Below are 56,290 nucleotides of genomic sequence, written 5' to 3'. Positions count from 1 at the left end.
CAAGCGAACGAACAAACCAAAATAGTCACCGGCACGAAAAAATGTACGCACATACAAATACGTATACGGTCGCATATACAAATACGTATACGGTCGCATATACAAACGATCGAGCAAATGGAAAACGAAACGAAGCCACATTCGTTTTTTTACCGTATGTTTCATGTGAGGCACATCAACAAACGCGTAAACGAGCCGATAAAATGTTTGCATTCGTCGCCGTTCTTCGGCAAGCAACTGTTCCCATTGAAGTCCAACTTTTTTTCCTCTACGCTCTACATGTAACGCAATAATAATCATAAGTAAAATAATGACCGCTATAAATCCGTATTGCTTCACAAGTAAGAAATAAAAAAACAACACGTTCATGAAAAAACGAACGAACAACGAAAAGAGATGGCGCCCTATTCGAGCATCTTCATTCCATTGAATGAACATATTCCACCCTTTTAACGCCATCGTCGCAATGATGACAACCAAAGGTGACTGCTCCGAAAACTTTAAATGGAGTGGAAGAAACATAACGAATACAATGAATGAAACATACAAATGAACGAAAAAGCTATATATGCTTGCGCGCCAAAAATACGGACGGAGCTGTTGCTCTAATGGAAGAAGAAACACCGCATCCGCTTCTTTTAATAACGTGCGCACCCTGCTTTGTGTGCTAAATAAAGCAAATATAAATGAAGCGATTACAGCATATGGAAACGATATGAGCTCATCGACCGCTCGCTTATAAACAACAGCCCCTACTCCTATCCCGATAAACAAGACGAGCAATAAATGGTCATTAAACATATATCGGCCATATCGTCTTACTTCTGCTACATAAGCAATAAACCGCTTTTTCCATAACTGTTTTCCATCAATCATCGTTCGTCTCTTCCTTCGTTAATTCGATATATATATCATCGAGCGTTGCATGAGGCATATGTAGCTGTTCTTGAAGCATCGGTAATGATCCCGCCGCTTTCACTTGCCCGTTATGCAAAATGACAAACGAATCGCAATATCGCTCTGCTGTCGCTAAAATGTGCGTCGACATCAAAATACCCGCTCCTTGCTTTTTTCGTTCATCAATAAGTTGCAGCAATGCTTGAATGGCGAGCGGATCTAATCCAACAAACGGTTCATCAATTATGTAAAGCGGAACGTCCACTAAAAAAGCGCACATAATCATCACTTTTTGTTTCATTCCTTTGGAAAAAAAAGCAGGGAACGCACCTAATTTGTTCTCAAGTCGAAACGCCTTTAGCAGTTTAGGTACACGTTGTTCATATTCCTCATCACGTACACCGTACGCCATGGCGGTCAGACGCAAATGTTCTTCTAGCGTTAATTCTTCGTACAAAGCAGGCATTTCTGGAATGTATGTAAATTGTGCACGATATTGTGTTGGATCGTCTCGAAACGTCATTCCGTTCATCGTAATTGTCCCTTTGCGCGGTTGCATCAATCCGATAATATGTTTAATCGTCGTGCTTTTTCCTGCTCCATTTAACCCGATTAATGCAACAATCTCCCCTTCATGTACAGTAAACGATACGTCATCTAAAATGTTTTGTTTCGTATAACCTCCAAATATGTGTTGGACTTGTAATAGTGCCATCATCGCTTCCCTTTCGTATATGATTATTTTTTATTTTAACAAATGAATAACGAAAAGAAAAACGGGTTATGATAAGTAGCGAAGAGGGACAAACAAGTAGTAAGTCGCAGTGAGCAACAAAGCAAGTTCAAGAACACGATGAAATGAGGTGTCTACGGGCCGCACATTAGCTAGCCTGTAACAACGAAAACACTCCCTGAAAAGGGGATGGTCATCTTGAACAACGTCATACTCACGAACGCGTAACTGACTCTACTCGTAAATGAGGTGTTCCCAAAAGACACGTAATCATGAAGCTCCCTCTTCAACGGGCAGGATGCGATGCGCATCCTGCTCTTTCCGTTTTCCGAAACGACAATTGTGTGGTAAAATAAAGACAAAATGGAAAGAAAGGTGGCGTCATCATGAGCGACTGTATTTTTTGTAAAATTATAAACGGGGACATCCCTTGTGCAAAAGTATTTGAAAATGACCATGTCATCGCCTTTTTAGACATTAGTCAAGTGACGAAAGGACATACGCTTGTCGTACCGAAAGTACATAAAGAAAACATTTACGAGTTAACATCGGAAATAGCTCAACGTGTATTTGAAGTTGTTCCTACAATCGCTCATGCGATTCGCGAACAGTTTTCACCAGAAGGCGTCAATATTTTAAGCAATAACGGAGAAATCGCAGGCCAAACGGTGTTCCATTATCACATGCACATTATTCCACGATATGGTAAAGGGGATGGATTTGGAGCCGTATGGAAATCACATCAAAGCGACTATACATTTGATGACTTGCAACATATTGCCGCACAAATTAAACAATCGTTATAAAGAGAAGGTGTCCGCATAGGACACCTTCTTTCGTCGTTATTACTCGCTCTTTAACGCATCTTTTAACGATTTATCTTTAATGTCTACATTTGCTTCTTTCATCAGTTTGTCAAGCTTCGATTGTACTTTCGATGTATCGAGCTTGCTTTTCTTTACTTCATATTCAATTTCTTCTTTCATTTCGTCAAATGACTTTTTCTTTTCTTTATCTGTTACTTTAATAATATGGTAACCAAATTGCGTTTTCACTGGATCACTAATTTCACCAACATTTAGCGCATACGCTGCCTTTTCAAACTCTTCGACCATTTTTCCAGGTCCGAACCAGCCTAAATCGCCACCTTTTTGTGCCGAACCTGTATCTTTCGAATATTCTTTGGCTAATTTCGCGAAATCTTCTCCTTTTTCTAGCTTCGCTTTAATTTCTTTTGCTGTCTTTTCATCTTCGACTAAAATGTGGCTTGCTTTCACTTTCGGCTTATACTCATTGTAATATTTTTTCAACTCTTCATCCGACACTTTAATATCTTCCATTGCTGCTTTTTGGCGCAACAAATCAAGTTTGACCATATCTCGAATGGCTTCTTCTCCATTTTGTTGCACCGCTAAATCATATTGAACACCATACATCTCTTTTAAATTCTCGATTTCCTTATTTAGCTCTTCATCCGTTACTTTAAATTTTTTACTTAACACTTTCTCATGTACGAGATCGCGTAAGACGTCTTTGCCGTAACGTTCTTTCATTTCGTTATACAATTCTTCCTTTGTAATGTTGCCTTCCTTCGTTTCGACGACAACGTCCGATCCGTTATTACAAGCCGAAAGCGCAAGCATCGCTGCTGCCGACATGGCAACTGTCCATTTTTTCATTCTCCCACAACTCCTATCTATAAATGTACACAAAACATACTATACCATATTTTTTCCGAAAGCTAAAATAAAGCACGTATGCGCCCATACCATTTAACCTCTAGTGACATACAATACATTGTCAAAGCGTCGCAACGCCTTCATATACGAAAGGAGGTGTCGTCTATGGGTGCAGGAGTAGGATATGCAAACGGATTTGCGTTAATCGTTGTGTTGTTTATTTTATTAATTATTGTTGGTGCCGCTTGGTTATACTAAACGAAAGAAAGCTGACAGGGACACTGTCAGCTTTTTTACGCAAACAACACTTCGATGTAGGAAGAAATAAGTAAAATGGTAATAAGGACATTAATTGTACGAAATACTTTCGGCTGTTTCTCTTCAGGAATTTCTTTTTGAATACAAAGAGCATTTGTTAGCTGATTAATAATGAAAAGTACAACCGTCGCAAGGGGTATAAAATAAAGCGCCAAACCGGTCCCCTCCTGTTTTTATGTATTTACTCCCCTACTTTACAACGATTTTTTCGATAAATCAATAATGGACATTTCATTTGCACAACTATTCCTGTAAAATAATACACATAAGTACATTAAAGGAGTTTCGAAAGATGAGCATTGAACAACGCATTGAAAAACTCGAATATTATTGTTCACTCATGTTGAACATGATTACACCGGAAAAAAAGCCATTTTACGCGCTTGTCATTCGTTACGGCTTAACAAAAGAGGAAGTGGAAAGTATATTACACCTTTGTGAACAATTAAGTGAGCAATATAAACAACAAAAAGAGGAAGGTTTCGTCATCTTCACCTCGCTTTTTACACAGTTTGCGAGTGCGCTTCATCCGAACCTTCCACTTGCCGAGACGATTAACGCGTTAAAACAACAACAGCTATTCGTTCCGCTTATGACAGAGTTTCAACGTTTATTACATACGCTCAACGAATGAAGCTACTTCTTCTTTTTGCTCATCTTTCTTTTTTAACTTCCCATGTTCTTCAACAAACTCTTGTTCAATGTTTTGAAAAGAACGTTCAAAAATTTCCATAAAATCGTCTCCGTACACATTTCGGATCATACACATGATTTCTAACATTTCTGGAAATTTACCATACAATTCATATAACGGTTGAATTCCTTGAAGAACAGATGTCCGTTTTGGATCATACGACTCCATTAATTTTAATAAAATCTCTTCTCCTTTTTCTGTCAGTTCAATGTAAGTATTTCGCTTATCATCTTCTTTTTTCGAAAACGACAACAATCCCCGTTCCTCTAATTTTTTTGAAAAATTAAATGCCGTTGATACGTGCATGACACCAAACTTTGCGATTTCAGAAATGGAAGCCCCTTTTAAATGGTATGCAATCCATAAAATATGATGCTCGTTAATGTTTAAGTCAAATGGTTTAATCCATTGTTGCCAATCTTTTTCGATTGATTTCCATAATGCTTTGCTTAATTGGGCAACTCTTTGACTAAATAACATCGCCTCTTTAACAGAATAATGTCGTTCCGTGCTTTTCATCTCTCCACCCACTTTTTCATATTTCCTTCTTTTTTTCTTTTATTATGCCAGTAAAACAATAAATAATAAAGTATTAAATATTAGAATTTTTTAATAAATTTAAATATATACTTTTCGAATTAGGGGGAACAAACATGGTCATCGCAACGGCGACGATTGGGTTAATTTTTTTATATTTGACGATTGCCACGTTTTCTATGTTGAATAAAGCGCGCATGTATCCACCGAAAAAAGTGTTAAAGCAGCGCATGAGCGTGTTTGGAAGCCTTGCCATTTTTTTTATCGCTGTTACCCTTTTACTTATGCGTATGCAGTAAGAACGATATAAGGAAAACCCGACCATAAACGATCGGGTTTTTTATTATTGTTGTGGAACGGTATATGTTCGTCTCATGAGCGACTGCACGATCGGATAAATGACGATCATCGCAATCGTATTGACCAACGCTGTCGGAATGACAACAGCGACGAACAGTCCACCAAACGTTGCTCCCCCTGGCAAACCAACAACGGCCAGCGCAACAGCTAAAAACGTCGCACCTGAAATGAACGTACCTACAGCAGTCAGCAATGCCGCTTTCAATGGCGTTGCTTTCGCCTTTAGTAACGTAAACAATCCGAAAAAGAGTGTAGCTGTCACGACTTTATCAACGACGTTCGGAACAAATCCCCCTGGGAAACTCGTCGTCACGCCAGAAATGATACCTGTGGCAATAGCTAACAAACTAACCGCCGTTTTGTTCGGAAAGAGCATAATGCCTAAAAACATCATCGTTAACATCATATCTGGCTTCATTCCGAAGAAAAACCCCGGAATGACCGCGTGCAACACCGAACCAATACCTACAAAAAGCGACAACAATACTAACGTTCTCGTATTCATTTCTCATCTCTCCTCATCTCATTCTTTTCTCTTCTCAGCTTGTAAACAAGTTTAACAATATTATAGCACTTTAAAGTGCCGAGGTAAAATAAAAATTTTCAAAAAATATTTTTTCGGAACGTTTCCATAAACTGTACAAGCGCTTCACACGCTTCCATATCAACTGCATTGTAAATGGATGCCCGACAACCACCGACAGAACGATGACCAGCTAGCCCGATCAATCCCTTTTCTTTTGCTTCTGCTAAAAACTTCTTTGTGAGCTCTTCATTCGGCAACGTAAATGTGACATTCATATGCGAACGGCTTTCTTTTTTTGCATGCCCTTTGTAAAAACCTTCACTTTCATCAATACAACGGTACAACAGCGCAGCTTTTTCCGCATTTTTCTTTTCAATCACTTGAACGCCGCCTTGTTCTTCTACCCATTCGAGCACGAGCGATAACATATAAATCGCAAATGTTGGCGGGGTGTTGTATAACGAACGGCTTTCGCTATATGTGCGATAGTTTAACATCGTCGGCAAACGATCGTCCCCTTTCGCTAGCAAATCTTTACGAATGATAACAACCGTCACGCCTGAAGGACCTAAATTTTTCTGCGCTCCCGCATAAATGAGCGCAAAACGACTCACATCAATGTGGCGACTTAAAATATCACTCGACATATCCGCAATTAAGTCGACAGACACGTTTGGAAATTCATGCCATTGTGTTCCGGCAATTGTGTTGTTTGATGTAATATGCAAATACGCAGGACGTTCGGATAATTCGATGTTCGTCGGAATGTATGTATACTTTTCTTCTTTCGACGAAGCTGCGACGTGCGTTGCCCCTACTTTTTTCGCCTCTTTCATCGCTTTATCCGACCATGAGTCTGTTAACACGTAATTGCCGACTTCTCCTTCCTTCAACAAGTTCATCGGTACCATCGAAAACTGCAAACTTGCTCCTCCTTGTAAAAAAAGCACATCATGCGTGTCTGGAATGTTCATGAGTTTGCGCAACAACATCTCGGCACGCTCATGCACCGCATCATATTCTTTGCTTCGATGGCTTAACTCCATGACAGACATACCTGTTTGTTGAAAGTTGAGCAATTGTTTTTGTGCCCGCTCTAACACAGCAAGCGGCAAAGCAGAAGGTCCTGCATTAAAATTGTACGCTCGTTTCACACTTTTTCCCCCTCATGTCATGTAATAATATATATCCTAACATGAAACACAAAAAAATGAAGAAAATTTTTTGTGAATTTTTAAAAAAAGAAAAGACCTTGTTTATTCCAAGGCCTTTTGTCGTTGCTCACGTGCTTGCCGAATACGTTCCATATACACTTCCCCTTCTTTCTCAAGCAACGTCTCATCTATTTTCCGTTCTTCCCTAGCCGCGCGAATCGCCATATATCCGCTCATCACAATACCGACAATAAGCAACGTTATAAGCATAAACATCCTCCTTTAAGCTTGTCTTACTTTACACATATGCAAACAAGCGAAAAAATAGACGTATAGAAAGAAGGAAATGCTTATGAAGGAGCGAATATATGCGAAAGAAAGGGGTTGGGAAGATGAAAACATATACGCTTACTGTTTTTGAAAAGACGGGTGAAAAATTGCTCGATGAAACATTTACTGCCGCAAGCGATGAAGAAGCAAAACGAGTCGGCGAACAAAAGTTAAAAGAAAAACAGTTTGAACATAAGACGCATCGCTGTACAACATCGAGCGGCAAACTCATTTTATTCCATCGGTAAAGCCCCGATCATTTCGGGGCTAAAATAATTGTTCCATCATTTTTAATTTTTCGTTTGTGTAATGTTCGTAATTTTCATTATACGCTTTCGGTTCTTTCGGGTTGGCAAAATGGGTAATGGCTTTTGTTTCTGGATGCACGAATTTGCTTGAGGCACCACATCCTAACCCGATAATTGACTGTTGCTCCTCCATAATCATAATGTTATAAATGCTTTCTTGCCCCGGCAAAGCGTAACCGACGTTTTCTAAATTGCCGAGAATATTTTTTTGGCGATATAAATAATACGGCACATAACCTTTTTCTCTCGTCCATCGTTCCGCCCGCTTCATCATTTCATTAATTTCATCATGATCCGCCACTTTATACTTTTCTTTATTTTTCGTCATCTCAGACGCACGCTTAAACGACAACGTATGCACCGTTAACGACTCCGGCATCAGCTTTTCTGTTTGTGCCAGCGTATAATCAAACTGCTCGATGCCTTCTCCTGGCAAGCCGATAATTAAGTCCATATTAATATTGTTCATCCCAGCCTCGCGAGCGAGATGAAATTTTTCAATCGTCTCTTCCACCGTATGATGGCGCCCAATCGCTCGCAACGTTTCTTGAATATATGACTGTGGGTTAATGCTAATACGGTCAATTTTCCATTTTTTCAACACTGCGAGCTTCTCTCGTGTAATTGTATCTGGTCTTCCTGCTTCAACTGTAATTTCACGTACATGCTCAACGTTTGGGAACACGCGATACATGTGCGCATATAATGCGTCCATTTCTTCCGCCGTAATGCTCGTTGGTGTGCCGCCACCGTAATAAATTGTCGTAATCGGAATGTTGCGCTCTTTCAAAAATCGGCCAATTTGGTCCATTTCGTAATGTAATCCAAATAAAAATGCATCAACGGACCCTTGTTTTCCTTGAATCGCATAGGCTGGGAATGTGCAATATGCACATTTCGTCGGACAAAACGGAATGCCGATATAAATGCTTACTTCGTTCGATAAATCGTAAAGATCTGGTACGACCGCCAACTGACGATCAACAATTTGTTGCATGAGCTGAATTTTTTCATCCGTCACTAAATAATCTTCACGCAACTGGCGATGTGCTTCTTCTCTCGTTAAGCCGGAACGCAGTTTTTGATGGAGTAACTTCACCGGACGAACACCTGTCAAAATACCCCATTTTTGAATGTAATTTGTATATTGCTGCATAAGTGATAAATATATATATGAAACCGCATGTTTCACTTGCTTCATGCGCCCTTGTTCTTCTTCTGTTTTCCACAATCGTTCGTAACGAGCTTCATACGTGCCACCGTGTTCATCTTGCAACGTACCAACAACGATGAGTTGCTTGTTCTCATGCACAGCAATCGTCACACGCGCGTTCGCTTCTTCTGTCGGTACGAAAGAGAGCGCTTGCTCTTCAAAAAATAAACCGGTAATGACCTCAAGTGAGCGTTGAAAACATTCAACTCGATCAAGTCCGCAAATGTCAATACGCAATGAAATCACCTTTCGCCTCAAAATATTAAACTCACTTAAGTGTACAGAAGAAGCGAAAAGCTCGTCAAGAAACGGAAATTATTTTTTCTCTATTGTGCGAATTTGCCGTAAAAATTGCGGACGATGTTGTTTACGAAAATGTTCTTTAATCATATATGCAACACCCAGTTGTTCGTTTGAACGCGTCACCCAATCAGCAACAGCTTTTACTTCTTTTGGAGCATTGCCCATCGCAACACCAAGCCCCGCTGCTTCAATAGCTGGCATATCATCCAAATGATCTCCGATAACGACCATTTCTTTTAATGAAATGCCGAGTTCGTTTCCGAGACGAATTAACCCGTTTAGTTTTGAAACGTTTTTTGGTAGTAATTCGATTTTTCCATCACTAACGGTGAGAGAAACGTCGGGAAACGCATTCTCGATCGTTTCAACAATTTCATCACATTCGTCTTCATTTGAGTAAAACACATCGATTTTCATGACATCAATCGGATCGTCTCGCAACACATCACTTAACGAGTCAACAAATTGTGCTGGATAAAAAAATGGATCCCCTAAAATCGTTTTCGCAATCATGTTGTTTTTTATTTTTTTGCGATTTCCGATCGAATACCGTTCGTGAAGCAACCGAACGTTGCAGTTGAAATGCTCAAGCACGTGTACAATATCGAACGTTTTTTGTGCTGGAATGACTGACTCATGCAGCTTTTCGTCTAGCGACTTTGCGATGAGCGCACCTTGAAACGTCACTAAATACGAATCTAATTTGAGCGCTTTCGCTACTTTTTTAGCGGACAAAAAGTTTCTTGATGTCATCAATGTAATATATACATCTTTTTTCTTTACAAATTCGATTGCTTCTTTCGTTTTCTTCTCTAGCTTTCCATTTGTTTTTAATAACGTGCCGTCAATGTTTAACGCAAGTAATTTATACATGATCGTCCCCCCTTGATGTCGTGTCTTCATTCATACGTATGACAAGGGTATAAAAAAAAGAACACTCATTTTTCATGAGTGCCCATCATATAGCTGTTCAATCGGCTGAATCATCGCAGCCATCGCCTGTGCAAACAACTCGTTTAACCGCTCTTCTGCACGAATTAAACGCGCGATGTTTTCGTTCATTTCAATGACGTGCAAATGTTGTTGTAACATCTCTACGTCCGCATCGCTCACAGGTAATCCATTCATTTGCTTTTGTTGCAACTGTTTTTGCAGCGTGCGAAATCGCGCAAATAATTGATGTGCTGTTTCGTCACGTTGCACTTGCTCATATGCGCGACGAAGTTCCATAAATGGTTCGCTCATACGGATGGCTGTCGAAAGTTCATGAATAGCTTGAAGGACGTTCATGCGACACGCTCCTCTCCTTTTCCCTTTCTTTTTACGATATGAGCGAAGCGGCCGCCGTATGTCTACAATTGAACGAAAAATGCAACACATCCTTGGACGAGCCCGATGATTCCGCCTAACAAAGCACCTAAATACGTAATCATTTTAAACTCGCGGCGCGAAATCGTTAAAATCATCTCTTCTAGCCGTTCAACAGAGAACGAAGCTACTTCTTCTCGCACAATTTCTTGCAAGTGCAACCGCTTCATCCATTGTTCCAATCGCTCAGATGCAAACTGTAAAAAAAAGCGTACAAACTGCGGCAAAGAAGAGCGCACATACGGGGCAACAAGCGAACCGAGCGGCTGTTGCAACGGCTCTTGCACAATCGCCGACGTCAATCGCTTCAACCATCCGACAACAGTTTCACGACCGACAAACTGTTCAACGTCACGGACGTGCATCGCTTTTACTTTTTCCCATTCGTTTGTAAATAATTGCACAAGCAATTGTTTTGCCCCATCACTTTGCAAAAACTTCACGACTTCTGGACGAATTTTATCCGCTAAACTAACGTTGCCAAGAAACATTTGAATCATATTGCCAAACATACCACGGCTTTGTAAAAATTCATGAATCATATGCTCTATCTGCCGTTCCCCTTGCTCGCTCTCTACATATGCGCGCAAGCGGAGCAATAAACGATCGACAATGGCAGGAATGGCGTCATCTATTTTTTGCAATAGCTCGCTCGGAATCGCTGCATGGAGCGGAAGTTCACCACGTTGCATCATCATCATGTTATATTTTGTTTCGATCCACGTTTCAACCATTTGTTGCGGATGCTTTATACCCATCCGCTCTAACCAAAACGCAACCGTTTCGTCGGATTGAAGCCATTTTTCTACTTCTTCTTGCACGTAGTTCGTCATATCGCGAATAAACGTTTCATCGTTTAACTTTCGGCGCAAGCCGTCCGCTGTTAATAAATGCTCAACAACCATGCGTCCGAGCTGTTCCGCTAACTCTTCTCGCCGCTTCGGAATAAGTCCAGGGGTAAACGGGAGTCTTTTTCCTGCGATATAAATGGGACGATATGGACGGAAAAGCATTTTAATCGCAATCGAATTTGTCATTCCCCCGATGAACGCTCCGACAGCCATCATAAAAAGTAAATAAAGAAAAAGCCCCATAACGATCTCCCTTCTACTAATGAACTGCTCTAACCATTCATTATAGGGCTTGTCCGTTATGAGTGCAAATGTGCGATAACTGCTTGTGTAATCGTTTCAAACATTTGCATAACAAGACGCGAAACACTTCTCGCTCCGTCGCATGTTCTGAAGCAAGCCATGCCTCTTTATATATATTCATTTTCTCAAATTGTTCGCGCCATCCATTTTCCGTTTCTTTCGTTGTTGTGTTCCATTCCTTTCCTAAATGAAGCAAATATAAATAACGAACGAGCGCTTCTTCTTCCTCGTCTAAATGATAGTTCATTAACGCATGTAAATAATGGACAACCATACTGTTCACCTCTCGTCATGAATATATGAACAAAGGAAATGAATCATGTATACTTTTTTTTCGGTCATACAAAATAACGAATAAGGGGGCATGCATAATGAAAGAACGCGACAATTATGAATGGGATATCGATCGCATGATTAACGAAGGCATGGCGGGAGGTTACGTATATTCGTGCCATCACGCAACAAACATTGAAGAAGCGCGTGATGTTCAAACAGAACAACCACCACATGAAGTAAAATGAAGCGGCGAGCATTTTCTCGCCGCTTTTTGTATAATGGTCGTGATAGGAGCGGAAAGGACTGGGATACATGTTAGAAAAATTACGGGCATATTACCAAGACGCACTTATTGAACGCGAGCAAGTGGACGAGCGGGATCAATATGAATGGTTTTCGACGGAACGCGGCGAAGTTTTTGGCATAAAAAAAGAAGCGCTTACCCCAAAAGAACGGACGTTGTTAGCAACGTTATTTACACGATATGAAACGATCCCTTCTTGGCTGAACGAGCGACAACAAAGGTGGTATCGCTTTTTAATACAGCATGATACGACAGCATTCGAACATGTACCTTCTTCTGCACATACACGTTTCATTTATTTTTACATTCAAAAAGGGACTGTTGATCCGCATGATTTTATGGAAGCAATTCAATCGCTTTTTCCATATGATGTGACGATGTTATCGGAAACAGAACAACAATTTATCGTCATCGAGCAACAAGAAGAGAGCGTTGCCTCCACTCTTTATGAACTGATCGATACGCTATGTAGCGATTTCTACATTCAATTGCGGGCCTATATTGGACAAAAGTGCCCACATGGCGTTGAACTTACACACATATTTACCGCGGAGAAGCGATATTTTCACATCGGTATGAAACATAAACCCGAGCAGCGCGTTTACTCCATTGAAGACGTCTTCCCTCTTTTGCTTATTAACGATGAAGAGATGACGTACGCCATGACGTTTTTACAAACAGTAAAACAAGATGACGATATGATTAAAACGATGAAGACGTTTTTTGAATGCAATTTAAACGTTTCGCTAGCAGCAAAAAAGCTTCATATGCACCGCAATAGCTTGCAATATCGCATTGATAAACTTATCGAAAAAACAGGCGTTGATATAAAACAATTTAAAGGGGCGCTCACCGTTTATTTGGCTATTTTACTTCATGAACAACACTAGGCATGTTGCCCGAAAACGTTTTCTTTTTTTGTGCATCGTGTCCATTTACGACTCTCCCCCTTTCATATATGCTTAAATCAAATGAAATCGATTGCATAAGGAGGCGTACGTATGGCTGAGCTTCGTTTAGAACATGTGTACAAAATTTATGACAACAACGTTACTGCTGTAAAAGACTTTAACTTACACATCCAAGATAAAGAATTTATCGTTTTCGTCGGTCCGTCAGGTTGCGGAAAATCAACGACGCTTCGAATGATCGCAGGTCTTGAAGAAATTTCAAAAGGCGATTTTTACATCGATGGCAAACGGATGAACGACGTTGCGCCAAAAGATCGCGATATCGCAATGGTGTTCCAAAACTATGCGCTTTATCCACATATGAGCGTATACGATAACATGGCGTTCGGATTGAAATTGCGCAAGTTTCCAAAAGATGAAATCGATCGTCGTGTCCGCGAAGCCGCGCGTATTCTCGGGCTTGAGCAATATTTAGATCGCAAACCGAAAGCATTATCTGGTGGTCAACGTCAACGTGTAGCATTAGGACGTGCGATTGTGCGCGATGCGAAAGTGTTTTTAATGGACGAGCCGCTTTCAAACTTAGACGCAAAATTGCGTGTACAAATGCGCGCAGAAATTGCGAAACTTCATCAACGTTTAGGAACAACGACAATTTACGTTACACATGACCAAACAGAAGCAATGACGATGGCGACGCGCCTTGTCGTTATGAAAGATGGCGTGATCCAACAAGTCGGTACACCAAAAGAAGTGTATGAAAAACCGGAAAATATTTTCGTCGGTGGATTTATCGGTTCGCCAGCGATGAACTTCTTGCGTGGCGTCCTACAAGACGGTGTATTCGTTATCGGCGATGTGAAAATTGCTGTGCCAGAAGGAAAAATGAAAGTGCTTCGCGACCAAGGTTACGTAGGCAAAGAAGTCATTTTAGGTATTCGTCCAGAAGACTTCCATGATGAGCCTGTATTTCTTGAAGCATCACAAAACACAAAAGTGAGTGCCCATGTCGAAGTGGCAGAATTGCTCGGTGCAGAAATTATGGTATATTCGCAAATTAGCGGCCAAGAGTTTGTCGCACGCGTTGATGCCCGCACAGACGTAAAAGCAGGTCAAACGATCGATCTTGCATTAGATATGAACAAAGCTCACTTCTTCGATGTCAATACAGAGTTGCGCATCCGTTCCAATAGTGAGAAATAAATGGGAAGCCCGTTCATTTGAGCGGGCTTTTACTCTTGAATGAAACGAACGATATCGTCATCACAATGTGCGCAATGAAACAAATGAACACAGATGTGCCGTTTTCTCGTATCGGCGTATCCATCAACCATTTTCATCATATCTGCATCCATATACGGACTGTAATCATCGAAATAATCCGTTAATTTTCCTTCGTCTTTTAATTTTTCCCCACATTGGTCACAATAAAAAACGATTGTCCGTAAACCGTTGCATAACGGACAAATATACATATTCATCCCTCGCCTTGTTATTTTCCATTATCTTTCCCACTTCACAAGAAATTACCACATAAAAAAAAGAATAATAACATGTTTTTTCCCCAAAATAGTAGTACAAGCAAGCAAACATCAGTCGATGGGTTAAGCCAAGCTTGGCAGCGTGAAAACATCACGCGTTGCTGGTGCAAATCCAGCTAACCCAACCATAAAAAAAATGTAACGAGGAGATGATTGAATATGGCAAACACAAATCAATTATTAGTATACGGTGCGCAACAAGCAATTGATCAAATGAAATACGAAATCGCTCAAGAATTTGGTGTAAATCTCGGACCAGACGCAACATCACGCGCAAATGGTTCAGTTGGTGGCGAAATTACAAAGCGTCTTGTTGCAATGGCACAACAACAATTAGGTGGATCTTACACAACTAAATAACATGGCTAAAAACCCCCTGGCGAATCGCTTGGGGGTTATACATTTTCCATAATCGGCTCTCGAATGCGAACGAGCACTTTTCGAATGCGCCGATTTTCAACTTGACGGACGGTGACTGTTAATGACTCATATTCAAACGACTCCCCAACGGTAGGGATGCGTTCAAACATTTCAAACACCCAGCCGCCGAGCGTATGGGAAGAACTTTCTAGCTCATCAATGCCTAAAATGTCGCAAAACTCATCAAGCGGTAATTCTGCATTAAATTCATATTCGTAATCATTAATTTTTTGGAATGTTTTTACCGCTTCATCATGTTCATCCCATATTTCTCCAACAATCTGTTCTAAAATATCTTCTAACGTAATTAACCCAGATGTACCGCCAAACTCATCGATAACAATTGCCATATGCACTTTGCTTTTTTGCAATTCAGGCAATAACGTGGATATACGCATCGACTCAACGACAAATAGCGGCGTACGCAACAATTGGCGGACATTTACTTCTTTTCCTTGCACAAGTTGACTGAAAAAGTCGCTCTCCGATAAAATACCGATGACGTTATCAATGTCTCCTTCGTATACCGGAACGCGCGAATATCGTTCACGTAAAAAAATGTCTCGAATTTCTTCGATAGGTTGATTCACTTCTACTGCAACCATATCAATACGCGGTGTGAAAATTTCACCAACTAAAATATCGTTAAAATCGAGCGAACGATGAACGAGTTCTTTCTCTTTATTATCTATTACCCCTTCTTCTTCACTTAAGTTCACCATCACTTTAATTTCTTCTTCTGTGACAGAAGGAATATCGGATTGATGTCCAACGAGTTTCGAGACAAGCTTTTTTAACATGACAAGCAACGCTGTAACGGGAGTAAATAGTTGAATTAACATATACAGCACATCGGAAATAAGGAGCGAAAATGACTCCGCATGTTCTTTCGCCAACGACTTAGGTAACACTTCGCCAAAAATTAAAATTAAAATCGTCATACCAACCGTACTAACAACAAGACCTGTGCTGCCACCAAACAAATCTGTTGCCACTTTTGCTGAAATAGAAGCTGCAGCAATGTTCACGATATTATTTCCGACTAAAATAGTAGAGAGGGCTTGGTCGAAGTTTTCTGCAATATATAATGCTTTTTTACTTCCGCGCCGTTTTTCATCCACATAATTTTTCAAACGAATTTTATTCACGCTCGAAAATGCTGTTTCTGAAGCTGAAAAAAAAGCGGATAATAAAATTAAAACAATGAGTAAAAAAACTAAACTCAGAGGCAAATCTCCCAATGAACATTCACACTCCTAATCAAATTAGTGGTCATGATTAATATATACGTTAATCATACCAAATTTAACTGAAAAAGAAAACGACTGCGCAATCTGCACAGTCGCTCTTATGACTCGATCAACGTTGTACCGATAAAAAAAGTTAAAAGCAATACGTACGTAATATTTAACGTAATTGAAAGTTCTTCCACTTATTCGTCCCCTCCATCAATATATTCCCCATTTTTATTTTAACAATGGTAGGAACGATTTTGTTTGTCAATGATGTGAACATTTTTTACTCATGAAACGCCCAATGATTCGTCGGACCATGCCCGCTGCCAATTTGCAACGTCTGTTCCACAGCAACTTGAATGAAACGTTTCGCCACATCTACTGCTTCATATATTGTTTTTCCTTTTGCAAGTTGTGCTGTAATCGCTGCGGCAAATGTGCAGCCGGTTCCATGCGTATGTTTTGTATCGATCCGCTTGCTTTTCCATTCATAAAATTGTTCACCGTCGTATAAAATGTCGACAAGTTCGTTGCCTTCCCCATGTCCACCTTTCATGACGACGTACCGAACGCCCATATCATGAAGCTTTTTCGCTGCTTCTTTTCGTTGTTCCAACGTTTCAATTCGCATATTTGTCAACACTTCCGCTTCTGGAATGTTCGGTGTTAACACGTAAGCAAGCGGCAACATATGACGTTGCAACGCTTCCACCGCCTCTTGTTTCAACAGCGGTGCCCCGCCTTTTGCGATCATGACGGGATCGACGACAACGCTCATCCATTTGTATTGCTTTATTTTGTGGGCAACTAATTCGATCATCTCCTGGCTAAATAACATGCCTGTTTTTACCGCATGCGGCGATAAATCGACCGCAACGGAATCGATTTGTCGTTCAACCGCTTCAACAGAAAGCGGGTATACTCCTTGTACACCGAGCGTATTTTGTGCAGTTACCGCAGTAATGGCTGACATGCCAAACACACGGAGTTGATGGAACGTTTTCAAATCCGCTTGAATGCCAGCCCCTCCACCGCTATCCGAACCAGCGATCGTCAACGCTTTATATACCATACCCCTCACCCCAAATATTGATAATATAGCTTCTTTGCTTCTTGAATGTCATTTGTGCCATGAATAAATACGCGCCCATCCGAAAAGACGACAAAACGACGCCCGTCCACTGTAAACGAACATAAATAATCGTTTTGTACCACTTGAATTCCTTTTTGTTGTAAAAAGGAAATAAGCGTTGTCCACTCTCGCCCTCTGCGCTGGGCAGGACGGATTTGTACTGTTTCTCGCCCACATAATACCGCAAATTTCGTTTCATTTTCGTATTGGAGAGCTGGATAAGTTCTCGTTTTACCGCACGATGGACAATCGTCTTTTTTTAACTTTTGCACATCGATCATCCGATATTGTCCTTGCCATATATCAAACGAAACGAGCTTGCGATTGACGGGAGCATGTACGAATATTTTTAACGCCTCTACCGTTTGATGTGCGACAACCATATGAACGGCAGGACTAATGATCCCTGCGGTATCGCACGTCGCAACACCGAGCGGCACTTCTTCAAGCAAACAACGTAAACATGGCGTTTCATTCGGGATAATGACGTAGCTTAATCCGTAACTTCCGACGCATGCCCCATAAATCCACGGCACATCATACTTTTGTGAAACATCGTTAATGATCATACGCACATCGAAATTGTCGGTACTATCAATAATCACATCCGGTCGCCCGCGCGCAACAAGACGGTCAAGTACACGTGCATCTGCATCCGCAACAATTGGTTCAACGACTACATCGTGATTAATCGCTTGCAAATGAACAGAAGCGGCGATTGCTTTCGGCAATTGCTTCGCCGCATCATCTTCCGTATATAGCTGTTGGCGCTGTAAATTGCTCCACTCGACATAATCGCGGTCAACAATCGTTACTTTTCCAACACCTGCACGTACAAGCGTCTCCGCATTTGCGGCCCCAAGCGCTCCAGCACCGATAATGAGCACATGTTTTTTACGAATGCATCGTTGTCCTTTTTCTCCGATCGGCGCAAACAATTGTTGGCGTGAGTAGCGATTCATGAAACGACGCTCATCCCTTCAATTGGACTGCTCGCTGTGGCATACCGCTTTTTCGGAATGCGCCCTGCTTCATATCCTAGCCGCCCCGCTTCAATCGCCAGTTTCATCGCTTTCGCCATTTTTACCGGATCTTTCGCAGAAGCAACCGCTGTATTTAACAATACCCCATCAGCCCCTAACTCCATCGCTAACGCGGCATCCGCCGGTCCACCGATGCCTGCATCAATAATGACAGGGACGGTTGCTTGTTCAATAATGAATTGAATGTTTAACGGATTAATAATTCCTTGCCCAGATCCGATCGGTGATGCTCCAGGCATAATCGCATGACAACCGAGCTGTTGCAACCGTTTCGCTAACACAACATCATCCGATGTGTACGGTAAAACGATAAATCCTTCTTCTAACAACATCTCTGTTGCTTTTAACGTCTCGACGGGATCCGGCAACAACGTTTGATCGCACCCGATCACTTCCACTTTCACCATGTCACAAAGTCCAGATGCTTTCGCTAAACGAGCGATGCGCACCGCTTCCTCTGCTGTTTTTGCCCCAGCGGTATTCGGAAGCAACTTATATTTCGTTACATCTATTTTCTCTAAAAAATTCGGCTGATCAGGGGCAAAAATGTTCATTCGTCGTACGGCAAATGTTAATATTTCTGCTCCTGACGCTTCCACTGCTTCTTTTTGAATGTCGATGTTCGGGAATTTTCCTGTTCCGAGCAATAACCGAGAATGAAAAGTATACGGACCGATTTGTAACATATTATCCTCCCCCTACAAAATGAACGATTTCAATGCGATCACCGTCTGCAATGGCTGTATGTTCATAATCTTCTTTCGGAACGATATGCATATTGATTTCCACAATCGCAATCTTTTTATGAATATGAAAATGGTGCAACAATTGAGCGACTGTACGCACATGAGATGGCAAATGGATTGTCTCACCGTTAATGATGCAATGCATGATCCTCCTCCTTTCTTATGAGCGAAAACGGTGTCATATCAAATGGAACTTCTTTTCCTTCTAGCATATCGCTCACGCATCGGCCTGTGATGGCGCTCAATAAAATGCCGTTTCGATAATGTCCTGTCACAATAAATACGTTTGTATACTGCGGATGCTCCCCGATATAAGGCATGCCATCTTTCGTTTGTGGACGAATGCCCGCCCAAGCTTTCTCAAATGTGGCATGAGCGATGTCTGGAACGATTTGCATCGCACGCGTTAGTAAATGATGCACGCTACTTGCTTGCACCGTTTTCGTAAACGAGTCGGCCATTGCGCTAGCCCCAATGACGAGACGATTGTTTGCTTTCGGCACGATATAACAACCGTTTTTTGCAAATACAGTCGTCCGCAAAAGCGGCGTGTCCGTCGTGACACCGATGCACTCCCCTTTTACCGGATACATATGTAACGACAATTGCAATTTTTCTGCGAAAGCGGACGTCCATGCTCCGCAAGCGATGACTATATGTTCCGCATGTAGCGTGCCGCTCGTTGTTTTCACTCCCGTTACACGCTCACCGTCGAAAACAACGTCATACGCTTCCGTATACGGTAAAAAGGTTGCGCCTTTTGCCATCGCTGCACGCGCGAAAGCAACGGAAAGCTGTTTGGCATCGACTTGTTGATCGATCGTATACATCGCCCCATATTCACTTCGTACGTGCGGTTCGAGTTGGGCCACGTCATCGCGCGTTAGCCAGCGAACGTGTTGTGGTTGAATACGCCTCCAAAATTCATAATGTTCCGTTAATTGCCGGTGCTCTTCCGCCGTCGTCGCCATCTTTAACATGCCTGCTTCATTCCATCCGACAGCGATGTTTGTTAACTGTTGTAACTCAGCGATAACGTTTGGAAATGCCGCTTGACTTGCTAAAGCAAGCGGAATGAGGGGGTGATCTGTCGAAAACTCAGCGTGCGCACCGAGCATGCCAGCCGCTGCCGACGATGCTTCTTGTGCCAATTCTCCTCGTTCAATAACAACAACGTGTGCTCCTCTTTTTGCTAACTCAAAAGCAATGCTACTGCCAATAATGCCTCCGCCAACGATTAAAACGTCCATGTCTCTTCCCCCATTTGCTCTCGATATAACTGAACGGTCGATAACGGATGATCGGCATAATATACTGTCGACATAACTGCAATCCCCGTTGCCCCAGCCGTTAACACATGGCGAACGTGCATAGGCTTAATGCCCCCAATAGCAATAACCGGAATGTGTACACTGCATGCTAACTTCTGCAAAGAGGTAAGCCCGCGCGGTTTTATTCCTTCTTTACAGTTCGTCTCATATATATGACCGAAAATGACGTAATCGGCTCCTTCGTTTTCCGCTTGTTTCGCTTCTGCAAACGTATGAACAGATTGACCGACGCGCAAAAAAGGAAAACGTTCTTTAATTTGTTTTGCCGACAAACTATGATAGGCGAGCTGAACGCCGCCAACGCCATAAACGACAGCGACGTCCACCCGATCATTGATGACAATTTTTTGCGCTGGCACACTTGCTTCAAGCAATTTTTCCACGATGATGCCAATCTCTTTCGCCGCACGATGTTTTTCGCGAACATGAATGTAATCCACATACAAATGAACGAGAGACGAAATGTGAACAAATGTTTCTATCGACTGATTGCCTGTTGAGATGAGATGAAGTTCTTTCATCTTACCGCACATCCTTGATCGCGACGTATGGAAACGCATCTGCCATGTAATAGCCAACAGCGACAATGGCACACATGACGACAAATAAATACACATCATATTTTCCAAGCGTCAGTTCATAATAAAACGTTCTCGCTCGTTCATTTGTAAAGCCTTTCGCTTCCATCGCTACCGCAATGCGCTGAGCGCGGCGAATGCTTTGCGATAAAAGCGGGATCGCATATCGTTTCATCAGTTCAAGTTTGCCGCGAAATCCTTTCGCTTTTGCAGCTCGCCGCACTTTTAACGCTTGATGTACCGTTTGAAATTCTTCTAACATAATCGGCAATAAACGAATAGCTGCTAAAAAACTATACGCATATTTTGGTTTCAATTTCGCTTGTTGCATGAGTGAATAAAATAAAAGAACGGGCTTTGTCGTAAGCGCAAACATTAACCCGAAAATCGCAAACAAAAGGGTACGAAATCCGAGATGAATACCGCGATAAAAACTTTCTTCTGTAATATGAACAAGCCCCCAACGAAACCACGTCGTTTCTCCCTTTCCAAACAAAATCATTGACGACGACGTAGAAATGAAAATAAACAAAAACGGCATGAAGAATAAAAGCACATGCTTTATCCGATAACCGCTAAACAGCATAAATAACGCGGTAAACCCAATCGTCCAATTGATGAGCACGTTTGGATTGTGGACAAAAACAATCACAACGAACATCGGCAAAAATAACAATAATTTCGCTGTCGGATTCGCCTGATGCAACCACGTTTCTTTATATTCGATGTTCCATCTCATCCGATTCCACCTCGCACGAACATACGAAGAGCGACCGGTTCGTCGGCGACAAGCTTTCCGTTTTCCATGATCCATCTTCTCGTCGCAAATTCCGACACGATGCGCTCATCGTGCGTCACCATCACAATTGCCTTTCCTTGTTGTCGATACGCTTCAAGCCATTCGAGCAACGCAAACGTATTTTTCGCATCTTGCCCAAACGTCGGTTCATCAAGCAACAATAAGCGATGGCTATCCGTTACCGATGCAGCAACACTTAATCTTCGTTTTTGTCCCATCGACAATTGATACGGATGTAAATGCCGCTGCTCGTTCAAATGAAAGCGCTCAAGCAATCGCTCGACTTCCTCAGCTACTTCATGTTCCGAACGTTTTTCAAGACGGAAAGCATACGCTAGCTCATCATCAACACGATTTGTGACAAATTGAAATTCTGGATTTTGAAAAACAAAGGCAATGTGATCGTACAGCAACTCGTCATTTGTTAACGGCTGTTGTTGCCAGTATATATCGCCTTCTGTTCGAATGAGTTTCATCAAGCTTTGCAACAACGTACTTTTGCCTGCGCCGTTTTCACCTGTAACTGCAATCCATTCCCCCGCATAAATCGTTAACTGATCGATGGCTATTTTTTCTTCTTTTTGCCGATAGCCGCGAAGCGATTGTACATGTAACAGAACATCCGCCTGCACATAAGGTTGTTGCGCCGTTTTTGGCTTTTCATACGTTTCCCACACGTTCGGATACCAAACGCCTTGTTCAGCAATAAACGAACGATACGTTGAAAAAATTTCATTCGTTGAACCGTCAGCGATAATCTCACCATGTTCATTAAATAAAATGATGCGTTCAACAAAATCAAGAACATGATCAATTTTATGTTCGACGATCACAACCGTTCGGTCCTCCGCCACTTCTTTTAACGTTTCCCATACCGTTTTTGTGCCTTCTTCATCAAGAAGTGCTGTCGGTTCGTCTAAACATAGCACATCAGGTTCAAGCGCTAAAACCGATGCAATCGCCAATCGCTGTTTCATCCCACCTGATAACGTTTGAATCGGCACATGAACGTGTGGAAGGCGAAGGCGCACACGTTGAAGCATGTGCGCGATTTTTTCTTTCATCTTCGCACGAGGCACACCGAGATTTTCGAGCACAAACGCCATTTCTTCATCAACATACGGCATGCAAAACTGGGCATCGGGATCTTGAAATACATAACCTACACGATTTGGAATGTGAAGCGCTTTTGCTTTCATCGGCACATCGATCGAGCGCGGAATAATACCTGCCATCACTTGCAAAAGCGTGGACTTTCCGCACCCTGACGGACCTAAAAGCAACACTTTTTCTCCTTTTTTAATCGAAAGCGATACATCGGTAAATAACCGCTTTTCTGCCCCCGGAAATTTTAATCGCAATTGTTCGATATGAATCAATGACGTCACCTTCTATTTATCAAGCGAGTCGTAATCTTCTTTTGTCGTCGGGCGCAACAGTTGCGTCACACCTGTCGCTTCAAGTGCTTTCACAAGCGAATAAGCAAATACGCCGGCAATGATGATCGCTCCAACGAAACGCGCACCGATAAATAACGTTAAATTCCACCATGCTAATTGGTCAATATACCCTTTATAAAAATCAAGAACGAGAGAAGCGATCGTCGAACCAACCGCGGCAAGCGATACAACTGCCACATCAAAACGTTTATAACGGAAAGCAGCGAATACAAGCTCAGCAAGCAATCCTTGCACAAAACCGTAAAATAGCACTTCTAGTCCCCATTCGGAACCAGCTAAAAACTCCCCTGATGCAGCCGCGACTTCCGCAAGCAACGCCACCCCTGGCTTACGAATCAATAAATATGCGACAGTTGCGGCAATAAACCACATCCCATAAATAAGTTGATCGAGATGAAGCCCAAGCGGTTTTACTGCATAGTAAAGCGGTCCCCACACTTTATACACAATGCCAAACACAATAGCCACCACAACAGTCGTTAATACGTCTGTTAATTTAAGCCCTTTCGTTTGCATAAACATCCTCCTCTTCAATTGGCCAACGCTCTAATTTGTACGCCATGTCCCAAAATAAATATTCATACTGACTGCTGATCCAAAAGTGTTGCTTCATTCGCTCCAACTCTTTTTCACTTACCGTTTTCGCAATGTCATTTAAGCGAGCAATTTGTTGTTCGACAAGCTGTCTAAACCAATCAGAGCCGTACGCTTCAATCCATTTCGCATAAATCGGCTGCTTCGGCTTGCAATGTTTTAGCCTCTCACCAATTTCGTAATACAACCAATAGCACGGTAAAATAGTAGCTAATACATCGCCAAAGTGTCCCGCAAATGCTGATCGGTACATGTGCGATGTGTACGCATACGCGGTTGGTGCAGGAACAAACGACGCCTTTTCTTCTTCTGTAATACCGAGCTCTTTCATAAACGTTTCATGTAAACGAAGTTCAGCTTCATACGTATTTTGCGCATGATTTGCCATGCTTGCGGTCGTTTGTAAGTCATCCGCCATCGCCCCGCCGAGCGCTTGCACTTTCGCAAAGTGTGTCAAATAATATGAATCTTGTAATACATAATACCGGAAACAACGTAAATCAAGCGTTCCTTCTCCGAGCTCTTTCACAAACGGATGATGAAAGCTCGCTTCCCAAATCGGATCGACAGCTTTGCGCAACTGTTCTGAAAACAACATTTCCTCTCCCCCTTAAGAAAAATAAAAAACCACTTTCTTTTGCGCAAAGAAAGTGGTTGTAAACGATGGAAATTGACATATAGACACACTTCGCACCGTCTCCACTTCCCTACGCTGGTATGATCCAGATCAGGTTCTAAGGGTCTCAAAGGCACACTTTGATCTCAGCCTATCTAAAGGCCCCCCTAGTGGAATGCATTTGTATCATTCACTTTGTCACTAATATTAGCATATTTCATTGAATTGTCAAATATTTTTATCCATATTTGCGCACATCGTTTTCTTCCTGTATGCTAAAGTAGCGAATATATAGTCAGGAGTGGGATGTATGGCAAATGTATTTTTAAAGCGAAAAAGAAAAAAGCGACTCGAACTTGGACATCCGTGGGTGTTTCAAAGCGAAGTCGATTATATTGAAGGAGATTTTGAACCGGGTGATTTCGTCAACGTATATAACCACCAACGTCACTTTTTAGCGAAAGGATATATTAACCCAAAATCACAAATGATCGTGCGCGTGCTGACGCAAAATCCAAACGATGAATTAGATGCGCAATTTTTTATGAACCGCATTCGTCAAGCGTGGGCGTATCGCGAGCGCATGATTCCGGGCGTTCGTTCATGTCGCGCCGTTTATGGTGAAGCCGATTTTTTACCTGGGCTCATTGTCGATAAATACGAAGATGTGCTCGTTGTGCAAATTTTATCGCTTGGCATGGAAAAAAGAAAAGAATGGATTTTACAAGCACTTCTTGACGTTTTTCAACCGAAAGCGATTTATTTACGCAACGACGTCCACGTGCGCGAATTAGAAGGATTAAAACAAGAAAAAGGATTTTGGTACGGTACGTGCGATACGAACGTACAAATTGAAGAAAACGGCGTGAAATATATTGTCGACATTGAAAACGGGCAAAAAACAGGGTTTTTCTTCGATCAACGTCAAAATCGTGCCGCGATCAAGCCGCTCATTACAAGCGAATCGACCGTGCTCGATTGCTTTACACACACAGGCTCATTTATGTTAAACGCCTGTTTATACGGAGCAAAACATGTGACCGCTGTCGATATTTCTGAACATGCCATTGAAACGGCAAAGCGAAACGCCGAGTTAAACGGATTTACAAATGTGGATTTCGTCGTTGCAAACGCGTTTGACTATTTACGTGAATGTGTGCATGAGGGAAAAAAATGGGACGTTGTCATTATTGACCCACCAGCGTTTACAAAATCCGCCCATGCGGTGCCAAAAGCGCTTGCCGGCTATAAGGATATTAATTTAAACGGCTTAAAACTCGTCAAAGACGGCGGTTTTTTCGTAACGGCGAGTTGTTCATATCATGTGCATCCGGATATGTTTCAAGCGATGGTTGCGGAAGCAGCGTTTGATGCAAAGAAAATTTTACGTCAAATTCATTGGAGCGGTGCAGGGTATGACCATCCGAAACTGCTTGCTGCTGACGAAGGAGATTATTTGAAGTTTGCCATTTATGAAGTGCATTCACGTAAGTAACAGGTTGGCGCATGCCAACCTGTTTAAAAATAGACAAAATGATTGTGCACACATTGCACAAAAACAGGGTATACTAAAATTGAAACCGCTTTCTTTTTGAGGTGATGAAAATGGCATTAAAAACAATTTGTCCGAAATGTTTTGGGAAAAAGAAAATGAAAATCTGTTTATCACTTTACAAAACATGCTCACTATGCAATGGAACAGGAAAAATTCAACAATCGCCAACAAAACGAATTAGTTAAAAAACACTTCGCACCAATCATTGATGCGAAGTGTTTTTCATTTATGCCACCGCTTTTCTTCGTTTCGCTTTCGCTTGCACCCGCAAAATTTTCACGGATAAATAAATACCCGTCCCTGTTAAAATGATAATGGAAATGGCAGCTACATCGATGATGAGACGATTCCAAAGACCAAGTTTTCCAACGTGAATGGCACGCACAAATGAAGCAAAATAATTTACTTCTTTTTTGACAACTGTACCGTCTGGTGCAATCGTCACTAACGTCCCGTCTTTATCGTTTAACCGTACCATATACATCCCGTGATTCATCACGACGCCAACTTCATCCATTGAAAACGCGCCCGATTCACTCGCTTTTTTTACCGCATCGATCATATTTAACTGCGCATGTCCATGTCCATCACCATGCGCATGCTCATGATTTCCATGCGAATGCCCGCCCATGCCCATTAACCAACGCTCGGTCAACAACAATCCTGTCACCGCTTCCAAAAGTAAAAATACTGAACAAATGAGTCCAATCCATAAGTGCAAATTGCGCGTTTTTTTCATATGTACTCCTCCAACCAAATTCATATTTTACAAATGTAACTGTAAAACATGAATTTGGGAGAAGTTTGAAAAGTAAGTGAAAGAAATGTGAAAATCCCCTCTTCCATATCGGAAAAAGGGATTTTTTTATTATTTCATTACATATACACGAGCTTCGTACGGACGCAATGTAAAGCGCGTCGCATGTTTATGCGGTTTCACATCGTAGTTTGCTAAGACTAATTGCTCGCTATTTAATTTCAATGAATCGTAACGATACATCGTTTTACGGTCTGTTAAGTTCACGATGACAATCGCTGTTTCTTCGCCGAGTGTGCGCGTATATGCATAAATTGCTTTATGGTTTTCTAATATTAAATCATATGTTCCGTAAACAAATACTTCGTGTTGTTTTCTTAGTTGAATCATGCGCTTGTAAAAGTTTAGCACAGAGTTCGGGTCGTTCAACTGCTTTTTGACGTTAATTTGTTTATAATTTCCGTTCACACCAATCCACGGTGTTCCAGTCGTAAATCCGGCATTTTCTTCATCCGACCATTGCATCGGTGTGCGTGAATTATCGCGACCGTTTTTCCAAATCCATTGCATCACTTCTTCATGTGAACGACCTTTGGCGCGCTCAATGCGATAATAATTTTTAATAGCGACATCGTCATATTCATCAATCGTTTCAAATCGGACGTTCGTCATGCCGATTTCTTGTCCTTGGTAAATAAACGGTGTCCCTTGCATAAGAAAATATAATGCCCCTAACGCTTTGGCGCTTTCAACAAGATATTGTTCATCATTTCCCCATGTCGATACGGAACGCGGCTGGTCATGATTTTCAAGAAATAGCGCATTCCAGCCAACACCTTCCAATCCCTTCTGCCATTTTGTTAATACGCGTTTTAATTTACGAACATCGACACCGCCGTCTGTTCCTTTTTGCCAAAGTCCAAGATGCTCAAACTGAAAAATCATATTAAAAATGCCATTTTCTTCACCGACCCAATCTTCCGCTTCCTCCACAGTAACTCCGTTCGCTTCTCCAACCGTCATAATGTCATAACGCGCAAACGTTTGCGCTTTGAGTTCACGAAGATAGTCCATGATCCCTTCTTGATTCATATGTCCATCAAATGAAGGGACATAGTCAAGTCCTTTTGGATTTGGCAAATCCGGAAGACCTTCTTTTTTCTTAATGTGTGAAATCGCATCGACACGGAACCCATCAATGCCTTTATCGAGCCACCAGTTAATCATATCATATAAAGCGCGACGAACATCTTCATTTTCCCAATTCAAATCCGGTTGCTTCGTCGCAAACACGTGTAAATAATATTGGTCCGTCGTCTCGTCATATTCCCAAGCAGAACCGCCAAAAATGCTTTCCCAATTGTTTGGCTCTTTGCCGTTTTTCCCATCGCGCCAAATGTACCAATCGCGTTTAGGATTATCCTTTGATGAGCGCGATTCAATAAACCACGGATGCTCATCGCTCGTATGGTTAATAACAAGATCTAAAATGACTTTCATGTCGCGTTTATGAATTTCTTCAAGCAACTGATCGAAATCTTCCATCGTTCCAAACTGTTCCATAATGTCTTGATAATCGCTAATGTCATAGCCATTATCTGCATTTGGCGATTTATAAATCGGACAAATCCATATGACATCGATTCCAAGGTCTTTTAAATAGTCAAGCTTTTGGATAATCCCTTGTAAATCACCAATCCCGTCTCCATTTGAATCCATAAAGCTTCTTGGATATATTTGATATGCAATCGCTTCTTTCCACCAAGCTCTTCTCACGTAAAATCCTCCTCAATTGACTCAAAATAAATCGCTTTCAATGATTATTACTCTTTCATGTTAATATACAAATTGCTTTGTTTAAAGAGGAAGTTGCACTTTTTCATAAAAAATTTCGTTTTATATGTGCAAACGTTTCACTTTTTTATTATAAAAGCAAACGACCGCTTTGGCGATCGTTTACTTTTATACTTATTCCATTGGAGCCGTTTTATTCTGCGTACGAGAAATCGTAATGCGGCCGATGAACAGCGCAAAAACAAAACCGATGCCGACAAAGATTAACCCATATAAAAACACATCGCTTAACGCATCAACGAGTGTTTGTTTTAATACGGGTACAAACATTTGTTGCATTTGTTCGGGAATTTTTTTCAACGTATCCGGATTTAAAATGACCGAATATACGCTTTGCGGATTCGATTCAACGAGTTGTTTAAATGAATCCATCATCACATGCGCTTGTGCTGGTAATTTCTCTAACAGCGGAAGAAACTTCGCTTCTAATAAATCCTTCGAACGATGGTTCATAATCGCTCCTAACAACGTTGCCCCAAACGTTCCACCAATTTGACGGAAAAATTGACTCGATGATGTCACAATACCGAGCTGCGATTTTGGAAATACTTCTTGTAACGCTAGTGTAATGACCGGATTGACAAATCCTAGTCCAAAACCGAGCGTTGCCATAAATAACATCGCGGTCCACTTATTCGTATCGACGTTCATCGTTGACAATAAGAAAAAGCCGAGCGCCACAAGCACCATTCCGACAATGACTTGCGGACGAACGCCAATTTTTTGTACAAGTCGTCCGCCGATCATGCTTGCAATAATGAGCGCAAACATCATCGGAAACATCATCGTTCCTGATTCGGATGGGCTCATGCCGATAATGCCTTGCATAAAGAGTGGCACGAACATAATTGCTCCAAACATACCGACAGACATAAAAAAGCCGACACTATTAAGCACAACAAATGTTTTATTTTTTAATAAATGCATTGGCATAATTGGCTCTTCTGCTTTTCGTTCAACAAATACAAATAAGCTAAAAAAAACGACAGAGCTAGCTAATAAAGAAATGATTTGCCACGATAGCCAATCGTATTTATCGCCACCAAACGTTAAAGCAAGCAATAACGAAACAACCGCGACAACCATTGTAAACATGCCGGCTAAATCAAGCTTCACCCGCTCAGCGATGCGGTGGTTATGCAAACCGATCGAAATGAGCACAATCGCTAATACACCAACAGGAAGGTTAATGTAAAACACCCAGCGCCAATTTAACGAATCAACAATCCATCCGCCGACTTGCGGACCGAGAATAGACGCTAATCCAAATACGCCACCGAATACACCTTGCCATTTTGCCCGCTCTGCTCCTGTAAACAAATCACCGATGACAATCATCGCCATTGGCATCATAATGCCGCCACCAATACCTTGAATGGCGCGGAAAATAATAAGTTGAGTCATCGTATCCGCCATACCACATAACGCGGAACCAATAATAAAAATCGCTAATCCTGACACATAGATCGACTTTCGACCAAATAAATCAGCAAGTTTCCCGGCAATCGGGACAATCGTTGTCGATGTGAGCATGTATGCTGTCGTTAGCCATGCCATCATGCTTAATCCACCAAGCTCGCCAACAATGCGAGGCAACGCTGTGCCAACGATCGTGCCGTCAAGTGCCCCAAACAACATCGCCACAAGTAATCCGGTAATTAAAATACCTCGTTTTTGTTGTATATTTGCAATACTTGTTTGTATCGCTGCTTGTTCTTTCATAATATCTCACTTCTCCTCTTTTTCGTTTGCCGCAGCAATTTTTTCGATGATATGAACAAACTGTTCAAGTTCATCGAATTGTAATTGGCTCAAATAACGCTCAATAATTTTTCTTCGTTCCGCCCGTGCATGCTGAAGCATTTCTTTCCCCTTTTCAGACAATTGTACATACACGACGCGACGGTCTTCGTCATCTCGTTCACGTAGCACAAATCCGCTTTTATATAAGCGATCAATCATTGTCGTAATGGCGCTCGGTTTGACAAACATTTCGTCTGCCAATTCGCTCACTGTACATTTTCCACGCTTCGACAACAAGTTTAAAATAAAAAACTGCGGTTTCGTTAAGCCAATTTCCTCCTTAGCCAAGTCAGCTGCTAATTTGCGAAGGGCTAACGAAAACGCATGCTCTAATCGCTCAACAAGCGCGGTGAACGGCACTTGCTCCATACGCATCCCACCTTTTTAACAACATAAATATTTAACATAGTTAAATATACACAAAAGAAAATATAAAGTCAATGAAACATTCTTGACGTATCAAATGACGCGCTCGCTCATACATTGTCATAAGGAGGGAGCGCGATGAAACGAGATGAACAAAAAGCGTTAGAAAAAGCCATTTCCGAAATTACGGAAATTGCCGAAGGGTTTGGGCTTGATTTTTATGAAATGCGCTATGAAATTTGCCCAGCTGATATTATTTACACATTTGGAGCATACGGCATGCCGACACGTTTTTCACATTGGAGTTTTGGGAAACAATTTCATAAAATGAAACTTCATTATGATCTCGGATTAAGTAAAATTTACGAGCTTGTCATTAACTCCGATCCGTGCTACGCCTTTTTATTAAATACAAATACGCTTATTCAAAATAAATTAATTGTCGCACACGTCCTTGCTCATAGCGACTTTTTTAAAAATAACGTTCGCTTCAGCAACACAAAACGAGACATGGTCGAAAGCATGGCGGCAACAGCGGAACGAATTAAGCATTATGAGCACGAATACGGGAAACAAGAAGTCGAAAAGTTTTTAGACGCTGTATTAGCCATTCAAGAGCATATTGATCCTTCGCTTCTTCGTCCGAAGCTTTCATGGACGATTGCTGATACAGAAATATACGAAGAAGATGATGAAGTACCAAGACCGTCGCCATATGACGATTTATGGTCGCTTAATGAAAAGAAAAAAGCACCACAAACGCGAAAAAAACGAAGAAAATTTCCACCGCAACCCGAAAAAGATTTGCTATTGTTTATTGAAGAATATAGCCGTGAACTTGAAGAATGGCAGCGCGATATTTTAACAATGATGCGTGAAGAAATGCTTTATTTTTGGCCGCAGCTCGAAACGAAAATTATGAACGAAGGATGGGCAACGTACTGGCATCAACGTATTTTACGTGAGATGGATTTAACGAGCGATGAAGCGATTGAATTTGCCAAATTAAATGCCGGCGTTGTTCAACCTTCCCGAACTGGAATTAATCCGTATTACTTAGGATTGAAAATTTTTGAAGATATCGAAAAACGCTGGGATAATCCGACAGAAGAAATGAAAAAGCTCGGTGTCAAACCAGGTTCAGGACGTGCAAAAATATTTGAAGTACGCGAACTAGAATCTGACATCTCCTTTTTGCGTAACTATTTAACAAAAGAGCTCGTCATGCGCGAAGATATGTATTTGTTTCAAAAACAAGGAAAAGACTACAAAATTGTTGATAAACATTGGGAACATGTGCGCGATCAGCTTGTAAACATGCGCGTCAACGGAGGATTTCCATATATTACAGTCAATGACGGCGACTACATGCGCAACGGGGAGCTATATTTAAAACATTCGTACGAAGGCATTGAACTAGACGTCAAATATTTAGAAAAAGTGCTTCCTTACATTTATCAACTTTGGGGACGCGCCGTTCATATGGAAACAATCATCGAAAACAAGCCAACGCTATTCACATACGACGGACGAAACGTACAACGAAAATATATATGAGCTATTGATTAAACAATTAACAGGAAGTTTACATTTTATGTAAACTTCCTGTTCTTTTTCTCATTAATTGCATAAAGCTTGTGTCACAGCATTTATTTAATTAAAATCTTACCTGTGTTCTTAAAACGTTCTATAATGACAAATAGTCGAGAATAGCAATCTTGAATAGTTTTTTCATTTCTAATATTATTGTAAAGTCCTATACCAAAGTATGTATCTTTATGAAATCCTACCACATAGTCCCCTGATTTTATAGTGTGAGCGTCCTCATAACTTAATTGGTCATCAAGAAACGCCAAATAGACCTTTTCAGAATCAATAAAAACAAATGGAATAGGGGATTCCCAATAAATTTTAGCATACTGTGGCTCAGCTGCCTCTTTTAAGTGTTTTTTGGTGATAAATACACTATCCACCTTTGTAACAAATTTTTTTTGCAAAACGTCTTCCAGTGACATTTGAATGAAAGAAACATTATTTTCTCTAATATTAGGAATATCTCCAACAATCCCAATTTTTAGTTCTCGTCCTGAATAAACTGGCGAATGAAAATTTGCTCCCTCATTTGCTTTGTGGATCAAATACGAAACAAAGAACATTAATATAACTATTATGAATAGTTTTCTCATAATTGCCTCCTAGATGAATGATACCTGAATCCGTGACAAAACATCTTTACAATGGTCGCAAACCGTTGATACGATAAGGGAAAATGACGTGAATGACTTTTCATCAAGTAGGTGAATGCGATGAAAGGTTTCCCAATTCGGTTTGTGTTGACAGATGAAGCCATTACGCCAAGTGCGGGGCTTGCCCTCATTGGCTACTTGCTCCATCAAACGAAAAGTGAAACGCCGCCACATCAAGACGATCATTCAGACGGTGATCACGATGGCAGGACGACTCGTTCGCCGATCGCGGCGGCTATGGATGAAACTGATGCGAAGGATACTCCTACTGAATGTGTATCAAAAATAGAAAGAGGCAAGATAGCAAACATATATTCTTATACTCATATCCATCACTACCCCCTGTACTTTTTTTATCTCTTTTTTAGTTTGCATCTCCATAAAAGGGGATTTATCTCATTTTCAAACATGAAAGTGTTGCAGGGAATCATCAAAAAAGGGGATTTATCTCATTTTCAAACATGAAAGTGTTGCAGGGAATCATCAAAAAAGGGATGTATGGATCATATATCCATAAAACTAACACCAAAATCAAAGTGGATTTCCAACCATCACGGATTCAGGCTTTTATAAAATGGTTAACTTTATTATATAAACAAAGATAACGATACTAACAAACCTCACAACAAAAGATCGAATTGCAACTTCATCCCCTTTTCTTTTTTTGAATAAAAATTCAATAAGGAGAAAAAAAGCCAGAATGATTGAAAACGAGACTAAAAAAAGTATGTTTTCGTTCATTGAGGAACACCTCTCGATGTGTACGTAAATGCAATATTTCTTACTACAAATGAATACTTGGCAACTGTTTCTTCTTTGTCATCCATAACTAGTAATCGCCACTTCCCAAAACTGGATAAAGGCAGATTCTCTAGCGACTTGTAATTAATGTAGCATATTATAGTATCTTTTCTAGCAACGTTACCCATTTTAAAATCCAAACAAATGAGTTCTGAGCCCAAGTTATCGTAAATCTTAACAAATAACTTAGTAGACTCACATTTTATGTCCTCAACATCAATAAAGATATAAAATCCGCCGTCTAAATTATCGAAAATATTTTTTATTCGTACAGGGCTATACTCATCTGACATTTGCACAGATGTTACGATATTAGAGATTTTCAACCTATCACCTCTATGTTTTTCATTGAACACTTCATAAAATAAGCAACATCAATTTTATTTTTTAGGATAGTATTTTGAAACTTGAAAAGACGCATATGTTCCCACACCAGCATAGGCACCATTTTTTGCAGCATCCTTAGCAGCCGATTTCACTGACTCTTTGTAAACAGAATACATTGCCTGCTTGGCTGCTTGCTGTGCCGTCGCACGAGTGACAGTAGTACCTAATTCTTTAGCAACCTGTTTTGCGGCCTCTTTAGCCACAGATTTAACTGCTGTACTTACAACAATTCTCCCTGCGGACACAGCAAACCCAACTCCACCTGTTGCTACTCCTACCGCTATCGAAGCAGCGATTTCCCATTTGTTATCCTTTATGTAGTCAGTTGCAGCTTTTGTAACATTTTTTGAACCGTCCCGTATATAGGTTAGGGTAGATTTAATTCCATCTACTCCGTTCATTCCTTATCCTCCCTCCATCATATTATCGATAACCTTACAATTCAATATTTATATTGCCTTAATAAAACACTTAGAGCACATTATCATCCCCCAGTCAATCACCTCCAGCCACTTTTGAATATATCATAAAAAAAAAAAAAAAATGTAAATATTTATATTATTTGAAATGCTGTACTATAAATAAAGTATTTTTAATGATAATTATTACCATAAAAAAGAGACAAACAAGGAACCCCTTATGCCACATGGAGCTGTTTTTTGATGAAGTCAATAGGAATATCTTGCTTCGCCGCGTAGTAAACAAACTCCACGAGACTATACCTTTTCTTCGTTCGGAGAAGTGTGAACCCGATAGAGAAATCACAGTTAGACTCGAACATACTGTATACATAAGTGAATTGCACTAAAATCCAATATCGTTTCACCGCCCGACGCCCGCGAACGCGGTATCCATCGAGCTTCAGCTGGTCTTTCGCTTGTAAAAAACATTCGATCGACCAGCGCTCGGCATAGTAACTCAAGCTCTCTTCATCGCTTAGCTTTCGGTCGGTGCTCAAGACGCAATGAAGATGTTCGGATATCATGAGTTAATCAGATTTCCAATATTTTAAAAATCATATGAATTCACTGAACCAATTAGTAGTTTTTTTATTGAAACTTTTTTCTTTTTTTTCCGTACATACATATAAATAACAAGAAAGGTGGGTTTATATGGAGAAACGTTCAGTTACAGGAATCATCATCGGCACAGTGGCAGGTCTTTTTCTTCTTGTCGCTGCATTAACGTCATGGTACACCGTTGATGAGTCAGAACAAGCGATTATTTTAACATTTGGTAAAATTGATGAGGAGGTAACGACACCCGGGCTACATTTCAAGCTTCCTTGGCCGATTCAAACAGTAGAAACGTTATCGCGCGAAACGTTTAGTTTACAATTCGGCTACAAAGAGGAAAACGGAAAAGTCGTCGCCTCAAACAAAGGGGATACGAAAATGATTACCGGGGATGAAAATATTGTCCTCGCTGATATGGTCGTACAATGGAAAATTACCGATCCTGCCAAATATCTTTACCGCTCATACGAACCGGAACAAATTTTATATAATGCGACATCTGCTTCTTTACGCAGCGTCATCGGTAGCTCAAAAATTGATGATGCATTAACGTCGGGCAAAGCGAAAATTGAAGCAGATGTGCGCGAGTCACTGACCGCATTAATGAAAAAGTATGATATTGGTATTTCGATTTTAGCTGTAAAGTTACAAGACGTTGACTTGCCAAATGACGAAGTGCGCAAAGCATTTACAAACGTTACTGATGCACGTGAGACGATGAATACAAAAATTAACGAAGCGAATAAATATCGCAACAAACGGACGAAAGAAGCCGAAGGGGAAAAAGACGCCCTCATTTCCCAAGCCGAAGCTGATAAAGTAGCACGCATTGAAAAGGCGTATGGAGATGTCGCCAAATTTAACGCCTTATACGAAGAATATAAAAACGCGAAAGACATTACAAAACAGCGACTAATGATTGAAACGCTTGAACAAGTCCTACCGTACACGCGCATTTACATTATGAACGACGATGGCAATACGCTAAAATATTTACCAATTCAACCGATCGAAAAACAAACGACGGAGAAAAAGAAAGAACAAGGGAGTGGTAATGAATGACAAACTTCCAAGACGATCAAAACATCATCACCTTGAAAGATAAACTTCCGAAGAAATGGTTTCGGTTTATCATTAGTGGCGGCATTGGACTTATTTTACTTATCGTTATTTTAACAAATATATACATCGTTCATGAAAATGAATATAAAGTCGTACGTCAATTTGGCGAAATTGTTCGCATCGATCAAACGCCCGGATTACGCTTTAAAATTCCTTTTATTCAAAGCGTCACATCATTGCCGAAAGCCCAAATCTTTTATGACGTCGCGGAAGCGGAAATTAATACAAAAGATAAAAAGCGAATTCTCGTCAACCATTACGCCATTTGGGAAATTACAAATCCGAAAGAGATGATTCAAAACGCTCGGACATTGGAAAATGCAGAATCAAAAATGGATGAATTTATTTTCTCCATTGTCCGCACCGAGCTTGGACGGTTAAATTACGATGAAATTATTAATGATGAAAAGTCATCACGTGGCAGCTTAAACGATGAGGTAACCGCAAAAGTAAACGAACTGTTACAGCAAGACCGTTACGGTATTCGCGTTGTCGATGTACGCATGAAACGCATTGACTTGCCAGAAGAAAATGAACAATCCGTTTATAAACGCATGATTTCCGAACGTGAATCGAAAGCGCAAGAATATTTATCAATGGGAGATGCTCAAAAACAGCGCATTATTGCGCAAACAGATCGCGAAGTAAAAGAAATGCTCGCCAAAGCGCAAGCAGATGCTGAACGTATTCGCGCAGCAGGTGAACAAGAAGCAGCGCGCATTTATAACGAAACATTTGCAAAGGATCCTGAATTTTATTCGTTTTACCGTACGCTTGAATCGTATAAAACAACGATCGGCGAAGATACGGTCGTCATTTTACCAGCCAATTCACCTTACGCGAAATGGCTATTGGGGCAAACGCGCTGAGCTTTCAGCGCGTTTCGTGCTCAAGTAACCATTTTTTTCGCTCTATTCCCCACGCGTATCCACCAAGTTCTCCACCCGTGCGAACAACACGATGACAAGGAATGACGATCGTGATCGGATTGTTACCAACAGCATTGCCAACGGCTCGTACCGCTTTCGGTTGCCCAATTTGTTTGGCAATATGAGCATATGACACCGTTTGTCCATAAGGAATCGTTTGTAACGCTTCCCATACACGCATTTGAAACGGGGTACCAACGAGCTTTAAGGGTATCGAAAACGATGTCCGTTTCTTTTGGAAATATTGTTCAATTTCTTCTAGCGATTGCATGAGGGGCTCCGCCACTTTTTCGTTCTGATCTCCACCTTGTTCAACGACATCAATCCGCTCAATTCCGTCATTCGTTCCAATGATTTGTAACCAACCGATTGGCGATTCATAATACACCAAGTGTTTCTCCATAGCCAACTCTCCTCTGCCAAATCGCACAACATTTACAGCGAAAAAAACCGACCGTTTTTTCATACACTACATATAGCTCCTCACGATAAGGAGGGTTTGTATTGCATACAGCCGACTACGACAAAGCTCTTTACTATACGTACCGTTCGGAATGGGATCATTTACTCATTCTTATGGTACGCACAAAAGACGATTTACTTTCAAAAAAAATTGAACAGTTTCTTCATGCATACAACTTCGAAAAAGATTATACTGTCGTCCAAAAGCGATTGAACGCATTGTTACGTTACATCGATCACGCGTTAGACGTATATGAACAAGAACCGACGCTGACGATGGAATATAATTAGAGCGAAAGGAATCATCTCCTTTCGCTTTTTATATGACGGGATACGTTTGAATGAGCGGATGTAATACAATTTCATCCACTAACATATGTTTTGGCGCACTCGCCATATAGATGACCGCTTTAGCGACATCTTCTGCCTTTAGCCATTCCGCTTTTTCAGGCAATCCTTGCGTAGAATTGGCAAAGTATGTATCAACCATTCCCGGATTAATTGTACCGACGCGAATGCCGTATGGACGTACTTCTTGCGCGACGCTTCCTGAAAATCCTTGGACGGCATATTTCGTTGCTGTATATGCGGAACCGTTCGCAATCGTATACCGACCGACGTCAGATGAAATCGTAATAATTGTTCCCGAACGTTGCTTTTTCATGTGTGGAAGCACTGCTTTTGTCCCGATAAATACCCCTTGTACATTTACTTCGAATAGTCGCTTCCATTCTTCGACTGTCGTTTCCTCTACAGGCTTAAATACACCGATACCCGCATTATTCACAAGTAAATCAATGCGGCCAAATGTAGCGATGGTCGCTTCGATCACTTCATTCATTTGTTGCTCATTTGATACGTCGGCTTGAAACGTTTTTACATCTTTTAATTGTTCGCCAACTCTGTGAATATCCGAGGAGCTGCCAATTAATACGAGCTTCATTCCTTGCTCCGCCAACTTATGTGCAATCGCTAAACCGATTCCACGAGATGCACCTGTCACAATAGCCACTTGTCCTTGTAACAAATTAACATCACCCTTTCTACGTTTTCGCTTCTATGTTACTCGTTCCCCATTCAAAAAACAACTGATAAGGCATTACACCTTATCAGCTGTTAACGTATATACTCGCTCCATGACCGCTGTTTCTAATTGCTCTAATTGTTTCTTCGCTTCAGCGAGCGTTCGCCCTTTGACACCAAAATAAAATTTCATTTTTGGCTCTGTGCCAGATGGACGCGCACAAAACCATGATCCATCTTCTAGTACATATTTTAATACGTTCGACTTCGGCAAATGGATCGCTTCTTTTTTACCTGTATTCGCATATACGCGCTCGCTTACCTTATAGTCTTCACGAATCACAACGCGCTGATTAGCGACAACAGTTGGCGGCTCATTACGAAATGTCGCCAGTAGTGCGTTGATTCGCTCGGTTCCTTCTTTTCCTTTTAACGTGAGTGAACGCAACCCTTCTTGATAATATCCGTATTGTTCAAACAATTGCATAAGTGCCTCGTATAAAGATAAACCTTGCTTTTTGTAAAACGCGCACATTTCAACAGCAAGTAATGCTGCTTGAATCGCATCTTTATCGCGAGCAAAGTCACCAATTAAATAACCGTAACTTTCTTCGTAACCAAACTGGAATATATACTCCCCTGTTTGCTCGTATTGTTTAATTTTTTCACCGATAAATTTAAACCCTGTCAATGTATCCATCGTCTCGATCCCAAATGACTTGGCAATCGCACGCCCAAATTCAGATGTAACGATCGTTTTAAACACAATCCCATTTGATGGCAATATCCCTTTTTCTTTCTTTTGTGAAAGAATGTAATGAAGCAACAAGCCACCTGTTTGATTACCTGTTAAAACGACGTATTCCCCTTGTTCGTTTTTCACCGCAATACCTAAACGATCCGCATCGGGATCTGTTGCAATTAATACGTCAGCGTCGACTTGTTTTCCAAGTTGAATGGCTAACTCAAACGCTGCATGTTCTTCTGGATTTGGCGATTGTACGGTTGAAAAATTCGGATCCGGTTGTTCTTGTTCTTTCACAACAAATACGTTTTCATAGCCAAATTCTTTTAATCCGCGTTGCACAAGCTTATTTGCTGTGCCATGAAGCGGTGTAAAGACAACTTTTACATCGACTTCATTGGAAAGTTCTGGGCGAAGGGAGATCGTTTTTAACTTTTGTATGTATGCATCATCAATCTCTGCACCAATGATTTGAATCAATCCTTTTTCTTTTAATACGTCTTCTTGTTCAACTGCAAGTTCCCATTCATTTTCAATCGCATTGACATGTTCGATAACGACATCAGCAATATGTGGCGGCAACTGTGCCCCATCTTCTCCGTATACTTTATAGCCGTTATACTCTGGTGGGTTGTGGCTAGCCGTGATGACAATGCCCGAAAAAGCATGTAAATGTCTTACAGAAAATGAAAGCTCTGGGGTCGGGCGGAGCTCATCAAATACGTACGTCTGAATGCCGTGGGTCGCAAGCGTTTTTGCAGCTTCCATCGCAAACTGTTGCGATTTATGGCGCGAATCATAGGCGATTACAACCCCGCGTTTCTTCGCTTCCTCGCCAAATGATTCGATGTACCTCGCTAACCCTGCCGATGCTTTTCGCACCGTATATATGTTCATACGGTTCGTTCCCGGTCCGATTTCCCCGCGCATACCTCCTGTACCGAACTCTAACGTTTTATAAAAACAATCTTCTAACAATTTTTCATCTTGTTCGAATTGTTGCAAGTGCATGCGCAATTCTTCATCTAATTGTGCCTGTTTCCAGCGTTCGTACACCATTTTCCAAGTCATGTTTATCCCTCCATATCCGTTGCTCATTGTAACTTATTCTCGTCTTTTTATACAAATTCCTTTTTTAATACGAAAAGCGCAAAGCGCCCGCCTATCGGCGAAGAGCGCACAAGCCCCACCGAGGAGGCTGTCGCCGCCGCAGTGTGGGGCGGAGCGACTCGAGCCGATGGCGCTTGGAGCTAGACAGCTCCCTAAATCCGAAATTTTATACTTTAATTAATTATAAAAAGGAGCTCCTTTAAAAGAAGCTCCTTTTTTGTTTTAATGATATGAAGGTTCGGAAATCTCGGATAGCGCTTGTTCTGCCGCTTCATCGTACGCTTGGTTTGTAGCAATATCCCCAAGTGCAACAATGCCACAAAGGGCATTATTTTGTACGATCGGCAAGCGACGAATTTGGTTTTTCGCCATCACTTTCGCTGCTTCATTAACGCTCATGTTTGGTGTACCTGTCACTACATTACTTGTCATGACTTGTGAAACAGGCGTTGAAGGGGCTAACCCTTGCGCAGTCGTACGAAGAGCAATGTCGCGGTCAGTGATCATCCCTTTGACTTTTCCGTTTTCAACAACAGGAATCGCACCGACGTTATGTTCGTTCATTAGTTGTGCTGCCTCTTGAACAGATTGATCTGGTTTGACTGTCGCCACTTGGCGCGTCATAATTGATTCAACTGTATGATTCAATATGATCCTCCCCTTTCGCTTCTTATTGTGTACGTTCAATTGTTCATTATGTAAGTAAAATGTAGTCGCAATTTACATCATTTCTTTCTATGTACTATAATGAACAAAGAGTAAAAAATAAGAAGGTGGAATCATGGCTCGGAAGGAAAATCATTTATTGACCGCTTGGATTGTTGCGTTAATTGCTACACTTGGCAGCCTGTATTTTTCTGAGGTAATGAAATTTATCCCATGTGAACTTTGTTGGTACCAACGCATTTTTATGTACCCACAAGTGTTTTTGCTTGCCATGGCTTTTGTACGAAAAGAGTTTATGATCGCACGTTATACGCTTATGTTATCGATCATTGGCGGCACCATTTCTTCATATCATTATTTAATTCAAAAAGTAACGTTTTTTCGCGATACCGCTCCATCATGTAGCATTGTGCCATGTACAGGGGACTATCTTAACTGGCTTGGGTTTATTACCATTCCCCTTTTAGCACTAATTGCCTTTGTTTTCATCAGCATTATTAGTTATCGAGTCATTCGAATGGAGAAAGAAGGGAAATACATATGAAAAAGTTGCTTATTTTCGGAGGTATTATTATCGCTTTATTTAGTGCACTCGCTTGGATTACGTCATATACACAAAAACAAAAAGCTGAAGGCAATCCATTTGGAAAAGAAGAATTGCACCCAGCTACGATCGATCTTCTTGATGATCCGAACTATCAAAACGTTATTTTACCAAATGAATTAAAAGAAGCATTAAACAATAAAGAAACGATCACTGTTTACTTTTACAGTTCAACATGCGAATTTTGTAAAAAGACAACACCAATTGTCGCTCCGTTATCAAAAGAGATGGGAATTGATCTAAAGCAATTTAACCTTTTGGAATTTGAAGAAGGCTGGGACGAGTATCATATCGAGGCAACACCGACAATTGTTCACTTTAAAAATGGCAAAGAAGTCGCACGCATTGAAGGATATTATGAAGAAGACGTATTCCGTAAGTGGTTTGAACAGATCAAATAAAAAAGCCTTCGTTTTGAAGGCTTTTTCACATCACCCAAGCGTGAACAGGCTTTATATACATGCTTATATATTCATCTTTTTGATGCAAAAAATGTTCAAGAGTGAGTGGAAAACTAATCCCATGCTGTTCTAGCTGTTCAATATTGTGCTGAAACAGCTGTTCATAATCAGCTGAATGACGATGAAACGAAGTAAACTCAATGATGGCTTGTAACGATTGTAATGCAGAAATAATCGTAAATGCCTCTTTTAACGTTCCATCATATGTGGAAGATTCAAACTGTAATATGCCGAGCGATTGAAATGTGTCAATTTCATCATCCGTAAAATATTTTGGAAAAATACATGTATAAAACTGTTCAATAAGCGAATGAATATATTGCTTTTGCTCTTCTGTAGCAACATAGACGCTCTTCAATTGCCTCACCTTTTTCCATTTCTTTTCCTAATCTATAACGAAATTGTAACACACCAACTCCTGTTTTGGTGTTGGTAATTTATTGTATAGAAAGAGTGAGACGAATGAATGTACAAAAAAAAGGAAGTTGGCTCATATTTGAAGCGCCAGCAGCATGGGAAGGCTTGTCACTAGAACAAGCATTCCAAACGAAATGGTTCGTTCCTAAAAAAATGTTACATGAATGGCGAATGACAAAAGGTGTATCAATCAATGACGACATCGTTCCTTTCCATACGATCATTTCACCGAACGATCGCATTCGTGTTCGTATAAAAGAAGAACAGATCGAACCGGTTCCGACATACATACCGCTTCATGTTGTATTTGAAGATGATCATGTACTTGTCATTAACAAGCCTGCACATATGGATGTTCATCCAACACAACCAAATCAGACGAATACATTAGCAAACGCCGTCGCATTCCATTTTCAATGTGAAGGAATACACAGTAAAGTTCGTCATGTGCATCGACTCGATCGCGATACAAGCGGTGTCATTTTATTCGCTAAACACGCACTTGCTGGGGCTATTCTTGATAAATATTTAGCCGAACGAACCATTCATCGCACGTATATTGCACTTGTTCATGGATATGTAAAACAGAAAAAAGGAACGGTCGAAGCACCAATCGGGCGCGATCGACACCATCCAACAAAACGACGTGTATCGAAAACAGGAGATACAGCTATCACGCACTATGAACGGCTCGAATATGACAAACAAAAACATGTGTCGCTCGTTCGCCTCACCCTCGATACAGGACGAACGCATCAAATTCGTGTTCATATGAGCTATATCGGTCATCCGTTAGTTGGCGATACATTATATGGAGGAAAACCGTGGATGAATCGGCAAGCGTTACATGCGATCTCCTTATCTTTTCCTCATCCATTTACAAAAGAGTTCATCACATGCTCGGCATTACCTGATAAAACAATTTTCGGTCATATAAAAAGAGGCGCGTTATTATAACGCAGCCTCTTCATTTATATCCGCGACTACATCTACTGGCGATGGATGACGTGTCACTTCAATTTTTTTGACATGGTGACCGTCCAATTGCACGACTGTAAAGACGTAATCACCAAACTCAATTTGCTCTCCTGGACGAATGTTATAACGCTCCGTCAACATCCATCCACCAATCGTATCAACGTCTGTATCGTCAATTTCTAAACCGAATAAATCGTTAATTTCACTAATAAGTACTTTTCCATCAACGATTGCACGGTTGTCATCGATCATTTGGATGAGTGGAGCTTCATCTATGTCGAATTCATCTCGAATTTCTCCAACAATTTCTTCTAAAATATCTTCGACTGTCACTAAACCAGACGTTCCGCCATATTCATCAACTAAAATGGCCATATGAATGCGTTCTTTTTGCATTTTTACAAGCAAATCTTGAATAGGGATCGTTTCAATCACTTGAATAATTGGACGAATATAGTCACGCAACTGTTTTCGCTCTTGGCAGTTCACAACAAGATCAGTAAATAACTCTTTTACATTTACTAATCCGAGAATATGGTCTTTATCACCATCAATGACAGGATAACGTGTATACTTTTCTTCGCGAATGGTTTGTAACACGTAGTCCATGGAATCGTTGACATCTAACGCAATAATTTCTTTGCGCGGAACCATAATTTCTTTTGCCACACGATCGTCAAAACGAAAAATGTTATTCACGTATTTATATTCTGTATGATTAATTTCTCCATTTTTATAACTGGCTGATAAAAGGAGGCGCAATTCTTCTTCAGAATGAGCCAATTCTTGCTCACTAGATAACTGGAACCCAAATAAACGAACAACTAAGCGGGCAGATCCGTTTAATAACCAGATAAATGGATACATGACTCGATAAAATAACATGAGCGGACGCGCTGTCCATAGCGTAATCGCTTCCGCTTTTTGAATCGCAATCGTCTTCGGCGCCAATTCACCAATAACAACATGAACAAACGTAATTGTTGCAAATGCCACAATAAATGAAGCCCCATGAGAAAATGATGGAGATACATGAAACTGCTCAAAAAGCGGACGAAGCGCTCGTTCCACTGTCGGTTCCCCGAGCCAACCAAGCCCGAGCGATGTCATTGTAATACCAAGCTGATTTGCAGATAAATACTCATCTAAATGAGTGATGACATGTTTTGCTGCTACTGCTTTTTTGTTCCCTTCCTCGATTAATTGATCAATGCGCGAGGAGCGCACTTTTACAATCGCAAATTCTGAAGCAACAAAAAAACCAGTTAACGCAATAAGAAAAACAATCATCCATAAACTAAATATGTCCAACGAACGTCCGCACGCATGAATGCGTGCGGATGCCACCTCCTATTTATTAATCTTCATTGTTTCCTTGTACGAAAATAAGCACATACTTAATCAATTCTAACACCGAAATAAGTGCTGCAGCAACATATGTTAATGCCGCGGCATTTAACACTTTATTTACTCCACGTTCTTCCTCATTGCGAATGATGCCTTCTGCGATCATAAAATCTTTGGCGCGCGAACTAGCATTAAACTCAACCGGCAATGTAATAACTTGGAATGCAACGGCAAACGAGAATAAAATAATCCCTAAACCAATTAACGAAAATTGTTGCATCAAAAACCCGCCAAGAAGAAGGAACGGTGCAATACCAGATGTAAAATTCACAAGCGGAAACATACGATGTCGTAAAACGAGCGCACCATATGCTTGTTGATGTTGCACCGCGTGACCGACTTCATGAGCCGCCACCGATACCGCAGCAATGGAACGACCATAGTACACAGGCTCCGATAAACGAACCGCACGTGCAATCGGATCGTAATGATCTGTCAATGTACCCGGAACAAGCTCAACTGGCACATCGTATAGCCCGTTGCGATCTAAAATGAGCCGCGCCACTTCTGCGCCTGTCAAACCAGATGAAGCGGGAACATCTGACCATTTACTAAAATTCCCTTTCACTTTAAATTGCGCCCAAATCGATACTCCGAAGGCGATCAAAATAAGAAAATCCATTGGATGAAAAAACATGAAACCATCCCTCCGTTACTTTATATTTTAATGGAAAATGACTGAAAATAAAAGAGAACACGCTCACATACATTATATACGACTATTGTGTCCAAAAAGTTTCACAAAATCGAAAAAACCTCGCGATTTGCGAGGTTGAATAAAATTCCTTTTTTAATGTGTATGGTGAACCGCACAACGGTTTGGACCGATTTCAAGTTCTTGTTGTTGTTCTGGTGTAGCATCTTTTACACCGCGGTTAATAGCGATAATGTCTTCAAAGTTTGGCGGTGTTTCAGAAGATGCAGATTGCGCCACATGTTCAACAAACTCTTCTTCTGTTTTTCCCTGCATAATTTCATTCATTTGACGAATGTTTCCTAACGTATTTCCAATATATCCTTGCTCGTTCACTTCTTGATCGAAGTTTGCATAGTGTGCAGGAAGCACGATAACATCGTCCGCAATTTGTGCAACTTTGTTATACACTGTGTCGTATAAATCTTTTGCCCATTCACGCGCTTTTCCACCAAGGTCTGGTCGACCGAGACCGCTGACAAAAATCGTATCGCCAGAGAACAACAATTTGTTGTTTACGAAAAATGATACACTACCTGGTGTATGACCTGGTGTTTTAATCGCTAATACTTCTAAACTTACTTTTTCAAATTCGATGCGATCATGGTTTTCTAGCGGTTCAAACTCAAATACGGCACCTTCACTCTTCATTAAGTAATATGTCGCACCTGTTTGTTTTGCTAATTCATATCCGCCAGAAATATGGTCAGCATGTAAATGTGAATCAACGATATGTGTAATCGCTACGTTTTCTTTTTGAGCAACTTCTTTATACACATCAATAAATCGAGATGGATCGACGATTAACGCTTCTTTTCCTGATACGACCATGTAAGAAAGACAACCTTTACCGACGCGAATAAATTGATACACTTTTATATCGTTATCTTGATATACAACAACAGGGTATAAATACTCGCTCCACGCTTTCATGCCGCCTTTTAAATAAAACACTTCTAATCCTTTTTCAGCAAGCATGTCAGCAACCATCATAGAAGAACCTTCTTTAGCACAAACAACAACAATTTTTTTGTCTTTTGGCAAACGCTCTAACACAGATTCAACGCCATCAATTAATTCAAAGTAAGGAATGTTTAAATATTCAATGTGTTCTCCTTCAATTTTCCAATCAGCAAAATCAGATTCGTTACGAACATCAAATAAGAAAAACGGTTCTTTATTGACAATCATCTCATTGATTTGTTGTGCTGTTAACGCATATACTGCCATTTATTATCCACCTCTCCTTATACCTTATAGGGTATATTTATAGATAAAAAAATTATTGTTGTAACAATTGCATAATTCGTTGCGGATCAAATCCAATAACCCAACGCCCATTAATTTCTGTTTGCGGCACGCCCATTTGTCCTGTTGAGCGAATAACATAATCAACAGCCTCAGGATGTTGATGTAAATTTACTTCTTTAAATGGGATGCCACGCTCAGCTAAAAAGTTTTTCAATAACGTACAATACGGACATGTTGTTGTCGTATATACAGTTACTTGTTTCATTGGATCATTCCTCCTTTATGTTTCGGTATTTTATATACCCCTATAAGTATTATAACATAAAGGATGAACTTTTCAACAGTTTTTACAAAATATCCAACCAAATTTTTATCGCTGTTGCGACAATCAGTGCAGCTAATATAAACTGTAATACTTTTGTATTTACCTTTTTACCAACATTCGCCCCAATAGGAGAAGCAATTAAGCTTGCAACAACCATAATAAATGCGGTCCAAAAATCAAATTGACCTGTTGTAATTTTTCCAACGGTTGCCCCAATGGATGAAATAAATGTAATCGCTAATGATGTAGCGATCGTCATACGTGTTGGGATTTTTAATACAACAAGCATAATTGGTACAAGAATAAACGCCCCTGCAGCACCAACAATGCCAGCGCTCACTCCGACAATGAATGCTAACGCTGCTGCAAGCCATTTATTGAATGTGACTTGATCAAGTGGAATATTATCAATTCCTTTTTTCGGAACGAACATCATCATCGCAGCAAGCGTTGCTAACACCGCATAAACGATATTAATGCCGCCTTCGCTCATTAATTTCGAACCATAACCACCAATGAAACTACCAATTAAAATACTGGTACCCATATAAATAATTAACGTTTTATTTAAATACCCACCTTTACGGTACGCCCAAACGCCTCCAATCGTCGCAAACAATACTTGAATGGCGCTAATTCCTGATACTTCATGGGCGCTAAATGCAGCGTAACCAAGCAATGGTGGGATGTAAAGCAACATCGGATATTTAATAATCGATCCGCCAATTCCAACCATTCCTGAAATAAACGAACCGATAAATCCAATTAAAAAAATGGTAATAATAAAACCGATGTCCATGCTCATTCACTCCTTATATGAAGCATCGGGACATATGCCCGATGCTTGTTACGCTTTGCGAATCCAAAATTTTAGTACGTCTCCTTCTTCGACCATATCGATCATTTCATGACCAGCTGATTTTGCCCATGCAGATAAGTCGTTTTTAGCTCCTTTATCTGTAACATGAATTTCCAACACTTGACCAGATTGTAATGTGTCCATTCCTTTTTTCGTACGAACGATCGGCAGTGGACACGCAAGTCCCTTTGCATCAACGAGAAGATCGGCTTTCATGTTCTTCCTCCTTAAAATGTTAACGTGATGTCAGCATCTTTCGCAAAATCAAGGAATGTCACTGCTCCACCAACATCAATACCATCGACAAAATGTTCTTTTGTTAATCCCATCACATCCATCGTCATTTGGCAAGCAATAAACTTCACACCCATTTCTTGCGCCATGCCTACAAGCTCTGGAATAGATGGAACGTTTGCTTGGGCAAATCCTTGTTGAATTTGCTCTTTTCCTTCTGGAAGTGGCAATTGTTGATATGCTTCTTTATGAATTAAATTTAATCCTTCGAATGTAAAGAAAATAGCTACCTCTGCTTCTGTTGCTGCTGCTGCTGTTGCAATGTTAAACACCTTATATGCGTCAAATAAACCACCATTTGCTGCAATAATAGCTACACGTTTTTTCATTGTTCATTTCCTCCTTTAGTCATTGTTCCTTTCCATTGTGTCATACCTGGAATGACGTTAAATACACGTGTAAATCCTTTTTCAGTAAGTTGTTGCGCAGCTAAATCGCTGCGATTACCTGTTCGGCAAATGACATAAATTGTTTCATCTTTATTTAATTCATTTAATCGCTCTGCTAATTGTCCGAGCGGGATATGATATGCTCCTGGAATATGACCAAATACATACTCGGCTTCCTCACGCACATCTAAAATAAATACTTGTTCGTTGTTTTCTACTTTCTTTTGCAGCTCCTCTAAAGAAACAACGTGAGGATATTTTGCTTCTTCCTTTACTTCTGTAGGATTTGCTTTACGAAGATAATGCTTGAGTACATCACCTTCTTCAATCGTGCCGATATATTGATGCCCTGTATTTTTTGCCCACCCTTGAATATCAGCAAGTGAACCTTTATCCGTCGCTTGCACTTCAAGCACTTGGCCAGGCTGTAGCTGTTCCATCGCCTTTTTCGTGCGAACAATCGGCATCGGACACGTGAGCCCCTTTGCATCAACCACGAGATCGACGTGAATCGTCATTCCATTCCCCCCTATCGTTCAATTTCGCCTGTCCATTCAAGCATACCGCCTGTCATATTTACAACGCGGTATCCGTAACTTTCTAACAACTGACAAGCCATACCGCTTCGATTTCCTGAACGGCAAACAAGAATATGTTCTTCGTTTTTATCAATTTCATTCATCCGCTCAAGCAGTTGGCCAAGCGGGATGTGACGAGCACCGGGAATTTTACCTTGGGCTACTTCCTCATATTCGCGCACATCGATAATGCTTAGTGCACGACCCTCTTTTAATTGTTGCTCCACTTCTTGTGGTAATATTTGTTTCATCTTTCTCACCTCTCTATACTAGTAAGGGTATATTAAACAACAAAAAAATAATTTATTACCATTACCTCTATGAGTATATTACAAAACCCCCCACCCGTTTGTCAACTGTTTTTTCACAAAAAAAAACCTTGTATGACACAAGGGATTAAACAAATGTTTTATGTTCTTCTTTTCGGAAAAAGTTTCTCATCGCCTGTAACACATCTGACTTTTGCTTCAAAATGTAGTAGCGAAATTTTTCATCCTTAATATGTTTGTATGCCGACATGAGAGTCGAGTGACGATTGTACTGATTCACTTCTCCGTATCCAAACATATTCGATACCTTCATTAATTCTTGAACTAGCTTAACACAACGAGCGTTATCGGACGTTAAATTATCGCCATCGGAAAAATGGAACGGATAAATATTATATTTTGTCGGTGAGTATTTTGTTTCGATCACTTCAAGAGCCTTTCGATACGCTGATGAACATATCGTTCCACCGCTTTCCCCTTTTGTAAAAAACTCCTCTTCTGTTACAATTTTTGCTTCGGTATGATGCGCAATAAAAACAATATCGACCGTTTCGTATTTCGTCCGTAAAAATCGGGTCATCCAAAAGAAGAAGCTTCTAGCCATATATTTTTCCCATACACCCATTGATCCGCTCGTGTCCATCATTGCGATAACAACCGCTTTCGAATCGGGCTTAATCACTTCATTCCACGTTTTAAATTTCAAATCTTCCGGATAAATTGGATAAAAACTCGGATTGCCACTTAATGCGTTTCGTTTAAAGGCAGCCATCATTGTTTTTTTCTTATCGATGTTCCCCATTAATCCCGTTCGGCGAATATCGTTAAACTCAATATACTGAACAACATGGTCAGCGTGTTGCTTTTTCTTTAAATCAGGAAGTTCTAATTGACTAAACAAAGCTTCTTCAAGCTCCATTAAGGATACTTCTGCTTCATAATAGTCTTGCCCCGCCAGGTCACCTGCTCCTTGCCCTTTTCCCGGTCCTTTTTGACCGTCACCAGAACCGTCGCGCGCAATGACATCACCAACTTGACTGTCCCCATCGCCTTGGCCGACATGTTTATTTTTGTCGTAATTATAACGAATTTTATATTCATCTAACGAACGAATCGGTATTTTAATGACGTCGCGACCGTTGGACATAATGATGCTTTCTTCTGTAATTAAATCACCGAGGTTATTTTTAATTGCTTCTTTTACCTTTTCCTCGTGCCGTTTTTGATCATCTTGGCCTTTTCGATGGAGGGACCAATCTTCCTTTGACACAATGAAGTTTCTACTCATTTTTTCCCCTCCTACAATGTAAAATAATGATGCACATTTTCCTTTTTCCTCGCATACACTATGTTGGCTTGCAACAATAATGAATGAATGGTTGGTTACTTTATCCTATGCAACGTCCGAAAAAAATTGACAAATGATTTCGAAAATTGTTCTGACCTTTTTTGCTGGACAAGCCTGTTTTCTACGATGATAAAACAAAGCATGCCAAGTGCGGCATGCTTTATCGGTTTAACAAACTTCCGACATAACGAAGCAATTCATTTGCTGAGGTAGAGTTATAACCATATTCATCAATTAATCGAGCAACCACTTCATTAATTTTCTTCAGTTGTTGTTCATCAGGGGTTTTTGTGGACGTCGTAATTTTGACGATATCTTTTAAGTCTGCAAACAATTTTTTCTGAATCGCTTCACGCAACCGTTCGTGCGAATTATAATCAAAACGTTGACCTTTACGGGCATATGCTGAAATACGAATTAAAATTTCTTCACGAAATGCTTTTTTCGCATTCTCGGAAATGCCAATTTGTTCTTCAATCGACCGCATGAGTTTTTCATCTGGATTCATTTCTTCTCCTGTTAGTGGATCGCGAATTTTCGCTTTGTTGCAATATGCCTCTACGTTATCTAAATAATTGTCCATTAACGTTTTCGCTGACTCTTCGTACGAGTAAACGAACGCTTTTTGTACTTCGCGCTTTGCAATTTCATCGTATTCTTTTCGTGCAACTGAGATGAAATTTAAATAACGTTCCCGATCTTCTTTTGAAATAGATGGGTGATGCTCTAATCCTTCTTTCAACGCTCTCAATACATCTAACGCATTAATAGACGGCACTTCCTTGCGAATAATACAAGACGAAATTCGGTTAATAACATAGCGTGGATCAATGCCGCTCATTCCTTCGTCTGGATATTCTTTTTTCAACTCCTCGACATCCACTTCATTAAACCCTTCAACAAGCTCACCGTCATACAGACGCATTTTTTTCACAAGGTCAATATCGCCACGCTTCGGTTCTTTTAATCGCGTTAAAATTGTAAACATCGCTGCTACCCGTAGCGTATGTGGTGCAATATGGACATCTGCTACGTCGCTTTCGCGAATCATTTTTTCATAAATGCGCTCTTCTTCTGACACTTTTAAGTTATACGGTATCGGCATGACGATAATTCGCGAATGAAGTGCTTCATTCTTTTTATTAGCAATAAATGAACGATACTCTGTCTCATTCGTATGAGCAACAATCAACTCATCAGCGCTAATAAGCGCAAAACGTCCTGCCTTAAAGTTTCCTTCTTGCGTCAAAGAAAGCAAATGCCATAAAAACTTTTCATCGCATTTTAACATTTCTTGAAATTCCATAATACCGCGATTCGCTTTGTTTAGCTCTCCATCAAAACGATATGCGCGCGGATCCGATTCAGACCCATATTGAGCAATCGTCGAAAAATCAATACTGCCTGTTAAATCAGCAATATCTTGCGACTTCGGATCGGATGGGCTGAACGTTCCGATTCCGACACGCTTATCTTCGGAGAAAAAGATGCGTTCGACCATCACATCTTCAATGCGCCCGCCGTATTCTTTTTCAAGTCGCATCATGTTTAATGGGGATAAGTTCCCTTCAATACGAATGCCATACTCTTTATAAAACTCATCGCGCAAATGGTGTGGAATTAAATGAAGCGGATCTTCATGCATGGGACATCCTTTAATTGCATATACCGCACCACGATCGGTATACGAGTACGCTTCAAGTCCTCGTTTTAACATTGTCACAAGCGTTGATTTTCCCCCGCTTACCGGTCCCATTAACAACAAAATACGCTTTCGAACATCTAGTCGTTTGGCGGCTGGGTGAAAATATTCTTCTACAAGCCGCTCTAGCGCTTCTTCAAGCCCGAATAACTGACCGCTAAAAAAGTTGTATTTTTTCTTTCCATCCACTTCTTCTACGCCCGCATCTTTAATCATATTGTAAACGCGAGAATGAGCGGACTGAGCCACCCACGGCTTTTCTTTTACGATTTCTAAGTACTCCGCAAATGTTCCTTCCCACTTTAATTTTTGCTCTTCTTCTCTATATTTTTGTATTTTTTTCAAAATGTCCATACACGGACCTCCTCCACCTTTGATGTCTAGCATCATGATTAATACCATATGTATGCAAGGATGTCCGTAATCATTCGTAAAAGTATGACTTTCATATCGCTATACAATTAAGCTATAATGAAAACGTGGTCATTTTCTTGTCACTTCATAAAGGAGGAGATTTTATATGAAAACGCTTCTCGTACTTGGTGTTATTTTCGCGTTCTTAGCTGCCATTTTTACAGCGGGATATAACGATAAGCCAGAAGTAAAAAATTAAGCGACTTTCATTCGAAAGTCGCTTAAAATACGTTTGGAAAGTTTTGTTGTCTTAACGCCTCATATACGAGAATGGCGGCTGTATTCGATAAATTGAGCGAACGAACGTATTCGTTCATCGGAATACGCAAACAACGTTCCATATTGTTTTCGATTAAATCTTTTGGCAATCCGCTCGTTTCACGGCCGAAAACGAAAAAGTAATCTTTCGTTGAATCGCTATAGTCAAACGATGTGTAGTATGTTTGCCCAAACTTCGTAATAAAGAAAAATTCACCTTCCTTATATGTGTCAAAAAGCTCTTGTAATGAATCGTAATAGTGCACATCGACATATTCCCAATAATCTAATCCAGCACGCTTTAACATTTTATCATCGGTTGAAAATCCGAGCGGTCGAATTAAATGTAACGATGTTCCTGTTGCTGCGCATGTGCGCGCAATATTTCCTGTATTCGCTGGAATTTCTGGTTGATATAAAACGACATGTAAAGCCACAATCTTCACTCCTATACACGATCAATAATATGGAAAAATTTATATTGGATATTTGATGTATATGCCGTTGAATCTTCATATGACCAATAACGCATACGACTATTGGACGTATGAGCATTGACAAGCGGCATCCCTTGTTTATCTTTCGCCACGACGATCGTTGTATGATCGAATCGTCCGTCCCCTTGAAAATCATAACAAATGACATCACCAAGAGACAACTGTTCCGGTGATTTTTTTTCGATGGCTTGAATGCCTGTTTTTGACCCACTTAAATACCAACGCAATGCATTTGCGACCGTCCACGTATAGCTCCAGTCGTTTTTTCTCATCCACCATCCTTTTGTTTTGTTCGGATAACCCATCATGGGGATTCCGCCTGCATGTAAACATTGTGAAATGAAATTTGTACAATCGACAGGGAATTTGTGAAACGCTGGATTATAATCGTTCCACCATATTTCAGCATATCGTACCGCGGCTAATCGATCATACGTATAACGAACACGTTCACCATCATCTCGCTCTTGCTTTTTTTCAACTTGTTCCGTTTCGATGGTAGGCAAAAGCAAGCGATCGCTAACAAGTTCACGTTGCTCAAATATTGCTTCACGCATCTCTTGTTTCTCTTCAACATACATCCAGCCATGTTGCCAAATAAAAAAACGAAAATGAACGATATAGCGCACGAACGTTTTTGAAACGATATGTTTTCGTTCAATGATTGTTCCCTTTCCTTCACATTTCACAAGTTGGGCATTTCGCTTAACTAACAACTGCTTTTTTCGTTCAACTTCTTCATCCGTCACATCGTTTATAAAAAAACCCCGGATACGTTCATCGAGGAGATCGTGTAGTCGTTTTCTCATCCCGCTCACCACTTTTTTCGTTTTTTACTACGTTATGTCACAAACAGTAGAAAAACAACTACACGTTCTCAAGCATCACTAACGCTTTGTCAATTTCCTGAATGACATCTTCATCTTGTTCATTCTCTTTTGCTTGTTGTAACATCGGCATCACTTTACGATTTCCAATTTTACCGAGCGCCCACGCTGCCGTTCCGCGAATGACTGGACGTGAATCTTCTCGAAGTAACATTAATAAATCATCGATGGCACTTTCATCTTTATAATGGGCTAATGCAATAATGGCATTTCGTTGAATCGGTTTTTTCCCGCGCCATGCTCCCGATAAATGCCCAAACGTTTCTTTAAATTGACGATTCGTCATATGAAGAAGCGGTTTTAATAAAGGTTTCACCACTTCTGGATCCGGCTCCATCTCTGGATGAAAATGAAAATCTTTCCCTTTATTTTTTGGACAAACAAGTTGACACGTATCGCATCCATACAATCGGTTTCCTATTTTATCGCGAAACTCATCAGGAATGAACGTTTTCGTTTGTGTTAAAAAGGCGATGCATCGCTTCGCATTCAACTGTCCTCCTTGTACGAGCGCTCCTGTCGGACAAGCATCGATACAGCGGGTGCATGTCCCGCATTCGTCTTCGATTGGCGTATCAGGAGGAAATGGAATATTCGTAATCATTTCGCCTAAATAGACGTATGAACCAAATTCACGTGTAATAATGGAACAGTTTTTTCCGCTCCATCCGATGCCTGCGCGCTCTGCTACTGCACGATCAGCTAATTCCCCCGTGTCGACCATCGACTTCACACGCGCATTCGGTACGCGAGCTAAAATAAATTGTTCTAATTTTTGCAAGCGATCGCGTAAAATCACGTGATAATCTTGTCCCCAAGATGCTCGACAAAAAATGCCCCGTCGCTCTGTTTTCGTGCTTCGTGGCGCATTTTTTAGCTTCGACGGATACGCGAGGGCAATCGCAATAATGGAACGTGCTTCTGACAGCAATAAAGATGGATTCGTTCGCTTGTCAATGTCAGGTTCTTCAAACCCTGATTGATATCCAAGGTGTTGCTGCTGACGCAGTCGTTCTTTTAACTCAAAAAATGGATCTGCGCTTGTAAAACCAATTTTATCAATTCCAATTGTTCTACTATACTGAATGATTTCTTCTTTCAATGCAACAACGTCCATCCCTCATCCCTCCTTTCCTCGTTGTTTATGTTACAATGTAAAGAAAAAGTCCTGCGGTAATATGTCAAGGTGAAACATCATCGAAATTGGAAATTCATTTGTCCGATGACCCGAAAAAAGGCAATACTGAAGAAGCCCA

At 40.7% G+C, this 56,290-nt stretch carries 67 protein-coding genes, 2 pseudogenes and 1 riboswitch (1 of these 70 cut by a window edge); of the genes and pseudogenes, 18 read left to right on the top strand and 51 right to left on the bottom strand.

All coding sequences use genetic code 11. The annotated features are described in order from the left end of the window. Both ASC42_RS02740 and ASC42_RS02735 read right to left on the bottom strand, forming a co-directional pair. On the bottom strand, positions 1–876 hold the 5' portion of the coding sequence (locus ASC42_RS02740) for an ABC transporter permease (protein ID WP_055440446.1). It extends 333 nt beyond the left edge of the window; only the first 876 of its 1,209 coding nucleotides appear in the window; its start codon is at positions 874–876; the stop codon falls past the left edge of the window. Then, on the bottom strand, positions 869–1,615 hold the full coding sequence (locus ASC42_RS02735) for an ABC transporter ATP-binding protein (protein ID WP_209424215.1): 747 nt from the start codon (positions 1,613–1,615) through the stop codon (positions 869–871). The genes ASC42_RS02740 and ASC42_RS02735 overlap by 8 nt, the downstream gene beginning before the upstream one ends. 401 nt (positions 1,616–2,016) lie before the next feature. On the opposite strand from ASC42_RS02735, the gene ASC42_RS02730 reads away from it, so the two are divergent. Beyond that, complete coding sequence (locus tag ASC42_RS02730; RefSeq protein ID WP_055440444.1) at positions 2,017–2,436, top strand: HIT family protein; 420 nt, start codon at positions 2,017–2,019, stop codon at positions 2,434–2,436. Between the two features lie 39 nt (positions 2,437–2,475). Here ASC42_RS02730 and ASC42_RS02725 read toward each other — a convergent pair whose 3' ends face one another. Further along, positions 2,476–3,309, bottom strand: coding sequence for a peptidylprolyl isomerase (locus ASC42_RS02725; protein ID WP_055440443.1), 834 nt, complete (start codon positions 3,307–3,309; stop codon positions 2,476–2,478). Positions 3,310–3,474: 165 nt separating this feature from the next. On the opposite strand from ASC42_RS02725, the gene ASC42_RS02720 reads away from it, so the two are divergent. Continuing rightward, positions 3,475–3,567: a YjcZ family sporulation protein gene (locus ASC42_RS02720; RefSeq protein ID WP_009362001.1), complete on the top strand. Its 93-nt coding sequence runs from the start codon at positions 3,475–3,477 to the stop codon at positions 3,565–3,567. Positions 3,568–3,602: 35 nt separating this feature from the next. On the opposite strand, the gene ASC42_RS02715 is transcribed toward ASC42_RS02720, so the two are convergent. Then, positions 3,603–3,782: a hypothetical protein gene (locus tag ASC42_RS02715; protein WP_032100882.1), complete on the bottom strand. Its 180-nt coding sequence runs from the start codon at positions 3,780–3,782 to the stop codon at positions 3,603–3,605. 137 nt (positions 3,783–3,919) lie between these two features. Between ASC42_RS02715 and ASC42_RS02710 the strand changes: the two genes are divergently transcribed. Then, positions 3,920–4,261: a YhaI family protein gene (locus tag ASC42_RS02710; protein WP_055440442.1), complete on the top strand. Its 342-nt coding sequence runs from the start codon at positions 3,920–3,922 to the stop codon at positions 4,259–4,261. On the opposite strand, the gene ASC42_RS02705 is transcribed toward ASC42_RS02710, so the two are convergent. Then, complete coding sequence (locus ASC42_RS02705) at positions 4,241–4,840, bottom strand: HTH-type transcriptional regulator Hpr (protein ID WP_209424214.1); 600 nt, start codon at positions 4,838–4,840, stop codon at positions 4,241–4,243. The two genes, ASC42_RS02710 and ASC42_RS02705, sit on opposite strands and share 21 nt — an antisense overlap. Before the next feature lie 134 nt (positions 4,841–4,974). Here ASC42_RS02705 and yhzF point away from each other — a divergent pair, with 134 nt between their 5' ends. After that, entirely contained in the window at positions 4,975–5,157 is a 183-nt protein-coding gene (yhzF, locus tag ASC42_RS02700; RefSeq protein WP_032100884.1) for a membrane protein YhzF, read from the top strand. Positions 5,158–5,201: 44 nt separating this feature from the next. On the opposite strand, the gene ASC42_RS02695 is transcribed toward yhzF, so the two are convergent. From ASC42_RS02695 to ASC42_RS02685, 3 genes are all read right to left on the bottom strand, one after another. After that, positions 5,202–5,723, bottom strand: coding sequence for a tryptophan transporter (locus ASC42_RS02695; protein WP_055440440.1), 522 nt, complete (start codon positions 5,721–5,723; stop codon positions 5,202–5,204). Positions 5,724–5,821: 98 nt separating this feature from the next. Then, positions 5,822–6,898, bottom strand: a complete 1,077-nt coding sequence (serC, locus tag ASC42_RS02690) for a 3-phosphoserine/phosphohydroxythreonine transaminase (RefSeq protein WP_055440439.1) — start codon at positions 6,896–6,898, stop codon at positions 5,822–5,824. A gap of 102 nt (positions 6,899–7,000) precedes the next feature. Further along, a complete protein-coding gene (locus tag ASC42_RS02685; RefSeq protein WP_055440438.1) occupies positions 7,001–7,168 on the bottom strand; it encodes a sporulation YhaL family protein in 168 nt (55 codons plus the stop codon). Between the two features lie 122 nt (positions 7,169–7,290). Here ASC42_RS02685 and ASC42_RS02680 point away from each other — a divergent pair, with 122 nt between their 5' ends. Continuing rightward, positions 7,291–7,476, top strand: coding sequence for a YhzD family protein (locus tag ASC42_RS02680; RefSeq protein ID WP_032100944.1), 186 nt, complete (start codon positions 7,291–7,293; stop codon positions 7,474–7,476). Between the two features lie 19 nt (positions 7,477–7,495). On the opposite strand, the gene ASC42_RS02675 is transcribed toward ASC42_RS02680, so the two are convergent. The 5 genes from ASC42_RS02675 to ASC42_RS02655 all read right to left on the bottom strand — a co-directional run bounded on the left by ASC42_RS02675 (position 7,496) and on the right by ASC42_RS02655 (position 11,848). Continuing rightward, on the bottom strand, positions 7,496–8,995 hold the full coding sequence (locus ASC42_RS02675) for a coproporphyrinogen III oxidase (RefSeq protein ID WP_082435669.1): 1,500 nt from the start codon (positions 8,993–8,995) through the stop codon (positions 7,496–7,498). Between the two features lie 69 nt (positions 8,996–9,064). After that, positions 9,065–9,925: a Cof-type HAD-IIB family hydrolase gene (locus ASC42_RS02670; protein WP_082435668.1), complete on the bottom strand. Its 861-nt coding sequence runs from the start codon at positions 9,923–9,925 to the stop codon at positions 9,065–9,067. Positions 9,926–9,997: 72 nt separating this feature from the next. Further along, positions 9,998–10,342 carry a YlbF family regulator gene (locus tag ASC42_RS02665; RefSeq protein ID WP_003395645.1) on the bottom strand — a complete coding sequence of 115 codons (345 nt, stop codon included), beginning with the start codon at positions 10,340–10,342 and terminating at the stop codon, positions 9,998–10,000. Between the two features lie 62 nt (positions 10,343–10,404). After that, complete coding sequence (locus tag ASC42_RS02660; protein ID WP_055440437.1) at positions 10,405–11,514, bottom strand: DUF445 domain-containing protein; 1,110 nt, start codon at positions 11,512–11,514, stop codon at positions 10,405–10,407. A gap of 40 nt (positions 11,515–11,554) precedes the next feature. After that, positions 11,555–11,848: a hypothetical protein gene (locus ASC42_RS02655; RefSeq protein ID WP_003395649.1), complete on the bottom strand. Its 294-nt coding sequence runs from the start codon at positions 11,846–11,848 to the stop codon at positions 11,555–11,557. A gap of 97 nt (positions 11,849–11,945) precedes the next feature. Here ASC42_RS02655 and ASC42_RS13995 point away from each other — a divergent pair, with 97 nt between their 5' ends. The 3 genes from ASC42_RS13995 to ASC42_RS02645 all read left to right on the top strand — a co-directional run bounded on the left by ASC42_RS13995 (position 11,946) and on the right by ASC42_RS02645 (position 14,268). Beyond that, the gene (locus ASC42_RS13995; RefSeq protein ID WP_003395650.1) at positions 11,946–12,095 is read left to right on the top strand and encodes a hypothetical protein; all 150 of its coding nucleotides are present in this window, start codon (positions 11,946–11,948) and stop codon (positions 12,093–12,095) included. A 67-nt stretch (positions 12,096–12,162) separates the two neighbouring features. Continuing rightward, on the top strand, positions 12,163–13,044 hold the full coding sequence (locus ASC42_RS02650; protein ID WP_055440436.1) for a PucR family transcriptional regulator: 882 nt from the start codon (positions 12,163–12,165) through the stop codon (positions 13,042–13,044). A gap of 111 nt (positions 13,045–13,155) precedes the next feature. Further along, complete coding sequence (locus ASC42_RS02645; RefSeq protein ID WP_035048736.1) at positions 13,156–14,268, top strand: ABC transporter ATP-binding protein; 1,113 nt, start codon at positions 13,156–13,158, stop codon at positions 14,266–14,268. Between the two features lie 29 nt (positions 14,269–14,297). Here the strand turns inward: ASC42_RS02645 and ASC42_RS02640 are convergent, their stop codons facing one another. Then, entirely contained in the window at positions 14,298–14,540 is a 243-nt protein-coding gene (locus tag ASC42_RS02640; protein WP_055440435.1) for a hypothetical protein, read from the bottom strand. Between the two features lie 225 nt (positions 14,541–14,765). Here ASC42_RS02640 and ASC42_RS02635 point away from each other — a divergent pair, with 225 nt between their 5' ends. Beyond that, on the top strand, positions 14,766–14,966 hold the full coding sequence (locus ASC42_RS02635) for an alpha/beta-type small acid-soluble spore protein (RefSeq protein WP_003395655.1): 201 nt from the start codon (positions 14,766–14,768) through the stop codon (positions 14,964–14,966). 35 nt (positions 14,967–15,001) lie between these two features. Here ASC42_RS02635 and ASC42_RS02630 read toward each other — a convergent pair whose 3' ends face one another. The 11 genes from ASC42_RS02630 to tenA all read right to left on the bottom strand — a co-directional run bounded on the left by ASC42_RS02630 (position 15,002) and on the right by tenA (position 24,542). After that, entirely contained in the window at positions 15,002–16,267 is a 1,266-nt protein-coding gene (locus ASC42_RS02630) for a hemolysin family protein (RefSeq protein WP_032100895.1), read from the bottom strand. A gap of 277 nt (positions 16,268–16,544) precedes the next feature. Continuing rightward, positions 16,545–17,333, bottom strand: coding sequence for a bifunctional hydroxymethylpyrimidine kinase/phosphomethylpyrimidine kinase (gene thiD / locus ASC42_RS02625; protein ID WP_055440434.1), 789 nt, complete (start codon positions 17,331–17,333; stop codon positions 16,545–16,547). A gap of 5 nt (positions 17,334–17,338) precedes the next feature. Continuing rightward, entirely contained in the window at positions 17,339–18,355 is a 1,017-nt protein-coding gene (locus ASC42_RS02620; protein ID WP_055440433.1) for a MoeB/ThiF family adenylyltransferase, read from the bottom strand. Further along, positions 18,352–19,122, bottom strand: a complete 771-nt coding sequence (locus ASC42_RS02615) for a thiazole synthase (RefSeq protein WP_055440432.1) — start codon at positions 19,120–19,122, stop codon at positions 18,352–18,354. Before ASC42_RS02615 ends, ASC42_RS02620 begins: the two co-directional genes overlap by 4 nt. A 1-nt stretch (position 19,123) precedes the next feature. Further along, positions 19,124–19,327 (bottom strand): sulfur carrier protein ThiS, encoded by a 204-nt coding sequence (gene thiS, locus ASC42_RS02610; RefSeq protein ID WP_032100899.1) that lies wholly within the window; start codon positions 19,325–19,327, stop codon positions 19,124–19,126. Further along, positions 19,311–20,432, bottom strand: a complete 1,122-nt coding sequence (gene thiO, locus ASC42_RS02605) for a glycine oxidase ThiO (RefSeq protein ID WP_055440431.1) — start codon at positions 20,430–20,432, stop codon at positions 19,311–19,313. Before thiO ends, thiS begins: the two co-directional genes overlap by 17 nt. Beyond that, the gene (gene tenI, locus ASC42_RS02600; RefSeq protein WP_055440430.1) at positions 20,420–21,034 is read right to left on the bottom strand and encodes a thiazole tautomerase TenI; all 615 of its coding nucleotides are present in this window, start codon (positions 21,032–21,034) and stop codon (positions 20,420–20,422) included. Before tenI ends, thiO begins: the two co-directional genes overlap by 13 nt. A gap of 1 nt (position 21,035) precedes the next feature. After that, a complete protein-coding gene (locus tag ASC42_RS02595; RefSeq protein WP_055440429.1) occupies positions 21,036–21,830 on the bottom strand; it encodes an energy-coupling factor transporter transmembrane component T family protein in 795 nt (264 codons plus the stop codon). Next, positions 21,827–23,278: an ABC transporter ATP-binding protein gene (locus tag ASC42_RS02590; protein WP_055440428.1), complete on the bottom strand. Its 1,452-nt coding sequence runs from the start codon at positions 23,276–23,278 to the stop codon at positions 21,827–21,829. The genes ASC42_RS02595 and ASC42_RS02590 overlap by 4 nt, the downstream gene beginning before the upstream one ends. Before the next feature lie 3 nt (positions 23,279–23,281). Next, entirely contained in the window at positions 23,282–23,872 is a 591-nt protein-coding gene (locus tag ASC42_RS02585) for an ECF transporter S component (RefSeq protein ID WP_032100903.1), read from the bottom strand. After that, positions 23,847–24,542 (bottom strand): thiaminase II, encoded by a 696-nt coding sequence (gene tenA / locus ASC42_RS02580; protein WP_055440427.1) that lies wholly within the window; start codon positions 24,540–24,542, stop codon positions 23,847–23,849. The genes ASC42_RS02585 and tenA overlap by 26 nt, the downstream gene beginning before the upstream one ends. 89 nt (positions 24,543–24,631) lie before the next feature. After that, positions 24,632–24,739: riboswitch (TPP riboswitch) on the bottom strand. Positions 24,740–24,870: 131 nt separating this feature from the next. Between tenA and ASC42_RS02575 the strand changes: the two genes are divergently transcribed. Beyond that, positions 24,871–26,055, top strand: a complete 1,185-nt coding sequence (locus tag ASC42_RS02575) for a class I SAM-dependent rRNA methyltransferase (RefSeq protein ID WP_055440426.1) — start codon at positions 24,871–24,873, stop codon at positions 26,053–26,055. 286 nt (positions 26,056–26,341) lie between these two features. Here the strand turns inward: ASC42_RS02575 and ASC42_RS02570 are convergent, their stop codons facing one another. The 4 genes from ASC42_RS02570 to ASC42_RS02555 all read right to left on the bottom strand — a co-directional run bounded on the left by ASC42_RS02570 (position 26,342) and on the right by ASC42_RS02555 (position 30,898). After that, positions 26,342–26,854 (bottom strand): PepSY-associated TM helix domain-containing protein, encoded by a 513-nt coding sequence (locus ASC42_RS02570; RefSeq protein ID WP_055440425.1) that lies wholly within the window; start codon positions 26,852–26,854, stop codon positions 26,342–26,344. Between the two features lie 129 nt (positions 26,855–26,983). Next, a complete protein-coding gene (locus tag ASC42_RS02565; RefSeq protein WP_055440424.1) occupies positions 26,984–28,648 on the bottom strand; it encodes a glycoside hydrolase family 13 protein in 1,665 nt (554 codons plus the stop codon). 192 nt (positions 28,649–28,840) lie between these two features. Further along, a complete protein-coding gene (locus ASC42_RS02560; protein WP_055440423.1) occupies positions 28,841–30,448 on the bottom strand; it encodes an MDR family MFS transporter in 1,608 nt (535 codons plus the stop codon). Between the two features lie 6 nt (positions 30,449–30,454). Next, positions 30,455–30,898 carry a MarR family winged helix-turn-helix transcriptional regulator gene (locus tag ASC42_RS02555; protein WP_055440422.1) on the bottom strand — a complete coding sequence of 148 codons (444 nt, stop codon included), beginning with the start codon at positions 30,896–30,898 and terminating at the stop codon, positions 30,455–30,457. A gap of 135 nt (positions 30,899–31,033) precedes the next feature. Here ASC42_RS02555 and ASC42_RS02550 point away from each other — a divergent pair, with 135 nt between their 5' ends. Further along, the gene (locus ASC42_RS02550; RefSeq protein WP_055440421.1) at positions 31,034–32,452 is read left to right on the top strand and encodes a SpoVR family protein; all 1,419 of its coding nucleotides are present in this window, start codon (positions 31,034–31,036) and stop codon (positions 32,450–32,452) included. A gap of 92 nt (positions 32,453–32,544) precedes the next feature. Here the strand turns inward: ASC42_RS02550 and ASC42_RS02545 are convergent, their stop codons facing one another. Then, positions 32,545–33,081, bottom strand: coding sequence for a hypothetical protein (locus ASC42_RS02545; RefSeq protein WP_055440420.1), 537 nt, complete (start codon positions 33,079–33,081; stop codon positions 32,545–32,547). A 205-nt stretch (positions 33,082–33,286) separates the two neighbouring features. On the opposite strand from ASC42_RS02545, the pseudogene ASC42_RS14425 reads away from it, so the two are divergent. Continuing rightward, positions 33,287–33,430, top strand: a pseudogene (locus tag ASC42_RS14425) (IS1380 family transposase); the annotation flags it as partial. Between the two features lie 892 nt (positions 33,431–34,322). On the opposite strand, the gene ASC42_RS02530 reads toward ASC42_RS14425, so the two are convergent. Together ASC42_RS02530 and ASC42_RS02525 are read right to left on the bottom strand one after the other, a co-directional pair. Further along, complete coding sequence (locus ASC42_RS02530; protein ID WP_055440417.1) at positions 34,323–34,730, bottom strand: hypothetical protein; 408 nt, start codon at positions 34,728–34,730, stop codon at positions 34,323–34,325. A gap of 236 nt (positions 34,731–34,966) precedes the next feature. Continuing rightward, positions 34,967–35,314: pseudogene (locus ASC42_RS02525) on the bottom strand (IS701 family transposase); the annotation flags it as partial. Between the two features lie 127 nt (positions 35,315–35,441). Here ASC42_RS02525 and hflK point away from each other — a divergent pair. Then, complete coding sequence (gene hflK, locus ASC42_RS02520; protein WP_055440416.1) at positions 35,442–36,407, top strand: FtsH protease activity modulator HflK; 966 nt, start codon at positions 35,442–35,444, stop codon at positions 36,405–36,407. After that, positions 36,404–37,336, top strand: a complete 933-nt coding sequence (gene hflC, locus ASC42_RS02515) for a protease modulator HflC (protein ID WP_055440415.1) — start codon at positions 36,404–36,406, stop codon at positions 37,334–37,336. Before hflK ends, hflC begins: the two co-directional genes overlap by 4 nt. 4 nt (positions 37,337–37,340) lie before the next feature. On the opposite strand, the gene ASC42_RS02510 is transcribed toward hflC, so the two are convergent. Continuing rightward, positions 37,341–37,799, bottom strand: a complete 459-nt coding sequence (locus tag ASC42_RS02510; protein ID WP_055440414.1) for a methylated-DNA--[protein]-cysteine S-methyltransferase — start codon at positions 37,797–37,799, stop codon at positions 37,341–37,343. 101 nt (positions 37,800–37,900) lie between these two features. On the opposite strand from ASC42_RS02510, the gene ASC42_RS02505 reads away from it, so the two are divergent. After that, positions 37,901–38,149: a YhdB family protein gene (locus ASC42_RS02505; protein WP_032100915.1), complete on the top strand. Its 249-nt coding sequence runs from the start codon at positions 37,901–37,903 to the stop codon at positions 38,147–38,149. 28 nt (positions 38,150–38,177) lie between these two features. On the opposite strand, the gene ASC42_RS02500 is transcribed toward ASC42_RS02505, so the two are convergent. From ASC42_RS02500 to ASC42_RS02490, 3 genes are all read right to left on the bottom strand, one after another. After that, positions 38,178–38,885 (bottom strand): SDR family oxidoreductase, encoded by a 708-nt coding sequence (locus ASC42_RS02500; protein WP_055440413.1) that lies wholly within the window; start codon positions 38,883–38,885, stop codon positions 38,178–38,180. Positions 38,886–38,957: 72 nt separating this feature from the next. Further along, the gene (locus ASC42_RS02495; protein ID WP_055440412.1) at positions 38,958–40,697 is read right to left on the bottom strand and encodes a phospho-sugar mutase; all 1,740 of its coding nucleotides are present in this window, start codon (positions 40,695–40,697) and stop codon (positions 38,958–38,960) included. Between the two features lie 261 nt (positions 40,698–40,958). Continuing rightward, positions 40,959–41,360, bottom strand: coding sequence for a CBS domain-containing protein (locus ASC42_RS02490; protein ID WP_080730305.1), 402 nt, complete (start codon positions 41,358–41,360; stop codon positions 40,959–40,961). Between the two features lie 157 nt (positions 41,361–41,517). On the opposite strand from ASC42_RS02490, the gene ASC42_RS02485 reads away from it, so the two are divergent. Beyond that, complete coding sequence (locus ASC42_RS02485; protein WP_055440411.1) at positions 41,518–41,946, top strand: disulfide oxidoreductase; 429 nt, start codon at positions 41,518–41,520, stop codon at positions 41,944–41,946. Further along, positions 41,943–42,407, top strand: coding sequence for a thioredoxin family protein (locus tag ASC42_RS02480; protein ID WP_032100919.1), 465 nt, complete (start codon positions 41,943–41,945; stop codon positions 42,405–42,407). Before ASC42_RS02485 ends, ASC42_RS02480 begins: the two co-directional genes overlap by 4 nt. A gap of 25 nt (positions 42,408–42,432) precedes the next feature. Here the strand turns inward: ASC42_RS02480 and ASC42_RS02475 are convergent, their stop codons facing one another. Then, positions 42,433–42,834 carry a DUF5365 family protein gene (locus tag ASC42_RS02475; protein ID WP_245191136.1) on the bottom strand — a complete coding sequence of 134 codons (402 nt, stop codon included), beginning with the start codon at positions 42,832–42,834 and terminating at the stop codon, positions 42,433–42,435. 95 nt (positions 42,835–42,929) lie between these two features. Here ASC42_RS02475 and ASC42_RS02470 point away from each other — a divergent pair, with 95 nt between their 5' ends. Continuing rightward, a complete protein-coding gene (locus tag ASC42_RS02470; RefSeq protein WP_055440409.1) occupies positions 42,930–43,841 on the top strand; it encodes an RluA family pseudouridine synthase in 912 nt (303 codons plus the stop codon). On the opposite strand, the gene ASC42_RS02465 is transcribed toward ASC42_RS02470, so the two are convergent. The 14 genes from ASC42_RS02465 to queG form a co-directional block, all read right to left on the bottom strand. Next, the gene (locus tag ASC42_RS02465) at positions 43,836–45,173 is read right to left on the bottom strand and encodes a hemolysin family protein (RefSeq protein WP_055440574.1); all 1,338 of its coding nucleotides are present in this window, start codon (positions 45,171–45,173) and stop codon (positions 43,836–43,838) included. The genes ASC42_RS02470 and ASC42_RS02465 overlap by 6 nt on opposite strands. A 46-nt stretch (positions 45,174–45,219) precedes the next feature. Continuing rightward, on the bottom strand, positions 45,220–45,906 hold the full coding sequence (locus ASC42_RS02460; RefSeq protein ID WP_055440408.1) for a zinc metallopeptidase: 687 nt from the start codon (positions 45,904–45,906) through the stop codon (positions 45,220–45,222). A 153-nt stretch (positions 45,907–46,059) separates the two neighbouring features. After that, a complete protein-coding gene (locus ASC42_RS02455; RefSeq protein ID WP_055440407.1) occupies positions 46,060–47,193 on the bottom strand; it encodes an MBL fold metallo-hydrolase in 1,134 nt (377 codons plus the stop codon). A 52-nt stretch (positions 47,194–47,245) separates the two neighbouring features. Further along, positions 47,246–47,479 (bottom strand): glutaredoxin family protein, encoded by a 234-nt coding sequence (locus tag ASC42_RS02450; RefSeq protein WP_055440406.1) that lies wholly within the window; start codon positions 47,477–47,479, stop codon positions 47,246–47,248. Between the two features lie 82 nt (positions 47,480–47,561). After that, a complete protein-coding gene (locus ASC42_RS02445) occupies positions 47,562–48,338 on the bottom strand; it encodes a sulfite exporter TauE/SafE family protein (protein ID WP_032100924.1) in 777 nt (258 codons plus the stop codon). Positions 48,339–48,386: 48 nt separating this feature from the next. Then, positions 48,387–48,614: a sulfurtransferase TusA family protein gene (locus ASC42_RS02440; protein ID WP_055440405.1), complete on the bottom strand. Its 228-nt coding sequence runs from the start codon at positions 48,612–48,614 to the stop codon at positions 48,387–48,389. Positions 48,615–48,625: 11 nt separating this feature from the next. After that, on the bottom strand, positions 48,626–49,021 hold the full coding sequence (locus ASC42_RS02435; protein WP_032100926.1) for a DsrE/DsrF/DrsH-like family protein: 396 nt from the start codon (positions 49,019–49,021) through the stop codon (positions 48,626–48,628). Continuing rightward, complete coding sequence (locus tag ASC42_RS02430; protein WP_055440404.1) at positions 49,018–49,599, bottom strand: sulfurtransferase TusA family protein; 582 nt, start codon at positions 49,597–49,599, stop codon at positions 49,018–49,020. The genes ASC42_RS02435 and ASC42_RS02430 overlap by 4 nt, the downstream gene beginning before the upstream one ends. Before the next feature lie 11 nt (positions 49,600–49,610). After that, positions 49,611–49,910: a rhodanese-like domain-containing protein gene (locus tag ASC42_RS02425; protein WP_055440403.1), complete on the bottom strand. Its 300-nt coding sequence runs from the start codon at positions 49,908–49,910 to the stop codon at positions 49,611–49,613. Positions 49,911–50,055: 145 nt separating this feature from the next. Next, positions 50,056–51,216 carry a sporulation protein YhbH gene (gene yhbH, locus ASC42_RS02420; protein WP_055440402.1) on the bottom strand — a complete coding sequence of 387 codons (1,161 nt, stop codon included), beginning with the start codon at positions 51,214–51,216 and terminating at the stop codon, positions 50,056–50,058. A 220-nt stretch (positions 51,217–51,436) separates the two neighbouring features. Continuing rightward, a complete protein-coding gene (locus ASC42_RS02415; RefSeq protein ID WP_055440401.1) occupies positions 51,437–53,332 on the bottom strand; it encodes a PrkA family serine protein kinase in 1,896 nt (631 codons plus the stop codon). Between the two features lie 281 nt (positions 53,333–53,613). Beyond that, on the bottom strand, positions 53,614–54,096 hold the full coding sequence (gene trmL, locus ASC42_RS02410; protein WP_141653483.1) for a tRNA (uridine(34)/cytosine(34)/5-carboxymethylaminomethyluridine(34)-2'-O)-methyltransferase TrmL: 483 nt from the start codon (positions 54,094–54,096) through the stop codon (positions 53,614–53,616). A 2-nt stretch (positions 54,097–54,098) separates the two neighbouring features. After that, positions 54,099–54,956, bottom strand: a complete 858-nt coding sequence (locus ASC42_RS02405; protein ID WP_055440399.1) for an amidase domain-containing protein — start codon at positions 54,954–54,956, stop codon at positions 54,099–54,101. 58 nt (positions 54,957–55,014) lie between these two features. After that, complete coding sequence (gene queG / locus ASC42_RS02400; RefSeq protein ID WP_055440398.1) at positions 55,015–56,151, bottom strand: tRNA epoxyqueuosine(34) reductase QueG; 1,137 nt, start codon at positions 56,149–56,151, stop codon at positions 55,015–55,017. Positions 56,152–56,290: the final 139 nt, after the last annotated feature.

The sequence above is a fragment of the Anoxybacillus suryakundensis genome (assembly GCF_001418025.1).
GTDB lineage: Bacteria > Bacillota > Bacilli > Bacillales > Anoxybacillaceae > Anoxybacillus > Anoxybacillus tengchongensis.
This window is presented reverse-complemented; position numbering and strand designations above follow the sequence as displayed.

Bases quoted from the DNA above. Each gene is read 5' to 3' on its own strand.
- ASC42_RS02555 (WP_055440422.1), bottom strand. From the start codon at position 30,898: ATGGAGCAAGTGCCGTTCACCGCGCTTGTTGAGCGATTAGAGCATGCG.
- ASC42_RS02730 (WP_055440444.1), top strand. From the start codon at position 2,017: ATGAGCGACTGTATTTTTTGTAAAATTATAAACGGGGACATCCCTTGT.
- tenA (WP_055440427.1), bottom strand. From the start codon at position 24,542: ATGTTGTTTTCAGAACAGTTGCGCAAAGCTGTCGATCCGATTTGGGAA.
- hflC (WP_055440415.1), top strand. From the start codon at position 36,404: ATGACAAACTTCCAAGACGATCAAAACATCATCACCTTGAAAGATAAA.
- ASC42_RS02635 (WP_003395655.1), top strand. From the start codon at position 14,766: ATGGCAAACACAAATCAATTATTAGTATACGGTGCGCAACAAGCAATT.
- ASC42_RS02430 (WP_055440404.1), bottom strand. From the start codon at position 49,599: ATGACGATTCACGTCGATCTCGTGGTTGATGCAAAGGGGCTCACGTGT.
- ASC42_RS13995 (WP_003395650.1), top strand. From the start codon at position 11,946: ATGAAAGAACGCGACAATTATGAATGGGATATCGATCGCATGATTAAC.
- ASC42_RS02530 (WP_055440417.1), bottom strand. From the start codon at position 34,730: ATGAACGGAGTAGATGGAATTAAATCTACCCTAACCTATATACGGGAC.
- thiD (WP_055440434.1), bottom strand. From the start codon at position 17,333: ATGGTATATAAAGCGTTGACGATCGCTGGTTCGGATAGCGGTGGAGGG.
- ASC42_RS02670 (WP_082435668.1), bottom strand. From the start codon at position 9,925: ATGTATAAATTACTTGCGTTAAACATTGACGGCACGTTATTAAAAACA.
- ASC42_RS02615 (WP_055440432.1), bottom strand. From the start codon at position 19,122: ATGTTACAAATCGGTCCGTATACTTTTCATTCTCGGTTATTGCTCGGA.
- ASC42_RS02640 (WP_055440435.1), bottom strand. From the start codon at position 14,540: ATGTATATTTGTCCGTTATGCAACGGTTTACGGACAATCGTTTTTTAT.
- ASC42_RS02560 (WP_055440423.1), bottom strand. From the start codon at position 30,448: ATGAAAGAACAAGCAGCGATACAAACAAGTATTGCAAATATACAACAA.
- ASC42_RS02680 (WP_032100944.1), top strand. From the start codon at position 7,291: ATGAAAACATATACGCTTACTGTTTTTGAAAAGACGGGTGAAAAATTG.
- thiO (WP_055440431.1), bottom strand. From the start codon at position 20,432: ATGGACGTTTTAATCGTTGGCGGAGGCATTATTGGCAGTAGCATTGCT.
- ASC42_RS02485 (WP_055440411.1), top strand. From the start codon at position 41,518: ATGGCTCGGAAGGAAAATCATTTATTGACCGCTTGGATTGTTGCGTTA.
- ASC42_RS02595 (WP_055440429.1), bottom strand. From the start codon at position 21,830: ATGAGATGGAACATCGAATATAAAGAAACGTGGTTGCATCAGGCGAAT.
- ASC42_RS02720 (WP_009362001.1), top strand. From the start codon at position 3,475: ATGGGTGCAGGAGTAGGATATGCAAACGGATTTGCGTTAATCGTTGTG.
- ASC42_RS02415 (WP_055440401.1), bottom strand. From the start codon at position 53,332: ATGGACATTTTGAAAAAAATACAAAAATATAGAGAAGAAGAGCAAAAA.
- ASC42_RS02705 (WP_209424214.1), bottom strand. From the start codon at position 4,840: ATGAAAAGCACGGAACGACATTATTCTGTTAAAGAGGCGATGTTATTT.
- ASC42_RS02695 (WP_055440440.1), bottom strand. From the start codon at position 5,723: ATGAATACGAGAACGTTAGTATTGTTGTCGCTTTTTGTAGGTATTGGT.
- ASC42_RS02585 (WP_032100903.1), bottom strand. From the start codon at position 23,872: ATGTTTATGCAAACGAAAGGGCTTAAATTAACAGACGTATTAACGACT.
- ASC42_RS02650 (WP_055440436.1), top strand. From the start codon at position 12,163: ATGTTAGAAAAATTACGGGCATATTACCAAGACGCACTTATTGAACGC.
- ASC42_RS02460 (WP_055440408.1), bottom strand. From the start codon at position 45,906: ATGTTTTTTCATCCAATGGATTTTCTTATTTTGATCGCCTTCGGAGTA.
- ASC42_RS02620 (WP_055440433.1), bottom strand. From the start codon at position 18,355: ATGAATCGCTACTCACGCCAACAATTGTTTGCGCCGATCGGAGAAAAA.
- ASC42_RS02660 (WP_055440437.1), bottom strand. From the start codon at position 11,514: ATGGGGCTTTTTCTTTATTTACTTTTTATGATGGCTGTCGGAGCGTTC.
- ASC42_RS02655 (WP_003395649.1), bottom strand. From the start codon at position 11,848: ATGGTTGTCCATTATTTACATGCGTTAATGAACTATCATTTAGACGAG.
- ASC42_RS02455 (WP_055440407.1), bottom strand. From the start codon at position 47,193: ATGGCAGTATATGCGTTAACAGCACAACAAATCAATGAGATGATTGTC.
- ASC42_RS02725 (WP_055440443.1), bottom strand. From the start codon at position 3,309: ATGAAAAAATGGACAGTTGCCATGTCGGCAGCAGCGATGCTTGCGCTT.
- ASC42_RS02645 (WP_035048736.1), top strand. From the start codon at position 13,156: ATGGCTGAGCTTCGTTTAGAACATGTGTACAAAATTTATGACAACAAC.
- thiS (WP_032100899.1), bottom strand. From the start codon at position 19,327: ATGCATTGCATCATTAACGGTGAGACAATCCATTTGCCATCTCATGTG.
- queG (WP_055440398.1), bottom strand. From the start codon at position 56,151: ATGGACGTTGTTGCATTGAAAGAAGAAATCATTCAGTATAGTAGAACA.
- ASC42_RS02445 (WP_032100924.1), bottom strand. From the start codon at position 48,338: ATGGACATCGGTTTTATTATTACCATTTTTTTAATTGGATTTATCGGT.
- ASC42_RS02425 (WP_055440403.1), bottom strand. From the start codon at position 49,910: ATGAAACAAATATTACCACAAGAAGTGGAGCAACAATTAAAAGAGGGT.
- ASC42_RS02470 (WP_055440409.1), top strand. From the start codon at position 42,930: ATGAATGTACAAAAAAAAGGAAGTTGGCTCATATTTGAAGCGCCAGCA.
- ASC42_RS02735 (WP_209424215.1), bottom strand. From the start codon at position 1,615: ATGATGGCACTATTACAAGTCCAACACATATTTGGAGGTTATACGAAA.
- ASC42_RS02685 (WP_055440438.1), bottom strand. From the start codon at position 7,168: ATGCTTATAACGTTGCTTATTGTCGGTATTGTGATGAGCGGATATATG.
- yhzF (WP_032100884.1), top strand. From the start codon at position 4,975: ATGGTCATCGCAACGGCGACGATTGGGTTAATTTTTTTATATTTGACG.
- ASC42_RS02440 (WP_055440405.1), bottom strand. From the start codon at position 48,614: ATGAAAGCCGATCTTCTCGTTGATGCAAAGGGACTTGCGTGTCCACTG.
- ASC42_RS02510 (WP_055440414.1), bottom strand. From the start codon at position 37,799: ATGGAGAAACACTTGGTGTATTATGAATCGCCAATCGGTTGGTTACAA.
- hflK (WP_055440416.1), top strand. From the start codon at position 35,442: ATGGAGAAACGTTCAGTTACAGGAATCATCATCGGCACAGTGGCAGGT.
- yhbH (WP_055440402.1), bottom strand. From the start codon at position 51,216: ATGAGTAGAAACTTCATTGTGTCAAAGGAAGATTGGTCCCTCCATCGA.
- ASC42_RS02480 (WP_032100919.1), top strand. From the start codon at position 41,943: ATGAAAAAGTTGCTTATTTTCGGAGGTATTATTATCGCTTTATTTAGT.
- ASC42_RS02490 (WP_080730305.1), bottom strand. From the start codon at position 41,360: ATGACGCGCCAAGTGGCGACAGTCAAACCAGATCAATCTGTTCAAGAG.
- ASC42_RS02575 (WP_055440426.1), top strand. From the start codon at position 24,871: ATGGCAAATGTATTTTTAAAGCGAAAAAGAAAAAAGCGACTCGAACTT.
- ASC42_RS02550 (WP_055440421.1), top strand. From the start codon at position 31,034: ATGAAACGAGATGAACAAAAAGCGTTAGAAAAAGCCATTTCCGAAATT.
- ASC42_RS02665 (WP_003395645.1), bottom strand. From the start codon at position 10,342: ATGAACGTCCTTCAAGCTATTCATGAACTTTCGACAGCCATCCGTATG.
- ASC42_RS02570 (WP_055440425.1), bottom strand. From the start codon at position 26,854: ATGAAAAAAACGCGCAATTTGCACTTATGGATTGGACTCATTTGTTCA.
- ASC42_RS02435 (WP_032100926.1), bottom strand. From the start codon at position 49,021: ATGAAAAAACGTGTAGCTATTATTGCAGCAAATGGTGGTTTATTTGAC.
- tenI (WP_055440430.1), bottom strand. From the start codon at position 21,034: ATGAAAGAACTTCATCTCATCTCAACAGGCAATCAGTCGATAGAAACA.
- ASC42_RS02710 (WP_055440442.1), top strand. From the start codon at position 3,920: ATGAGCATTGAACAACGCATTGAAAAACTCGAATATTATTGTTCACTC.
- ASC42_RS02450 (WP_055440406.1), bottom strand. From the start codon at position 47,479: ATGAAACAAGTAACTGTATATACGACAACAACATGTCCGTATTGTACG.
- ASC42_RS02545 (WP_055440420.1), bottom strand. From the start codon at position 33,081: ATGAGAAAACTATTCATAATAGTTATATTAATGTTCTTTGTTTCGTAT.
- ASC42_RS02495 (WP_055440412.1), bottom strand. From the start codon at position 40,697: ATGACTTGGAAAATGGTGTACGAACGCTGGAAACAGGCACAATTAGAT.
- ASC42_RS02405 (WP_055440399.1), bottom strand. From the start codon at position 54,956: ATGAGAAAACGACTACACGATCTCCTCGATGAACGTATCCGGGGTTTT.